Source organism: Vineibacter terrae, assembly GCF_008039615.1.
GTDB lineage: Bacteria > Pseudomonadota > Alphaproteobacteria > Reyranellales > Reyranellaceae > Vineibacter > Vineibacter terrae.
Genome location: NZ_VDUZ01000039.1, coordinates 1 through 57,671 on the forward strand (window position 1 = coordinate 1; position 57,671 = coordinate 57,671).

Consider the following 57,671-nt stretch of genomic DNA (forward strand, 5'->3'; position numbering starts at 1 on the left):
CGCCACGGCGCCGTCACGCCAAGACCCAGTGCCAGCACCCGATTCCCGTCCAACCCAACCCCCGCTCCGTCTCTCGGCGAAGGTTACCAACAATTCCCCCCAATTCCATTCGCCACGTCGAGGAGCCGATTGGGAGCTCTCCCGTTTGGTACGGTTCTTCTGCTCGCCTCAGCGATTTCAGGGCAGAATGTGGAGCTTATCCGCTGGGACCCTGAACCTTACATTCAGCGGGCAAGCCCACCCGTCGAGTCTGAGAACTCGAAACGACTGTCGTCAGCGGAGCCATGGACTTTTCCTGATCCCAAGTATTGGGCACACGGTGTGCGTCCCTCGCTTCGTCATTCGTGCCGACGCCCAGACCTGGGGCGTCCGCGCAGGGAGCTTCAACTTTGATCGCCAGGGCGCGATTGGACATGGTGGGCGAATACCTATGGTCGTCCGTCCGGGAACGGGTCGACAGGGCGCCATGTACCGCAGGGGCATGGAAGTCCTAGAACGGCAGCGTTCCGATGGGCAGGATGGTGCCAGTATTCCGGGAAATCCGGTGTGACCCGGATACTTCCGACGCGCCAGGGCACGGCAGGTTGGTGGGCGGGTCGGATTGTCGGCCTCAGAGCTTGAACAGCGCCGGTCAATCGCGCTCCCGACAAAGGGCGCGCATCTCCTTACCCATGACGATGATGCGGTCGCAGGTCGCGATGATCTCTTCCATCTTCCCGTGGATCACTTGCTGCTGCTTCAGGACCTCCTGGAGCATGGCCGCGATGCTTTCGAGACTAGCGGGTTTCTTGGTCATGAGAGGCTCCCCTGGATCTGGCCGCCGACGGCCCTGCGCGATCCGGATACTTCCGACTTGTATGACGCGGAGGGCCTGCACGGTGGCTTGGTCCTAATCTAGGGGTGGGCGTCGTCTCCGTCGTCACAGGTAGTGATTGGTAGCTGTGTTTCTGGAAACTCAGAGAAAGAAGAAAATCCATGGTGGAGAAGGATTGCCATTAGAGGAAGCAAAGACGGCGGCGAAGGTGGTAGTCAGGAAGAGCGCTACCAATCGCACCTGCCATACCGGGACCTGACACGTGAGACTCAAAGGGGTGCCTCCCGAAGGCCACAATCACGTCGGGAGTGAAGATCGGGGAGAGCCGCGAAATCATCGTCGAACATGGACTGATGACGCATGAAGGGGTCAATGGTCTCGCGACCGGGCGACGATCGTGGTCTACAATCGGGCTAAACGTGATGTCTTTTGTGGCTCTTGTGAGAGGGAAAGACGTTCGACAGCATTCTAGGGCGCGTACTCATAGACAGGTCCTACCGATGCAGGCAAGGCAATGGCGCTTTGCCCCCAAAAACGGACATTGGCATAGGACGAAGGGATGTCCGCTATGGGCCAAGAACGGACATCGGCGCGTTTTTGTCAGTGACCTGACATCGCTGCCTTGATAGCTTGATCGATGGAGGGCCGCTCACATGAGACGCCGCGATGTCATCATGGTCTTCGTCGGCGCGTCGTTCACGTGGCCGCTCGCCGCACGGGCGCAGCGATCAGGCGAGGTTCCTACCGTTGGGGTTCTCTACCTGGGCAGCGAGGAAAGCTTCCAGGGGAGGCTTGAAGCGTTCCGCAACGGGCTGCAGTCGAACGGCTTGTCTGAGGGGAAATCTGTTCGCCTTGCGATGCGCTATGCCAATGGTGATGTCGGGGAACTGGCAAGGCTTGCCCGCGAGCTTGAGGCCGCGGGCAGCGTGCTGATCGTCACGTCGGGTAGAACGTCGGTGCAGGCCGTCCGGACGGCTTTACCCAACATGCCCATTGTGATGGCGCCCAGCGCCGACCCGGTGGGAGCGGGTTTCGCGCGTAGCCTGTCGCGACCAGGTGGCAAGATCACCGGTGTTTCGATTCTCGGCAGTGAGCTGAGCGGCAAGCGGTTCCAGCTGTTGAAGGAGATCGTTCCCACGGCCAAGACATTTGCTGTGTTGTTTCATCCGGCAAATCCCGGAAATGAGGTATTCCTAAAGAATTCTATGGCGATTGCCGAAGTGCTGGGGATCGAGATCAAGGAGCGCGCCGTCACGGGGCCGGATGAGATTTCCGATGCGATGGCGTGGGCGGCGCGCCTGCCGGCGGGCGGTGTCTACGTCGGTGCTGACCCGGTGTTCACGCAACACAAGGAGGCGATCTTCCGCACCGCGCTGGCAGCGCGATTGCCGACGATGACGCCTGACATCGGGTATGTGCGGGCCGGCGCGTTGGTTGCGTACGGTCCCGACTCGCTGGAGATGCGGCGGCAAGCAGCCGGCTATGTGGCTGCGATTCTGCGTGGCGCAGAGGCCGGAGATCTGCCGATCGCGCAGCCGACGAAGTTCGAGTTGGTGATCAATCTTAAGACCGCCCGGGCACTCGGGTTGACCGTGCCCGTCACCCTGCTGGCCCGCGCCGACGAGGTGATCGAGTAAGCGGACCCATCATGTCCGCTTCGGGTCAAAAGGCGACCTGCCGGGATCGTCGCCAGATGTCCGCTTTACCCCCGAAAACGGACAATCCCAGATTTATGAGTACGCGCCCTAACTGCGGGGCTGCCGGGCGTGGTCCATCAACGACTCAATGGACCGGACCTCCCTGGCTACCACTGACACCACCCTGGCGATCGTCGTCGGGATCCCGAAACGCCTTCTCAAGCCTCTCCGCCAACGCCGGATCCTCGCTCATTGACGGACATTCGCCGCCGCCCAGTCGGGTGAAGAAGTCAATCAGCTCGCGCTGGACGGCGCCTTCCTCCCACAGCAAGGACCCGGCGATCGCCGTCAGGGTCGCCAACCACTGCTCGCCCAGAGCCAGGCTCATCAGGAACTTCGCGTCGTACTCGATCGCATCGGCCATGTTGGGGATCCACATTAGGGGGATCGGGATCTCGCGGGCTAGGATGGCGGCGATGACGGCCGGCGTGGTGTCCAGCATCTCGGCCAGCCGCCGGTTGGTGAGCTCAGCCTTTTTCATGCCCTTCTCGATGATGTCCACGGCGTCACCGGGCGGGGCGGGTCTGCTTTTCTTTCGCACCAACATGTTCTCCTTCGTCTCAGCGCACGACGCTGCGTGCTGCATATGTAACTGCGACAATCGTTCACGTCTTAGAAGAATTCATTGAAAAATAAGGCAAAAAACAATCTCTCATTGTCTTGCCATCACCTTTGGACCGTCGCATGGCCTGACTTGCGCCAGAACGGACCGGAACCTGTCAGGTTCTGACACCCCGCCGCTGTATGAGGCCCGTTTCTGAGCGAGGGGTGCTCCGTGAAGCTGGAAGGCGACAAGATACGGCTGTTCGCATCGGACTTGATGCGCTTCCAGTCCTGTGCTCACGCGACCGCCCTCGATCTCCGCTACGCGCGGGGGGATGATCTGATGATGCCGGCCGCGGACGATGCGGCAGCCGAGCTGGTGCAGGCGAAGGGCGATGCCCACGAAGCTGCCTACAAGGCTCGTCTGGAGAAGGCCGGGCCGGTTGTCACGATCACCAAAGACGGCCTGACGCTTCAGGATGCCACCGCCGCGACGGTCGAGGCGTTGAACGAGGGGGCGCCACACATCTACCAGGCGGCATTCTCGGACGGGCAGTGGGGTGGTTACGCTGATTTTCTGGAACGGGTCGAACGACCTTCCAGGCTGGGCACGTATTCTTACGAGGTGGTCGACACCAAGCTGAAGCGGTCGGCCGATCCGAAGCACCTGCTCCAGCTTTCGCTCTACGCCGACCTGCTCGCGGGGATCCAGGGCGTGGCGCCTGAGCACGTCCATGTCGAGCTCGGGTCGGGCGAGCGGGCATCGCTTCGGCTGGCAGACTATGCTGCGTACTGCCGGTCGCTGCGACATCGCCTGGAAGCCTTCGTGGCGTCCCCCGCGGAAACGCGGCCGGAACCCAGCGCGGCCTGCTCTCTGTGCCGCTGGCGAGACCACTGCCAGGAGGAATGGGACCGGACGGACAGTCTCAGCCTGGTCGCCGGCAGCACCCGGTCCCAGCGCCAGAAGCTCGAGGCAGCCGGGGTTACGACCATCGCCTCCCTGGCAAAGCGCAAGGCCAGGGTTCCGACGCTGGTGGCAGAGACGCTGGAGCGGCTGACGGTCCAGGCGCGTCTGCAACAAGCCAGGCGGCAGGGTGGACCACCGTCTTTCGAGCTTCGGGCCACCGAGCTCGGTCGCGGCCTTGCCCGGCTGCCCCAGCCCAATCCTGGGGATCTCTTCTTCGATATGGAAGGCGATCCCTATTTCGAGGGTGGTCTGGAATATCTGTTCGGCATCTACCGGGCAGACGAGTCAGAACCGGCGTTCACGCCGATCTGGGCGCATAATCGGGAGGAGGAGGCGAGGGCCACAGTCAAGGTCCTGGCCCTCCTTGATCGCCATATGCAGGCCCATCCAGGGGCTCACATCTACCACTACAACCACTACGAGGTGACGGCTCTGAAGCGGCTGGCGAGCCTGTACGCTGTCGGCGAAGCCGCGCTGGATAGACTACTGCGCGGCAAGCGGTTTGTGGACCTCTACCGGGTGGTGCAGCAGGGCCTGATCGCATCAGAACCGGGTTATTCGCTCAAGGACCTGGAAGTTTTCTATCTGCCAGCCCGTGGGGGCGACGTCGCCACGGCGGCTGATAGCGTCGTCGCGTATGAGAAGTATCGTGAAACCGGGGACTCTTCGATTCTCGAGGAGATCCGTGCTTACAATGAGACCGATTGCCGTTCGACGAAAGGCTTGCGCGACTGGCTTGTCGAGAACGTGCGGCCGGCGGGTAGGCCATGGTTCCGGCCTGCGGCTATCGGAACGGAAGAGCCGGATGTGGACACCGAAGCGGACCCTCACGAAATTGCGCGGCGCAAGCTTTGGGAGCGGTTGAAGCATGATGCTTCTGGGTTGGGTACCAAGCCGCTCGAGCTACTGTTCGAGCTCACAGCATTTCACCGACGCGAGGACAAGCCTGCCTGGTGGGCGATGTTCGACCGCGCCGAGCGCGAGTCCGAGGAACTGACCGACGACCTCGACAGCCTCGGTGGCCTGGAAGCCGCTGGCGCGTCCTGGCCCGTCGCCCATTCCCAAGTCCGCCGCTACCGTTTCCCGGAGCAGGAAACCAAGGTGACTGCGGGCGACACCGTTCGGGTACGCAGCGAGCGTCTATCACGCATCAAGGCTGAGGTGCTCGACCTGGAGCAGCGCACCATCGACCTGAAGTTTGGCCCCAGTGCCGGTAGCCCGCCCCAGGCGCTGGACATTATCCCTGACGGCCCGATCAACAACGCCGTTCTGCGCGACGCGGTGTGGCGTGTCGCCGCGGACATCGCAACCGGTGGGCACCGCTACCCGGCGATCGAAGGACTTCTGAAACGCGAGCCGCCCCGGATCCAGGGCCGCAGGGCTGGAGAGTCGGTCATCGACACGGCGATGGACGTTGTGTCTGCCGTCGTCTCTGCCGTTCGTGATGCCGGAAGCACATGCCTGCCCGTTCAGGGGCCACCCGGCACGGGCAAGACCTACGTGAGCTCGCGCGCGATTCTTGCGCTGCTCAGGGAGGGGCAGCGGGTCGCCGTCACGTCGAACTCGCACAAAGCGATCGACAACCTGCTTCGGGCCGTCGCCAGCGCGGCACGAGAGGAGCGATACCCACTCAAGGCCGTCAAGAAGGTGAACAAGGGTGACGCCGGTCCCGGTGACGACCTGATCAAAGTCGTTCACGACAACAAGGCGCCGGAGCTCCAGGAGTATCCGCTGGTGGCTGGCACCGCCTGGCTGTTCGCCCGCGAGGAGCACGATCAACGGTTTGATTACCTGTTCGTCGACGAGGCCGGACAGGTGTCGCTGGCGAACATCGTCGCCACGGGGACCTGCGCCAAGAACATCGTCCTAGTAGGCGACCCCATGCAGCTCGCGCAGCCAATCCGGGGTGTCCATCCCGGCGACAGTGGCCTGTCGGCGTTGCAGTACGTGTTGCACGGGCATGCGACCGTACCGCCGGACAAGGGGATCTTTCTTCCCGTAACCCACCGCATGCACCCGTCGATCTGCCGGTACGTCTCACAGATCGTCTACGACGGGCGCCTGGCCAGTGAGCCGGACACCGCGCGGCAGCAGATCATCTGGGGCAGCAAGCCGTACAAGGGGCTTCCCACGGCGGGAACAGCCTTCATAGACGTCGAGCACGACGGCAACAGCCAGTCGTCGGTGGAGGAGGCACGGGCGGTCGCCGGCGCGGTCAGTGCCCTGATGGGAAAACGGTTCCGCGATCGCGACGGCAAAAAGCGCGTGATCGGCCTCGACGACATTCTGATTGTCGCCCCATACAACGCACACGTGAACCGGCTGAAGGAGCACCTGCCAGCCGGCGCTAGGGTGGGCACGATCGACAAGTTCCAGGGACAGGAAGCGCCCGTCTGCTTGATCTCGATGGCGACCTCGAGTGGCGACGAGTTGCCACGAAACATTGACTTTCTGTTCAGCACGAACCGTCTGAATGTGGCCATATCACGGGCTCAGGCGCTCGCGGTCGTGTTTGCGAGCCCTCGGCTGCTCGATGTTCCGTGCAGCACGATAGAGCAGATGAAGTTGGTGAACGCCTTGTGTTGCCTGCGAGAGCTTGGCACCGCAGAACTGCGAAGAGGCAGATGACAACTGGATTTGCGGGAGCGTCGTGAAATGCCCGGAACAGAACGACATGATAGCGCTTCGATCCGTCTTGTACGACTGTGAGGGAGTCGCCTTTGGACGGGGTTCCTATTAGATCGGATGGGCCTACTGAAGGTACGATCTCCTACATTAAAAAATTGGGGGATTGGAATGTTGAAATGGTTCAAGGCCGTCTGTCTAACGGCGGCGATGATGTACGTCATCCCAGCTTCGGCAGTAGATCCGACGTTCGATGTCGAACGCTCTTGGAGCGGTGCATTGGTGGTGATGCCGACACTTCCGGGTGTTGATCCTGTGATCGCGCGAATGACCGACGCGATCAACTACAACTACTTTGCCGCTGTCAAACGCGGCACACCAGTTGCGATCTACCTTCATGGCAGTACCGGCATCGAGAAGGGTCATATTCACGACATGAAGGTCCTGGCGCAGGGTGGTTTCATCTCCATTGCGCCTGATTCCTTCAAGCGCAAGGGTCGCAAAATGCAATGCGACTTGAATATGAACTGCGGCGGTTTTCCCGATGCCCACAAATGGCGCATCGAGGAAATACGCTATTCCCTCGTTATGCTGCGGACTCAGCCATGGGTCGACACCAATCGACTGATTCTGATGGGGCATAGCGAAGGAGCGATTGCTGCTGGAAATTGGAGGGGGACGGAATTCCGCGCCGTGATCCTCCATGGTTGGATGTGTCGCAACTATGATGAGCAGACTTCAGGCTTGAAGACCCCGAGCACGGTTCCAGTTCTGAACATCACTTCCAGCAAGGACGAGAAATGGCCCTCGAGGTACTGGGGAACCTGCGAACGTGACCTAAAGGGAAAGTGGCAGGCTCATTGGGAAGTCATTTCCCCCGCTGGTGTGACTGACCACTACCTCGGCGCCCGACCTGAGGTGGAACAAAAGCTGATTGAGTTTGCTCGACGGTTTACTCAGTAGCGAAACATTCTGCCTGACGAGTCTCCAGCAACCGACTTTACGCCGCGGCGCCCCGCGCCCAGGCGCTAGCGATAGTGTTCGCAAGCCCGCGGCTGCCGGACGTGCCGTGCAGCACGATCGAGCAGGTGAAGCTGGTGAATGCGTTGTGTGCGTTGCAGGACTCATCCAGAAACATTGCGACGGTAGTGTGTGCCGAGGATGACTTTGGCAGCAAAGACCGGAGATAAATTGTGACTGACCGCAAATCGATTGCTATGGGGTCCGTCGATGGGCGCCTCTTCCTAGCGCTGGGCTTTGAGGTGAAATCCAATGACGCTCTGCTTTGGTGGGAGCGCCGCGTCGATGGCGACAACGTCATTTTGATCTTGTGCAACAATCCGGATCACTGGGACGCGCCACGCAAGGATGATATTTTCCGCGTCTGCTACGGCCATGAGATGCAAGGCACCGAGACGTGGGTCGGTTGGTGCAGCACGGGCGGGGAAGTCGTGCGCCTATTGGAGGCATACGGATTTTCTTCCGATGAAATGCTTATCGCATGCAATGCCCCTATCGGTATTCAAGAGGGGCGTGAAGACGATGATCTTAGTGGCTAAATGGGGTATGGTACCCTACTATGTTGAAAGGAGCGCTCATGGCTCGTGTAGAGAAACTCGAACGCTTGGATCTCGATAAAAACCGTGTCCACGAGCCTGTCCGTTGCACATACACAATCTTCACGCAGGACAACAAACGGTACATCCAAATTGATACTTATGGGTCTACATCCAGAAAACATAAAGGCGAGAAGAGTCAAACCATTCAGTTCGATCAGGCCGCAGCAATCAAGCTAAGGCAGTTGCTTGACCAAGAGTTCGGATCGTAATGCGGAGGCATCTCGCCCTCAGACGCAAACCGCCATCGGCCATTTTTCCGAAACGTCAACGGTATGCCTGACGGCGTCGGATACGCAGCGCCTGAAGAGCCTTGAGGACGAGAACCGTCGTCTGAAGAAGCTGCTGGCGGAGTCGATGCTGGACGTGGCGGCGCTGAAGGACCTGCTGTCAAAAACTGACCACGCCTACAGCGCGGCGAGAAGCAGCGCATCGTCTCATGGCGGCACACGGCTTCTCACAACGCCGCGCCTGCAGGTTGATCGAGATTGAGCCCAGGACGGTGCGGCAGCGAATGCGGGCGGATGCGCCGGCGGGGCCGCAAGCGAGCCACCGGCAGGCGCGTCCCGATGACCCTGACGCAAGGCCCCAACCAGCGCTGGTCGATGGACGTCACTCGAGGTGTCCAGAACTGACACCCTGGACTGCCATATTCCCGCCGATCGCGGGCCTTGCCCCGCATAAGGACGCAGAGCGGGGGCTTCCGCCATGGCTTACACCATCAATTCCGACTGGATCGCCGCGCGATTGGTGCCGGCGCTGGAAGAAATCTACCGGGACCCCGAACAGGCGATCATGCCGCAGTATCCAGAGTTGCAGCTCGTCATGGCACGCATGGTCATGAAGGACGTGACGGCCAGCGCCGAGGCACGGCAGCACAAGCTCGCGACCTTCATGCGCTGGCATCGTCGCATGGTCCCCGCCATGCAGATCATGACCATGCATATCTGGGCGCGTCGCCGTGGCGAACTCGCCGACAAAAACTGGTTCATGAACCATCCCGACGTTCGACGTTGGTTGGATGAGTTTATCGACGTCACCGACGATCCGTTCTGCGTGCCAGAGGTGACGCCGTTCGGAACCAGCGTTCGCGTCGATCGCCCGCTACCATTCTGATTGAGGCGGTGTCCCAGTAAGGCCGGGTGCGTCTGGCATAAGCCAGCAGGTGCCCGGAACTGACACCTCCGCCCTCCATGTTCCTTTCCATACGGGCACGACACCCGCCCCACTTTACGGATGATCCATGACGCAACGCGACTTGGCCTCTTTCCTCACGACCTTGTCCTTCGGCTCTGCCCAAATCTGCCGCAACCTAACCCTCCTACCGATCCTGTCATCTGAGCGCGGTCCAAGCGGTCTGCTGACGCTCGACGAAGCGCTGTCACGCAGCCTGGTGGAGGTGACAGAGGTCTCCGAAGAAGGTGATGTGCCGCGGCTGTTGTTCCTCAACCATGGCACGGACCCGGTCCTGTTGATCGACGGCGAGGAGCTGGTCGGCGCCCGGCAGAACCGCATCCTGAACCTGAGCGTCCTGGCACCAGGGCACCAGTCCCTGGAAATCCCGGTCTCCTGCGTCGAGCAGGGCCGCTGGGCCTGGAAGTCGCGCCGCTTCACGACCTCAGACCGGGTCATCTACGCCAAGCTGCGGCGGGCCAATGTCGAGTCAGTATCAGCGAGCCTGCGGCGGAGCGGGCGACGGTCAACAGATCAATACCAGGTCTGGAGCGATGTTTCGGCAAAGTCGGCGCGGCTTGACGCCTCATCCGAGACCTGGGCGGCCGGTGCCCTGTATGAACGGCACGCTGCGGACATTGAGGGCTTCGTGAATAGCTTTGCGACCACGGAACGGCAGGTAGGAGCTGCCTTCCTGGTGGACGGCCGGCTGGCGGGCCTGGAGGTGTTCGGATCGACGGACCTGCTGTCGCACCTGTTTCCAAAGATCGTGCGCGGCTACGCCCTCGATGCTCTGGATCGTGAGGAGCCAGGCGGAGCCTCTGATGTCGCTCTGGAGCCGACGGAGGGGTTGGCGGCGCTCGCCAGAAGCCAAGCCACCCGCCACCGTGCCGTTGGGCTGGGCGAAGACCTGCGGCTGACAGCGCCCGGCCTGGTTGGCGCCGGTCTGATCGCCGGCGGCAAGGTCATCCATCTGACTGCCTACCCCAACGTGTCCGTCTGATTTGGTTCGACGGCGTCTTTCAGCCTTTCGCCCGCGCGCCGACCCGCGCGATGAGCCGACCAGAGGGGACTACATGAAGTACCTTCATAGTCAAAATGCGGACTGATCATGCCGATATGGTGCGGATTCATCTGGCCCATCAGACACGACCCCCTCATATCATCCGGCGGTAGAGGTCGTGACGCGCCAGGACTGGCCGTGAACTTGGCCGCAGGTCGACGGACAAAGGTAAGTCTTGGTCGGCGCATGAGGACGAAAACGATGAACAATGGCGCGGGCAGTGCCGCTCATGGGGTGTGTCGTCGGCACATGGGTCAGCGGCCACATCGGGCCGTCAGAGCCGAAAGGGGGGGAGAACGATGACGTTCAAGCGCGTTGCCGGGTCACTTGCGATTGCATCGCAGCTTGCTGCCTGCGGGGGCACCGAGCACTTCGAGCGTGCGATGCAGTCCAATGTCGGTCTGACCGAGCAGTCGCTGGTCGACAAACTCGGTCCACCCGATACCACCTACAAGCTCGAGAACGACGATACCGGCACGAGGTATTTGACTTGGTTGAAGGCCGGCACAGCCGCAAGCAGCAATGCCGAGACGCCGCGCTGTCGCATGACGTTCAAGATAGGCCCCAACAGCATCGTGCAGGCGTACTCTTATGACGGCAACGCCTGCAATGACGGCCGCAGCTCAGGGCCGGGATGGTGGGATGTCGTTGGTACGGTGCTAGTGATTGCTGCAACCGGCGGCCTTCTCTTGTTGGGCGCTGGCAGGTGAACATGCGGTGTTCCGCCGGCCACGGCTGGATGGCGCGCCCGCCGGGAACTGGCTTTCGCTCGAGCGTGCTGCATCTCCCAGCGGCTCCTGCGCGAAACGGTCAGCCAGCCTGGGGCATGATCTCAAAATGAAACACGCTCATGATCAGTATGAAGCCGATGTTCTGGCGGCGCGGCATACGTGCTGTATATGCGAGGCACTTTCGCTGGGCTGCGGGCATTGCGCCGCTGCGTTGCGACGCACCCGAAGCATTGGCGGCGTTGAACAAGCCTTCCACGTCAATCCCTCAGGATCGCTGATCCACCGGACCGCCAACGCCGCCAACGACATCTAGTAGTGGAGATCATGATGCAACGACTTCAGCTCGTCGTGCTGGTGGCGTGCGCCATCGCCGCCAGCGTGGCGACCTTTTTTGGCACCCGCGCTCTTGTTTCGCACGGCGTCGAAAGCGTAGTTGTGCCATTCGTAACCGCCTCAGTCGTCGGCATCGGGCTGGGCTCGATCTGGCACCTCCTGCTCGGCGCCGTACCCAAAGCGCAGGGGACAGGGACCAAGGCCGCGCTCTCCGTCCTGGCCGGCGTGCTCTTCCTCGTGGCGGCAGCCGTCTCGGCCTGGTTCGTCGCGACCGCCATCAGCGGTAATACCGCGGTCCGAACCCATATGGGCGAGCAGATTGCCCAATACCGGACCGCGCTTGCGACAGCTCACAGCAATGTCCTGGTTGAGCAGAACGTTCTGGCGGAACTCACAGGCAGCGCGGCCGCATTTCGGTCAATGGCCGATGCTGAGCAGCAATCGGGTCGGCTGAGTGGCACGAAGGGAGAGGGTGCCGTCGTCGATCGGTTGCGGCGGGTCGCGGACGTCTACGACGGGCTGGCGCGCGAAGGCCGGGCTGTCCGTGACCAGGCGGACCAGTTTCAGCATGCAGGTGCGCTCGCTCTGCGCCAGATGGATGAGATTGTGTCTGTGGCCGAGACCTCCGCTGTCGCGCAGAAGCGCTTCGCAGAGGCGGTCGGCGAGCTCCAGCAGGCCATCACACAGCTTCAGGCGCTGTCCATCCTGCCGGGCATTCGGCGTGCAGGTGTCGTGGACGTGTCGGCAACGGGGCTGAACCCAGGTCAACGCCGCGCCATGGACAATCTCCAGGCCGAGCTGCGCCAGCATGCCGAGCGGCTGGGCCAGTCGGTGGATGCGTTGCAGCGGCAGAAGCGGCCGGTTCAAGTGATCTCCTACCGGCCGATGGGGCCAGGTGAGGCTGTCCTTGAGTATGGCGACCGGGTTGTTGCCGGCTGGGCCGTGGGCATCGGGATCGACGTGCTGCCACTACTGCTCTTCGTGCTCCTGCTGATCAGCGCCAATGACCGGCTGGCTCAGGTGCAGGCGACCGAATCGGACAACCGCCGTCTCCAGGTCGTGGGGAACGACTGATGCCCACGCTCCGCACCCTCTCGCTGGTTGGCGCCGGACTGATCTTCGGTCTGTGGCTCGGCATCGCTGACGCCCGTGAGGGCCGGCAACTCGTTGGCACGGTCACCCACGTCCGCGATGGTGATACGATCGTGGTCAACGGCGTGCCAGTTCGCCTGAATGGACTGCATGCGCCCGAGCTACGCGAGCCCGGTGGCCCGGCCGCCCGTGCTTGGATGATCGAGCATACAAGGGGCGAGCAGGTCGTCTGCCAGCTCAACGGTGATCGCACCCATGATCGCTGGGTTGGGGTCTGCCGGAATCAGGACGGCGATCTGGCGGCGCAGTTGATCGCGGCTGGCTTGGGCCGGGACTGTCCGCGCTGGAGCGGCGGTCGGTATGGGCGGCTTGAGAAGCCTGTCGCCGCGGCAATGACACTGCCGGCGTACTGCTTGAGGCGGTAGGCGCACGCCATCGGCTGCAATGCGACGAGTTTCCCTCGAAAATTGCTGAACTCTATTGTATCTACAACATGACAAGTATTGGGGGGAAACATTGGGGAGCGTCATCTCTGATCTCTGCATGCCATATGCGGATGGGCTCGCTGGCACAGCGAGCTATGCTGATTTCGCCGCGGACCAGTCGCCCGACGTGACAGGCGCCCGAGATCCGGTCGAGCATTCACGCCCGGCCCGCTTTGGTTGCCAACCCGACCTGCGGTTTCAAGAACCGGCTGGCGAACATCCGTTCCACGCTGAGTGGAAGCGACGTCGTCCCCAGGTTCCTTACGCGATACGTCCGTCGATGATGGCAACTGAATGGAGGCAGGGGTCTTGGCCGTACTTGAAGATCTGAAGCCCAATTGCTCGGTTCGCGGCGTGCTGCCAAATGGCATCGTAACAGTCGTTAGCGTGCAGTGGTTCGGTTCCGGTGCCATCGAGCTCACCTACAAGGACGCCGCCGGCAAGGTCGGCAATGAGCTCCTATACCGTGATCGAGAAGCCGATCTGGAGGTCGTTGAGGAAGGGCGGCCCTGGAGTTTCGAGGGCGACGGCGTCCTGTTCCGCCTCGTCTCCGAGGCCCAGCGCATCTACCTTGCTCACCTGTTCGACCTGGTGCTTGCCGTCCACACCTCCGTGGTCGAACCGCTCCCGCATCAGATCACGGCCGCCTACGAGAGCAGACTGTCATGGAAGCATTCGATCTCGGACCAGTTGCGGCCTGTGGTGAAGTGCGACACATGCCAGGAGAAGGACGCGGAACGCAACGCGGTCGCGGCCAACCAGTCCGACATTCTTCTCACGAACTACATGATGCTCGAGCTGCTTTTAACCCGGCAGGACGAGCTTGATGCAAGGGTGATGGGCAACGCACGCGGCCTGAAGTAGCGAAAGGCAGCCTTGCGTGAGGAGGAGGAGTGCGAATAGGCGATGTCTTACGTTGAGGGTCATCGGCAGCGGCTCCGCGACCGCTTCAACGAGAGCGGGCTCGGTGCGTTCGAGAACCACGAGGTTCTCGAGTTGCTGCTGAAATACGCGCTCCCGCGCAAGGATGTGAAGCCGATCGCACACGCCCTCCTCGAACGTCTCGGCTCCCTCTCGAACGTCCTCGACGCGCCGACCGCCGAGCTGGTGAAGGTTGACGGTGTCGGCGAGATTGGCGCAACACTCCTCCACCTGATGCCACGCCTGACCCGCCGCTGCCTCCGCGACCGCTGGGGGCACAAGCCGCAGCTCAACACGCGCGAGGATCTCGGCCCCTTCGTCGTCGACGAACTCGCGACGGCCACCATCGAGGTGTTCCTTCTAGTGCTGCTCACGCATGAGAACCACGTGGTCCGCGCGCTACCACTCCACGAGGGCAGCCTCGCGAGCGCACCAGTCTACCCGCGTCTCATCGTCGAGGCCGCACTCCGGCACCACGCCGCGAAGGTCGTCCTGGCACACAACCATCCCGGTGGCGTGGCGCAGCCCTCCGACGAGGACCTCACCGTCACCCGCACGCTGGTGTCAGTGTTCGATGCACTCGGCGTGCCCGACATCGATCACCTCATCGTCGCTGGACGGCGCACCTTCACTATGGCTGAGGCCGAGTTCCTTCGCGTAGACGCTGGAGCCCCGACATGAGCGTGCCCCTCGAGAAGAACATGGTGATCGAGGGCCCACTGTGGCCCGAGCCGGTGCGCGTGCTGAGCGTCGACCACTTCGGCACGATGTTGCAGGTCGATGCCGTCGGCACCCGCACGCGCCAGTTCTACCCCGGCATCATCGTCACGGCCGCGCAGGTCGAAGCGCTCAAGGTCCTCTCCAGCGCGAAGGGGATGGACTTCTCGGGCGACGCCGAGGCCTTCCATCTCGCCGTCGAGGCCATGCGGATTCGGCTGGCCTACGAGTACGATCCGCACTTCGCGGTTAACGCCTCGACGATTACGCCGCTGCCGCACCAGCTCGATGCGGTCTACCGCTATATGCTGAAGTCGCCGCTCGTCCGCTTCCTCCTCGCGGATGACCCGGGTGCCGGCAAGACAATCATGGCGGGCCTGCTCCTCAAGGAGCTGCGCTTCCGTGGGCTTGCCGAACGCGTGCTCATCGTCGTCCCGCCGCTCGTCGCGCGGCAATGGCAGGAGGAACTCGCGAGCAAGTTCTCCGAGGAGTTCACCATCATCGACAATGGGGTGCTGAAGGCCAACGTCGGCCGCAATCCGTGGACTGAGACCGACCGCTGCATTACCTCAGTGTACTGGGCCGCGCGCGACAACGTGCTCGAGCCGCTCAAGGACGCCGATTGGGACCTCGTTGTCGTCGACGAGGCCCACAAGATGGCCGCGTACCAGCAGGGCGTGCGCTCGCAGAAGACGCGCAAGACGCGGCTCTACCGGCTCGGCGAGGAGCTGTCGGTGCGCACGAAGCACCTGCTCCTGCTCACGGCCACCCCGCACAAGGGCGACCCGGAAAACTTCCGGCTGCTCCTCGAGCTGCTCGACAAGGACCTCTTCGCCGATCGCCAGATCCTCGAAGAGGCGATGCGCTCGTCGGACAACCCGATCATCCTGCGCCGCCTGAAGGAGGAGATGCGCCGCTTCGACGGTTCACCACTCTTTCCGCAGCGCACGGTGAAAACGGTCACCTTCGCCCTAAGCCGGGCCGAGCGCGAGCTGTACGACGAGGTCACCGAGTACGTCGCCGAGCACTTCAACAAGGCGATGCAGAAGGAGAAGCGCACCGTCGGCTTTGCCATGACCATCCTGCAGCGCCGCCTGACGTCGAGCCTCGCGGCCATCACAGCGTCACTCACGCGACGCCACGACCGGCTCCAGACGCTCCTCGATCAGGTGCGCGCCCTCGTCGCCACCACGGCGAAGAGCGTGCTGAAGTCAGACGACAACGACACGGTGCTCGAAGACCTGCTCGGCGGTGCAGAGGTCGAAGACCTCGACGACCTCACCGAAGAGGAGCGCTGGAAGGTCGAGGACTCTTTGGTCGAGCGACTCACCAACGCCGAGTCGATCGAGGAGCTGCAGGCCGAGGTGCTCGCCCTCGAACGCCTCGTGCGTCGCGCGCGTGCAGCGCTCAGCAGCGGCCTCGAGGCGAAGTTCATCAGGCTCACCGACGCGATCCTCCGTGACGGAGGCCTCGCTGCGCGGGGCGAGAAGCTTCTCATCTTCACCGAGGCGAAGGACACGCTCGACTTCCTCGTCGAGCGTGTGCGCGCGCAGGGCTTCACGGTGGCCGTCATCGATGGTTCGCTCTCGATGGAGCAGCGCCGCAGGCAGCAGGAACTATTCCGAGGCCAGGCGCAGGTGATGGTGGCGACGGAGGCCGGTGGCGAGTCCATCAACCTTCAGTTCTGCAACCAGATGGTCAACTATGACATCCCGTGGAACCCAAACCGCCTTGAGCAGCGCATGGGACGCATCCACCGCATCGGACAGAAGAACGAGGTCTTCATTTTCAACCTCGTCGCGACCGACACGCGCGAGGGTGCGGTGCTCGTCGCGCTGCTCAACAAGATGGATGAGATGCGGCGGGGGCTCGGCTCGGACCGCGTGTTCGACCTCGTCGGCGATCTACTCGACGACCACGAGATTTCGCTCTCCGACCTCATCATCTCGTGCATCACGAACCGTCGCCGGCTGCAAGACGCTGTGTCGAGCATCGAGCAGGCCGTAAGCCCACAGCACCAGGCGTCGCTCATCGCGGCCCGCGAGGAAGGGCTCGCGCGTCGCTTTTTGAACCTGCCGGAGCTTCGCCAGGACGCTGCTCGCTCCGAGAGCCACGCGCTGATCCCGGCGCACCTGGAGACGTTCTTCACGCGCTCGCTGGAGCGAAACCGTGGGCGCTGGGAGCGCCGCGCCGACGGCAAGCTCCGCGTCGAGCGCGTCCCGGTGAACCTGCGCCGTGAGCAGGAGGTCGACTTCCGTCGTCGCTTTGGCACCGTCGGCCGCAGCTACCTCTCGCTCTCATTCGACAAGAAGAGGGTCGGCGAGGACGGGCGCACCGAGCTACTTGGCCCCGGCCACGCGCTCTTCGAGTCGGTGCTGCAGGCCGCGCAGGCAAGCTCGTCGGACTCCCTCACGCGCGGCGCCGTGTTCTTCGACGTCGACGCCAAGGGCCCCGAGCTGCTCTGGTTCTTCCGGGGCGTGGTTGGTGATGGCACTGGCCGCGTGCTCTCACAGCGCCTCTTCGCGGTGCGCGAGTTCGGCACGCCGGGCAGCGCCGGCTTCGAGCCCGCGCACCCGATTCGCCTCCACGACCTGAGGCCGCGTACCGATGACCCGCCGCCAACGCCGCTCACGGACTTCGACGTGCGCAAGCACGCCGCCACGCGCTTCTGCCTCGAGACCCTCGTGCCGCGCTTCGTCGAGGATGTCGCGAGCGGCCGCCTCAAGGAGCTGGCGTTGAAGGAGCGCTACCTCGAGCGCTCGTTCCGCGTCGTCATCAGCCGGCACTCCGACCACCTCCTTGGCCTCGAGAGCAAGTCGAGCGCGGGTCAGGACATGACACTTTCCCTCGGCCGTGAGCAACGGCTCATGGACGAAGCCAAGCGGCGCCAGCAGGAGCGCCTCGCCCAGATTCGGCTCGAGCAGCAGCTTGTGCCCCGCGCGCCCGAGTTTCTCGGCGTCGTGACGGTGCTGCCCGCTCCGGCCAACGTCGGCGCGGCGAAGGCCAACGAGAGCGTGCTCGACCAGGTGCGCGCCTACGAGTCGTCGCGAGGCCGCGTCCTCGAAGACGTGCGCCGCGAAGGCGTCGGCTTCGACGCCGTGGCGAGCGACGCCGAGGGCCAGGGCGTCGACTTCCTCGTGGCGCGCGCCGTTGATGGCGACGGCAAGGTGTGGCTCAAGTCCACCGAGTGGACGCAGCTCCAGCACCTGAATAGCCACGCGGCGCTGTACGTGGCCAAGGACGACCAGCTTCTGCGGCTCGCCCCGAAGGACGCAACGACAGCCCAGGTCGATGAAGCGACCCGCCGAGTATCCATCCACATCGACGGGCTGCAGAGGAACGACGGATGAGTGACAAGCGTCTAATTGAGGTTTCTTTCCCTCTTGCGGAGGTGAGCGCGGAGTCGGCGTTCGACAAGTCGACGAAGGGGCACCACGTGCGAAACACGCACCTCTGGTGGTCATGCAAGCCGCTGCCCTCTATGCGCGCAGCCATCGCGGCCAGCCTGCTACCGCCGGGCGATGCCTCCTTCAAGCTCGTCAAGGATGTCGCCAATCGACGCCTCACCGGCTCTCATCTTCACGCGTTCGACGCCGCTCGCGGAAAGGTCGTTCTCGATCCTTTCGGTGGCTCTGGCGCTACTGCAATTGAATCGCTGCGCCTCGGAGCGTCGCCGGTAGTTGGAGACCTGAACCCTGTTGCGTTTCTGGTGCAGCATCTCCTTGTCGAGGCGCTTCCGAAATGGAACGGTGTCCTCCGCAAAAAGGTTGCTTTGCGCGACCCGGTACCTGGCAGCGAGGGCTTCACCGACTTGGTTCGTCGCGCCGGCAGCCGAATTGCTACAAGAGCCCGAGAGTCACTTGCCAAAGCATACCAGGCCAACTCCAGGTCAAGCGAAGATGTTTTCGCGTTCCTCTGGGTACGAACCGCGACGTGTGAGAACCCCGCGTGTCGCCGCCTAGATCCTCTCGCCGCAAACTGGTGGGTTCGCAAGGGCGATGCCCCGCTTGCACTAGAGCTGGATGCGTCGGCGCAAGGCATCGAGTTTCGGATGGTCGAATCCGAGCCGACGCAGGAAGGCACGGTCGCCGCGAGCAAAATTCACTGTCCATACTGTGAACAGATCAGCAGTCGCGGCTATCTGCAGGCTGAGGGGATGGCTGGGAGGATCGGCCACTTTCTCGCCGCGGTCGGTTACCTCGATGGTGAAGGCCGCAAATCGTACCGCGTTGCAAGTAAGAGAGATCGCGAATGCGTAGGCGTCGCCGAGAGCATGCTCGCCTCACGCTCACAAGTTCCTACCAATCCCTTTCCGCAGGATGACTCGAGAAAGTTCACTCCTGCGACGTTTGGAGTGAGGTTGTGGAGCGACCTCCACAACCCGCGCCAAAGGCTGGCGCTCAGCACTTTTGCGATGGAGGTTAAGGCCGAGTTTGATGTTGTGCAGAAAGAGTACATCTCGATTCTCCGCGATGCTGAGGCGGCGGAGTTGGCTCGTGATGTTTGCACCGCGCTGTCGTGCGCCATCGCGCGCATGGCCGATCTGTCTACGATCTGTTGTCGGTGGGAACCGCAGGCGCAAGCCGTTCGGAATCTGTTCACCAGCAAGTACGTCCCGATGATGTGGGACTACGCCGAAGCCAACACTTTGGCGGAGTCGAGTGGCTCGTGGCTTCAGTGCCTCGAGCGAATGACCAAAAGTCTTGAGCAGGCGCCTCGTACAACGACCTCGGGAGTCGTCTACCGGAGTTCTGCGGCGGACATTTCACTCAAGTCTGACTCCGTCGACGTCGTGCTTACCGACCCCCCTTACTACGATGCAATCGCATACGGCGATGCTTCGGATTTCTTCTACGGATGGCACAAGATCGCAATCGGCGAGTTGTATCCAGACGCCTTTGCGACGGATTCAACGCCCAAGCGAAGCGAGATTGTCCAACGTCCTGGTCGGGTGAAGACGGCAGAGCGATTTGAATCCGATATGCGCGGTGCGCTCGCAGAAGTCCGACGTGTGCTCAAGCCAGATGGTATCGCGGTGGTGGTGTTCGCGCACAAAAGCACCGCGGCCTGGGAGACACTGCTGAAGGCTACGCTCGACGCCGGCCTCGTTATTTCGGCCTCCTGGCCGGTCGAAACCGAGATGCCCCAACGCGCCGATGCACACGGAAATGCCTCGCTTGCATCCACGGTGTTCATTGTGTGTCGAAAGAGAAAGAGAGACTCGGACGGGTTTGTTGACGATGTGGAGCCCGAACTCCACGAGCGGCTTCATGAGCGCCTCGACTACTTCTGGTCGCAAGGCATTCGAGGGGCCGACTTCTTCATGTCGGCCATCGGTCCTGCCGTCGAGGTGTTTGGGCGCCACAAGCGTGTCCTGAAGCTGAGCGGCGAAGAGGTGTCGATCGCCGAGCTGCTCGACAAGGTACGCGGCATCGTCGCCGACTACGCGCTCCAGCGCATCGTACGTGGCGAGGCAGCCGGCAACGTCGATGAGCCGAGCCGCTTCTACGTCATCTGGCGCTGGGCCTTCGGCACTTCCGAGGTCGAGAGCGGCGAGGCCATCCACATGGCGCAGTCGATGGGATGCGAGTTCTCGGAACTGGTCGTCGACAGTGGCATGCTGAGCAAGGCGGGCGACAAGGTCACGCTCAAGGGTCCTGTCGACCGCAAGAAGACGAAGGGCCTCGGCGAGCCGGCTGCCACCGGCACCCTGGCCTCACTCATCGACGTTCTCCACCGAGCGGCGAACCTTTGGGCCGCTGGCGAGCGCCAGGACCTCGCGGACTTCCTCGCGACTGCGTTGCCCCCCGGTGGCGCTGACCGCATGCAGCGCCTCGCGCAGAGCATCGTCGACGTGCTGCCTCCGGGCGACAAGGAGCGCGCTCTCTACGAGAACTTCCTGGTCGGAGCACGATCGCTGCCGACGCCGACGAAGAAAGACGAGGCTGCCGTGAAACAACAGAGGCTGTTCTAGGAGACGAACTATGACCACCACCACAACGCCCTGGCGGAACGTCGTCACCCCGCACGACAACATCAAGCAAGGCAAGGTGAAGCAGAGCGATTTCGCCGCCAGCCTTGCCGACGTGCTGAACAGCAGCGGCAACCCGGACTATTTCGACCCAGTCCGCTTCTTCAACCGCACGTTCCTCACGGGCGGGCTGCGGCAGCTCGCGGGCGAGGTGGTTGGTCGTCTCACGGGCCAGGGCGACGGCGACGCCGTCATGCAGATCCAGACGCCGTTCGGCGGTGGCAAGACGCACACGCTCATCACGCTCTACCACCTCGTGAAGAACGGGCGTGCGTGCTTCGACCATCCGGCGCTGAAGGAGTACTGGTTCGAGCGCGGCTGGAAGACGCCGCCGGCCGTTCCCGTCGCCGCGTTCGACGGCAACCAGATCGGCGTTGGCGCGGTGGAGCTCGAGCCTGGCCTCTCGGTCCAGACAATGTGGGGCCACCTCGCGTGGCAGCTCGCGGGCAAGGCGGGCTACGAGCTGGTGCGGAACTTCGATGCGGACCGCGTCTCCCCCGACGGCAACGACATCGACAAGCTGCTCAAGTTCTCGAAGGGCGGGCTCATCATCCTCGACGAGGTAGCGAACTACGTCGAGACGGCCGCCGCAGTGTCGGTGGCCGACTCGACGCTGGCCGCGCAGACGCGGACGTTTCTGCAGCGCCTCACCACGCGCGCCGGGCAGCATGAGCGCGTCATCGTGGTCGCGACGCTGCCGCGTAGCGACGGCACGCAGACCCACGGCACGGCCTCGCTGCAGGTGCTTCAGGCGCTCCAGGAAGTCTTCGGCCGTGTGCAGAAGGTCCGCGAGCCTGTGCAGGGCGACGAGGTCCACGAGATCATCCGGCGCCGCCTCTTCGTGCCGTTCGGGCAGGACACCGACGACAAGGGCACGCGGACCAAGAAGGCCAACAACCAGGACGCGACGATTCAAGCGTACATCGCTGACCTGAAGGCCCGCCCGCAGATACCGGAGTCGGCGAAGGAGCGCGACTACGCGGAGCGGTTCAAGAAGAGCTACCCGTTCCATCCCTCGCTGCTCGACATCCTGAATCTCGTTGGCGCGAACCCGAAGCTCCAGCGCACGCGCGGCGTGCTCCGCGTGCTCGCGCTGCTCGTCGCCGACCTGCTGAAAAAGAGCCACAACGGTGGGCTCATCCAGGCGAGCGACATCGATCTGACCCACGAGGAGCTGCGCTCCGAGCTACTCGAGCTGGTCGACCGCGAGTTCCGCTCTGCGCTCGAGGCCGACATCATCGGCGCGACCGCGAACGCCCCTGAGCTCGACAAGCAGAGCCCGCTGATGACGCAGTGGCACGTCGCTGCGGGCCTCGCGACCACGACGTTCCTGTTCACCTGCGAGGCGGGTAACGGCTCGCGCGGTGCAACGCCTGCGGAGCTACACCTTGCGTCCGCCAGACCCGAGATCGACTTCGGCACCATCCCCGGCGTCGTGCTGCAGATGAAGGAGCGCTTCCACTTCATCAACACCGAGGGCGAGCGCTTTCGCTTCTCGACGACGCCGAACCTCAATCGCATCCTCCTCGACGCGAAAAACGGCGTGGACGACGAGCAGGTGCGGGAGCGGCTTGGCGCCGAGCTGCGCAAGCTGCTCTCCGCAGCGCCGCTCTCTCCGTACGTCTGGCCCGAAAGTTCCGGCGACATCGCCGACAGCGCGAGCAACAAGCTCGTCGTGATGCCGCCTGAGCGCACCCTCGGCGTGGCGAACCGCGCCGAGACGCAGGCTGCCGTGCTCGACATCCTCAACAAGAGCGGGACGGCCACGCGCACGCGGCGCAACACGCTCGTCTTCCTCATCGCCGATGAGAGCGAGGTCGCCGCGCTCAAGGAGCGGGTGCGAGGTCTCCTGGCGACGGAGAACGTCGACACCAACCGCGAGCGCCACAACCTCTCGAAGACCCAGATCACGCAGCTCCAGACGGAGAAGGCGAACTCCTCGAAGGGCGTGCGCCAGCAGATCCTTCGCGCCTACCGCCACGCAGCGTGGGGCGGCAGCAACGGCGACCCGCTCAAGATCCTCGACATGGGGCAGCCGCCCGCGACGACGGACCAGAACCTCACGGACCTCGTCGTCGCCTTCCTGAAGGACAAGCAGAAGTACCTCGAGCAGATCGCGCCGATCCTTCTGGTCCATCCTAGGAAGCTCCAGGTGTGGCCCGAGGAAGAAGCCGCGCTGAGCCTCAAGGCGCTGCCCAACTACTTCCGGCAGTTCACCCACCTGCCGATCCTCAAGGACGACGACGTGCTGAAGCAGTCGATCGTCGAGGGCGTCAGCATGGGCACCTTCGCGCTCTGCGAGGGCGCCACAGCCGCGGACGCCAAGGTCGTCCACTACAAGGACAAGATCGCTGCGACGGGCGTGTCGCTCGAGGATGGACATCTGCTCATCCGGGGCGCGCTCGCCGAACAGAAGCTGGTCGAACAGAAGGCCAAGGACGCCGGGGGAACCTTCATCGGCACGGGCCCCATCGGCGGCGTGACCGTCGTGGCGCAGCCGGGCGGAACCAGCAACGGAGGCACGGCGCCGGTCGGTGCTACGGGAACATCGGCGAAGCCCGTGGGCGGCGCCAAGGACAAGAAGGCGCGTCGCGTATCGCTCGACGCCGAGGTGCCCTTCACCGACTTCCACACGTTCTACACCGGCATCATCAACGCGCTCGGGCGCAACGCGGACAACATCAAGATCGTCGTGAGGGTCGAGGCGTCTGCCGAGAACGGCTTCAGCCCCACCGTCATCGAGGACACGGTCAAGGAGACGCTGTTCAACCTGTTTCGCTCCGATGACCTGCTGAAGATCGACGAGGAGTGAGAGCGCGCATGAACAAGGACGTCCACGACATCCTCAATCGCTACATCGCGGCGGAGCTCGGGCGGTCCTTCGTTCTGCCTGACGTCACCGAGCTCTCTCGCCAGCGCTCGGCGTTCCTCGCGCACTTCGGGCCCGAGCAGCTTGCCAAGATGAGCGGCCCGGACCTACTGCGGCTGCTCCCTCACAACGCCAGCAACGACCAGCCGATGGACTATTGGCTGGAGTTCAAGAACGACGGCGAGTTCAACTTCGCACTGTTCGGCAGCATCGCGGGTGGCTCGGCGGCAAAGTTCGGCCCGTGGCAGGAGAAGAAGACGGGCGCGTGGCGCTCGAAGCTGGAGGGGGGACGGGAGATCCCCAACATCAGCGAGGCGGATGCGCTGACGGCACTGGAAGAGCGGCGCGCCGAGCTGCTCAACGCGGTCGAGGCAGTGGGCGCCTTCCACGGCAAAGAGGCCAAGGACATCGACCCGCAGAAGTTCCAGAAGGCGGTCGAGGATGCCGCCCCGCGCTGGAGCAAGAGCGCGTGGATGCACAAGTACCTGCACCTCGTCTTCCCGGACCTTGTGACGTGGAACGCGACGACGTCCTGGTCCGAAGCGACGCTGTACTACGTGGGCGAGAAGCCTCGGTGGGAGGGGCTCTACGCAATCGACATCCAGATCATCCGGTTCTGGAACAGCCTCCCCACGCTGGTAGAGGTACCGGTTCAACTTCGCTATCGCGTCGGCAAGGGGCTCATCCCACGAGACCACTGGTGCCTCGGGCTCGCGGGCGAGGTCGATGCGTGGAAGGAGATGCTCGCGCACGAGCACCTCGCTCTGGGCCCCTCGAAGGTCGGGAGCCTCGCGGAGGCCATCGCGCTCAACAAGAAGAGCGACATCAGCGTCGTCGTGCGAACCGCCTTCCAGGATGCCTCGCTCGACGCCCATTCGACCGAGGCCCGCAACCTCATCGAGCTGGTGTACCGCCTCGAAGAGGGCAGCCTCGTCGCGCTGCTCTCGGACGCCTCGACGGTCGAAGCCGTCGGTATCGTCACGGGCAGCTACCGCTTCAAGCAGGGAGCGAAGCGGCCCCATGAGGTTCCGGTCCGGTGGGTTCACAACCGCAGCTTCGAGGTCTCGACGCCGATCAGCGAGCTGGGAACGGGCCTGGTCTCGCTCGAACCCACGCATCCTGCCGTCGCGGACATCGAGGCCTCCTTGCTCGTGAACGGCATCGGGCCCGCCTCGTGGCCGAACTTCAACTCGCTCGCGGACACGCCCTCGGTGCTGCTGCCCAAGGTCGTCAGCGGAGCCGCGCACTCGTCGGGTGTGAAGGTCGATCCGCCTCCGCCGCTTGAAGGCATCGCGCGCCAGGTCGTCGACATGCTCGACCGGAAGCGGCAAGTCATCCTCTACGGCCCCCCCGGCACCGGGAAGACTTACCACGCGGAGCGCATCGCCCTCGAAGTCATCGCGCGCCACAACTTCAACTGCCTGCCCTCGCAGCTCTCTGACCGCCAGCGCGACATGGTCTACGGGCGCGGCGGCACCGATCCGTTCATCGCGACCTGCACCTTTCACCCGATGTACTCCTACGAGGACTTCATCGAGGGGTACCGGCCCGACGGCGATGGCTTCAAGCTCGAGCCAGGCATCTTCAAGAAGATGGTGACGGCGGCACAGGCGCAGCCTGCCAAGCGGTTCGTCCTCATCATCGACGAGATCAACCGAGGCAACATCCCGAAGATCTTCGGCGAGCTCATCACGCTCATCGAGACCTCGAAGCGCGCCACGACGAGCGCGATGCTGCCACTGTCGAAGGAGCCGTTCACGGTCACCGATAACCTGCTGGTTATCGGCACGATGAATACGGCGGACCGCTCCATCCTGCTCCTCGACACCGCGCTTCGTCGGCGCTTCGCGTTCAAGGAGCTGCTGCCCGAGCCGCACCTGCTCCGCACCGGCAGCATCGCTGACGTCGCACTGAGCACGTGGCTCCGCGCCATCAACCGCCGCATCGTCGAGCAGCTAGGGCGCGACGGTCGCAACCTGCAGGTGGGCCACGCGTACTTCATGTCGGGTGGCAAGCCCGCTGCCACCATCAGCCGCATCGGCGAGATCGTGCGCGACGAGCTTTGGCCGCTCTTGCAGGAGTACTGCTACGAGGACCCGAACAAGCTCGCGAACATCCTCGCGGCCGACAGGGGCGGCGTGTTCGATCGCGACACGGCGAACCTTCGCTTCGAGCTTTTCGAGCCCGGCCGCGAGGACGCGCTCGCGCAGGCGCTCACCGCCATCGTCACGCCGGACGACAAGAAGCACGACGCCGTGCTCGGTGACGACCTGCCGGACGACGAGGATCTCGAAGAGCCGCACGACGACGAAGGCCCGAAGGCATGACCCCACCCCCTGTTCTGCAGGTTCGCGAGTGGAGCACCACCACGCCCGAGACGCCGGGCGCTGGCGCGCTCCTGCGCGACGTGCGGCTCTCCGCTGCCGACCGCGAGCTGATCGCGGAGCTGGAGGGCCGCGCAAGCCTGCGCTTCACCGAGCTGCGCTCCGGGCTCTCGGTGTCCGTCGGTCCGCACATCGGCACCGTCAACCTCAGCTCGATGCGGCTCGTCATCCTGCCGAAGCTGCGCCTCGGCAACCTGATGCGCATGGTCGCCTACGCTTTCGACCTCTCCGACCTGCTCGTCACGGAGACGCGCACGACCTACGAGAGCGCGGAACACGGGCTCATCGATCTCCTCGGCTTGTCGCTGCTCCGGGCCATCGAGCGCATCGTGCGGGGCGGGCTGCTGCCGACGTACCAGTCGCGCAACGAGGACATCGCCACGCCGCGAGGGCGTCTCGATCTTCGCCACATCGCGACGCACCCGCGTCGGGCGACCTTGCGCTGCACCTACGACGACCTGACCGTCGACCACGAGCTTAACCAGGTCTTGGCCGCGGGCCTTCGCCTCGCGGGGTCAGTGATGGACTCCCGCGACCTGCGCCTCGATCTCGCCCGCTCAGCAGACCGCTTCTTCGGCGACCTCGAACGTCGCCCGCTGACCACGGACTGGCTCGAGGCGATGCTGTCCGGCCTTGATCGTCGATCGAGCCACTACCGAACCGCGCTGACGCTCATCGCCCTTATCCACCACGGGGCACGCCTCGGCGAGCACATCGAGGCGGGCGCGATGCCGCTCTCGAGCTTCACGCTCAACATGAATATGGTCTTCGAGCGCTTTCTCGGGCACTACCTGTCGGAGCACTGCCCCGACGACGTGCGGATCGGCATGCAGGACGTGCGCTCCGACGTCTTCAGCTACATCGAGAACGCCGGAGGCTGGAACCACCCCACGATCCGGCCCGACTTCGTCTTCCGCCGCCGCAAGCAGGTCGTCGCGGTCGCCGACGCGAAGTACAAGAACCGCCACGAGAACCCGCCGTCATCGGCCGAACTGTACCAGCTCACGACCTACGGCTTGGCGTACGCGATGCCCGAGTCGCGCGAGGTACTACTCCTTCATCCGCTCGCGCGAGGCGAGTTCGAGCGCGCGACGACGCTGCTCTTCGCGCCGTCGGCAGCGGGCCAGCAGGTTCGCATCCGGCTCGTGGGCGTCCCGGTCGACGACCTCCTCGACGGCACGGTCAAGCGCTGGTGGCCGGTGCCTGCCGCGCCTTCGGCGGCTGTCGTTCCGCCCCGGGTCGTCTCGGGCGCCGACCAGATCGGAGCGCGGTGATAACCCGCGCCGATCTGCTCAATAGGCTCTTCGAGACCTGCCAAGACGCGATGATCAGGGCTTCCGGCTGCGGTCCTGAATGTCGGGGCGACCGCACGCACAGCGAACGGTCGCCAACACGTAATCGTTCCGAAATATCCAGGGCATCTAGACCCGTTCAGTCGACGGGCTGCGGGGGCATGTTCTGCAGCCCAGTGCTGGGCGACACGGCCGCCGTCGGGACTCTTCGGTCGATGTGCTCCGGTATGATCGGATCGTGGATTGTGACGCGGGAGTGTCCGAGCTGCTCAAGACACGGCTTGCCGCGACCCTCAGAATCGGCTGAAACGCTCTTCTTGCGGCGCAGTTGATTGCAGTGGGCCTGGGGCGGGATTGTCCGCGCTGGAGCGGTGGGCGGTATGGGCGGATGGAGACGGCAACGCGAGCGGGATGCCGCTACCGCACTATTGCCAGAGGCGGTAGTCGCCACGACCCATGCCCATGATCGTATGGCGGTTGGCAATGAAGAGAACGTGCGTGCAGCAGTGCGCGGTGCCCGCTCGGTTTTTACAAAGACGACTGGCAGCGGGATTCCGAGACCGGCGTGGTCGAGATTTCGTCACGCCTCCGAAGGTCGCCCAATCCGTATTCCGATGCGCTAAGCATGGCTGAGCACCTCATCGAGCGTGGTCGCCTTCACATAGCGGGCCGGGTCCTGGTCAACCGCGAGCGCCTTGAAGTGCGCCTCGCTGCACGCGATCTTGGCGGCTTCTTGATCGCGGAGGTCTTCGGTGAAAAGGCTGCCCTTCGTCTCGACGACGAGATACAGGCGTTCCTGCCCGTCGATCTGTACCAGCACGGCCCAATCGGCATTGTAGCTGCCAAGCGGCGTCGGGACTTTGAACCAGCCGGGCAACTTGGCGTAAACCTTCACCGCGTCGTTCTTTTCGAGCTGCTCCGCGAAGGTGCGTTCCACGCCGCCGGAATCGTAGATAACATGCTCGAAGACGAATTTCTCCGTGTCCTGAACCATGTTCTTGAGATAACCCCCTTGCGCCCGACCAGGGCCGTCTTGAACGACCCGAGTGCAACGATGTCGAACAAGCGCGCGAATCGCTCGTCGGCGCTGTCACAACCGGATCGCCCTCCAATCCACGCCGTCGAACGTCACCTTGTTCAGGGCCGCCGCCATCGCGACGATCATGTTGGTGGCCTGGTCGTGGATGTAGGTGCCGCTTACGGTCTGATCCGCATGCCCCGTTATGAGATCGTTCAGTTCCTTAGCAACACCGGCGCGGGCCAGCGCTGTCTTCAGGGTGTGTCGAAACGAATGGAAGACCTTGCCCTTGCCCGTCACACCCTGCTGGTGACGGTAGGTGCGATTGAACCAGTCGTTGATCTTGTCCTTCGGCTTCCAATCGGGAAACAGAAGCGTCTCGTGCTTGTCCCGAAGCATTTGCACGTACTCGCGCAGGCCCAAGCGAATCAGTTCATCATGCACCGGCACAATCCGCTTGGAGCGCACATTCTTGGACGCGCCAGCGAGGTGAAACACGAGGACACCTTGCTCGGTATAGATCTCATCGAGCCTGAGGCGTGCGAGCTCGCTGGATGACCTGGCGCCCGTGAAGAGGGCAAGGAGCAGCGCCCAGTGTCGTGTGTCAAACGGCACCTCCGGGGCAAATAGGGGCGGCCCGAAGATCTTGGCCAGCTCACCAGGCGTGAAGGGATACCGACTGGGCTCCCTGAAGGCGTTACCTTCGTCGACCTTGACCCCGGCTGCTGGATTGTCCGGGATGATGCCGTTATCGGCACACCATCCCAACACCGAGCGAAGATGCGCCAGCCATTTGTCCCGAATCGTCGCCGGACTAAGGGTCGGGTAAGGCGTTGCCCGCTTCTGGTTCGCCTCGATGGCCTCGGGGACCGTCATGCCTGGAAAGCGCATGGTGTACCGATTGGGAAGCCTGAGCAGGGCACGCTTGTAGGCCAGGATGTCCTGGCGCGTGATCTCGCAAATCGGCTTGGGGGTGCCGAAATGCTCTTCGGCCATGCGAACGGCGACGCGGTACTCGTCGGCGGTGGCATCTGCGACCCTCCGTTCCTCCTGGAACATGGGCAGCAAGTCCGAGAGTGTCTTGGTGCTGTGCTCGGACAGAACGCGCGCGCCGCCCAATACTGACAAGGGTCGGGTAGTGGGGACGACCGGGGCCGGGTCAATCAGGATCGGATCCGTCGGTTTGCCAGAAAAATCCGCCCCATCTCTTTCCACCTGGCGGGTAACGGCCTCAGTGCGAGCTCTTAGGATAGCCTTGGCCATCTCCAAGTAGATGGGGGTGCCCCTGGCAGCGACCACGTCGCCAGCCTCGATCATTGCGTCTAGGATCGGCTCGACCGCCGCGAGACTTCCACCCCCAGCCTCCCGGCGGACCTTGTCCAGCAAGGCGGGTCGGATAGCTCGGCCCAGAAGCTGTTCGACGATGCTGTCTTCCGCGAGAGGCCCGAAGCGGAGCTGTTCATCGCGGGCAAGCTCACGCTCGTAGTAAAGGCGCGCGACGGTTTCCGGGGTCTGAGCCTTCTCGGATGCTTGCAGGCGTGCTGCATCTAACTGATCTTGGAGGTCCGCGACTGCCCTCGGGAGCTTCTTGAGGGCCACCTTCCGATCTGGTCCCAGCTTCTGTCTGAGTTCGGTCTTACCTAAAATTCGCCGAAGCTCTGCGGGAACCACAATTCGCGCGAAATACCGACCATCACGCTCAATCAAATACTTTTCTCTGCCCATGGTCCACGCACGCACGCCAAGTTTGTAACGAGGTTTGTAACGACGACATGGGCGGAAAGCCATGGCTTTTCAAAAAGTTGCGGCAAAATCGCACTCGGATCGTCGTCATCCGGAGTATCCCACCCTCTCCGCCATTTCGACAAATTATTCAATTATTTCAAGAGCTTGTTGGTGAAACTCCATGGTCCGCACAAGCCTATCCACAAGTGCGATCGGGTAGGTCGCGGCCAACGTGGTTTTTCGCGGCCGCTGGGCGCGACTGATCCTTGTCGGCCGTCTGGTGGGGCCGCGACAGATGACGCCCAGGACACCCCAGAACTGATCCAGGCGATGGTCTGGGCGATCGTGCCGGTCCCTTTCCGGTTCACGGCGTTTCTGCGTTCCGCCTTGCGTAGGTGTATGCCTCGGGCGGGTTGACCAACCGGGAGGAACCTAGACCACCCTGTTGCCCAGCGGCATATTCAGGGTATGGCCCGTTTCCCGCTGCCAACGCACACGGAAGCGCTGACCGACGAGCACATCATTCCTTTCGCTCTCGGTGGACGATGGGTGGTTCCCAAATCAAGCTGTGCTGCCTGCGCCCGTGCCACGGGAGCCTTTGAGCAGGTGTTTCTACGCACGATGCTGGGTCCGTTACGCATGTACTTCGACATGCCAACGCGCCGTCGGAAAGCGCGCCCGAAGAAGCTACCTCTGAAGGTGAAGCTCGGGCCTGAGGATGACTGGACGTTTGTCGACGTCGATCAGGAGGTTGCGGCTGAGGTTGGCATTGATGCGTTCGAGCCGTTCTTGCGCAGGATCATTTGCCAAAACGAGACCTCGAACGTCGTGCAGTACATCGGCGGCATCAAAAGAACGGAGAAGGCTTCGACGGAGTTGCTCCAGATATCCATCGTAACGCACCCTAAGATGCCATCCGACTTGATCACCGTACGCATCCGACTGCTAGCGTGCTAAGGCGTCATCCACGAATAACTACATCGAAACAGGTCGGTTCGACGGTGTAATTCCAGTCGCCATGGAAGTCATGGCGTTTGAGATTGATCGCTTGCAGGTCGGCGTCCGAGACTTTGATGCCGGCCGGATAGGTGTTGGGATCGAGTTGGCAGCGCACCGTCAAGCCCGCCTTGGTCGTGGTGGCCGCGATCAGCTCGACGATGACTTTGTGGCTGACCAGCGGCTTGCCGCGCCAGTTGGCGGTGATGAACGAGAACAGGCGATGCTCGATCTTGTTCCACTTGCTGGTGCCGGGCGGCAGGTGGCAGACGGTGATGGGCATGCGCAGCTCGTCGGCGAGCCTCTGGAGCTCCAGCTTCCACAGCCGCACCCGTGAGCCGTTGCTGCCGCCGCCGTCGGCGGTGATCACCAGACGCGTGGCGCCAGGGTAGCGCGGGCGGCCGCTCTGCAGCCACCAGCTGCGAATGGCGTTGGCCGCGAATGCCGCCGTGTCGTGATCGATACCGACGCTCACCCAGCCGGTATTGTCGGCGATGTCGTAGACGCCGTAGGGCACCGCGCGCCCCAGTTCCGGGATGACGAAGTCGTGCACGCGCACCTGCGGCGGCGAGCCTTGGGGATGCCATTCGCGCCCGGCATTCTTGAAATCGCCGACCAGCTCCTTCTTCTTCGTGTCCACCGAGATCGCCGGCTCGCCGGCGGCCAGCGCCGCCTTCACCTGCTCGTTGATGTAGTGGAACTGGGCGTCGCGATCAGGATGGCTCGACCCCTCGCGGGCCTTGCGATTGGCCTGCAGCCGATAGCCCAGCTGGTGCAGCAGCTCGCCCACCAGCGTGCGGCCGATCTGGTGGCCCATGGCGCACAACGCGCCGGACAGCTTGCTCAGGCTCTTGCACGTCCACAGCAGCGGCGACTGGGGATCGCCCCGCGTGTCGGGCTCGATCAGCGCCCGCAGGTCAGCGACCAGGCTCGGATCCGTCGCGCTCTTCGGCTTGCCACCAGCCCCCGGCCGACGCACCCGCGTCGGATCAATCGTCTCGCCGCTGCGCACCTCGCGCAAGGCCCGGCCAATAGTGCTGCGGGCGATGCCGGTGGCACGCGCCACCGCTGCGATCCCGCCGCGCCCCGCCGCCCGCGCCTCCGCCGCCGCAAAGCGCCGCCGTGCCCGTTCGTCGAGCACAGGACGCAGCGTCTCAAACCGCTGCCGGATGACTGATTCATCGATCACACCGGCATGCTATAGGCCCCGCCAGCCAAACGGAATCCATCACCCCCAAACCGCCGATCACGATCGATTCATCTATCGGCGGACAACGCCTTAGGTGCTCCAACTCAGCAGGTTACGTATGGGACTCCCCGTACGTAACGAAGCCTGCCGGCGATGTTCGTCGTCGCACGCGCGTTGCAAAGCCATACAGTTCGCTGTTTTCCAATTCTGGAATGGTGACGAAATCCATTTCGATCTGGTACTCGCTGTACTTCCCGATCAACCGGCGGATACCGTCATCCGACGTGCTGGAAAAGAGGCATTGATGTCACGGCGAGGGCGGCGGGCTATCGCGGGGCGGACAGCGGGACAAAGGGCCGATCGCTTCAATTCGGACTATGTTGTTGTTGCGGGATGGCGCGCGTGGGGGGCTGACTGGTGCAACTTCATGCAAGCATCGTGGGGAGCCGGCCATGATCACCGCCGAAGAAAAGGCAGCGCTCGAACGCTTGATCGGACAGAAGGCCAAAGCCTTCAGGACCCACGAGAAGTTTCTCGCCAAGGAGATCAGCAAGGGCACGAAGCAGACGGCGTTTCACACCATTTCGCGGCACGGCTACCAGACGGGCTGGGAAGCACAGCTGGTCCGGCTGATGACCGGTGAAACGCCGGACCAGCCCTTCGCCCAGACCGGCGTTCGCGGCACGATCCTGCAGTGGGACACCTCGATGGGCGACACGATGAACGCGCCAGGTCGCACGCGGAACATTCGCTACGCCGAAGCGGACAGCGTGGGCGCCTTCCTGAATCCGGAAGTCGAGGTTGCCGCAATCAACGCCGCCGCTCTACGAACAGCGGATCTGAGAACCGGGATGTGGGCCGAGATGGTCACCGGACATGGTCCCAGGCAGGTCAAGACGTGGTGCAAGTACAAGTACATCGAAATCATCGTCCATCCGCCGTCCGAGATTTGCGGCATCAGCTTCGTGCGCGATCAGAGCAAACCAAAGCGGTCGAAGGACGAGTTCGAAACGGCGTTCAACGACTACCTGGAAGGGACCAAGATCCTCAAAGGCAAGACGGTCTCGCTGCACGATGAGATGGTGTACAGAGAGGCCAAAGCCAAAGGCAGCGAGATCCCGGCTTACCTCGTGGCCAAGATGCAAACGCGCTTCCCGAACCTGTCCGATCTCCTCGACTACCTGCATGTCCAGGCGGTCTCGATGAAGAATGTCCGTCTCGTGCTCAAGCGCGTTCCGGAAGACAGCTTTAACTGGAAGCTGCACACCGCCTACGCGGTGAACCAGGCGCCGATGATCCGGCCCGACGCGCCCGGCAAATGGAACGGACGGATCAAGTCTCATGACACCGCTCTGCCGCGGCTCCTGTCCACGGTGGTGTGAGGCAGGGGCTGCTGATGCGACCCGGGGGCACGGCCCGCGACATCCACCACAATGATCGGCAAGCCATGTAATCGGAGGCACGCACCAGTTTTGTACAGTTTGACGTGACCGCGAATGTGCCGCCCATCGCTGGGGTGGGGCGGCGCTCGACAAGCCCTTCCTCCTCCATCGCGGCGAGCGTCGCCCCAAACGGGCGCTCATTTTGACTCCTCCGCCCAGGCGCACACGATCGACGTTGTTAGCCTTGACCCGAGCGAGAACTGGTACTGGGGACCGCGACGTTCTTGCCATCGACCACTGTGATCGCCGGCGAGCTTGGCGACGTGCTGGCTTCCTGCGCTTCCCTACTTGATCCGGCTCGCGTGCAGTGAGGTGCTACATTCGCTTGCCGAGTCTGTTCGGCGATTGAATTCAAGAACACAAACATCAATGATGCAGCTCTGTCGGCTTGGCAGTTGTGGCGCCGGTCCGTCATTCTACGGCGCGGTCGCGGACCTGAGGCCGCGCAGACAAGGGAACCCGACAATGGCCAGCATCATCAGGCGGGCGCTGTATTTGGGTGCCGTTGCCCATCTTGCCGCAACGGCCGCGCAGGCTCAGGAAAAATTCTGTCAAGTCGTCATTCAATGGAGTGGAGATCGCACCCGTCCACTCGACGACAAAATTACAGGAATCGGTACATGCTCGCCGGGCATGGCTTTATCGGTCAGCAACCTCGCGCGCGCCGATTCAACACCCTACATTGCCAAGTATTGCGATCTTTCCAAGGCGGTCGTGATGCACGTCCAACCAGGTTCAAATCAGACCCCTGCATCGTCAGCGTTTGCATGCGTCTACGCGGGCGAGCGCACTCCAGAGTCCTTGAAAAAATAGCATCGTGGGGCAATTCACGACGCTTCAAGGCTGGCAACAGGTGACGTTCAGGGCGCTCTCGCCCGGTGCCGACAACGTCGACGGCTGTCGTGTGAGTCCGTAATGCCCAAAATGGTCAAGATCGGACCCAATTGGATGTCGTCGAGTCCGCCCATCGGTGCGGCGCCGATGAACGACGCTCACGCGGCAAAACGTCTTTCAGGAGGCTCTGCGGGCATCCGAAGAATATGCGCGCCAGTGAAATCGCGATGGATGCACGCGCCATCGCCTTGGCGTATGGAGATTGGATTGGATGCCTCTTGCCAACGCAGCGCAGGCGGCGCAAGTGCGCGTATATTCGCTGATCATATTTGGCCAACCGTCGATTTGTGGACAATCATGAAGTCCGTATTCTTGTGGCGTCTTATCGCCGCGACCGTCGGAATGGCGCTTCTGCTGGGATCCCTGACGGGTATCGCGCTCAGGGCGATCGACGACGCCGATCGGTTCGAGCAAATGGCAAATGCCTCTTTTGAGGCCCGGGCCGAGCTCACGATCATTGATAACGCCAGCCGCGAAATCGAGGCCTGGCTGCGCGTCCATATCCGCGGCGCCATGATTGCGCGCGAGAATATGGCCGCAGCGTCGAGCCGGCTCACATCAGCGCTCACCAATATGGAGCGTCTGGCTGCAGGCAATGGCGAACAGCAGCAACGGGTCAGCCAGCTGCGTCCCTTGATCCAGTCGTACCTGGAGCAGGCGGCCGCAATCATCGCGCTGCCGTCGGATCCGACCGTATTGCCGGAGCGCTCGGCGATGGTGGCCGAGGCCCTTGTCACCCGTGACAAGGCGCTGGAGATCGTTCGTCTCCTGAACGCCATGGAGCAACAGCAGGTCGAACAACAGGACGAGCGGGCCTCCGGCAGTTTCTGGCTCACGCGTCTGACCCTGATTGTCGGGACGCTGCTGGCCATTGGCGCGTTGATCTGCGCTGTCGTGCTGATCCGCAATGCCTTCGAAGAACGCTTGGGCACGGTGCGTCGCCTGGCCGATCAGACACGTCTGCTGCGCACCACGATCGATACCATGGCCCAGGGGATTGCCGTCTTTGATACCGACAATCGCCTGACGCTGTGGAACGAGCATTTTCTTGAGCTGATGGCGCTGGATGCGCGGGAGGTTGCGGTCGGCGATACGTTCCACACCCTCGTGCATCGGACCGTCGGCAGGGGACGTATGACAACGGCGCGCGCCGACACCATCGTCGCGCGTGCTGCCTCGAAGCTGCGGGAGCGCCAAGCCTGGACGGACGAGATCCCTCTGGAGGATGGCCGCACCATAGAAACGCGACGCGTGCCATTGCCGGACGGTTCCTGGGTGGCGACCTATCTCGACATCACGGAACGCAAGCAGCTTGACAGGGTCAAGAACGAATTCGTTTCAACCGTCAGTCACGAGCTGCGGACGCCGCTGACGTCGATCCGCGGCTCTCTTGGCCTGGTTGTCGGCGGCATGCTGGAGGGAATCCCCCAGCGCGTTGTGCCGTTGCTGGAGATCGCCTACGCCAACTGCGAGCGTCTGGTGCGGCTGATCAACGACATCCTCGACATAGAAAAGATTGAATCCGGACGGCTCACACTGGATCTCAAGCCGCAAGCGGTTGGACCGCTGATCGCGCAGGCGATCTCCGCCAATGACGGATATTTCCGGCAGTTCGGCGTCCAGTGCGACTTTTCGGATGGCGCGCCCCAGAGCGTGGCGCGGGTGGACAGCGACCGGTTCATGCAGGTGATGAACAACCTGCTGTCCAACGCGGCGAAGTTCTCGCCGTCCGGCAGCCGCATCGAGGTCAGCCTGGAGCGCCGCGGACATAAGCTGCGCATCTCGGTGAAGGACAAGGGGCCCGGAATCCCGGAGGCCTTCCGGTCGAAGATATTCGGGCGCTTCGCCCAGGCCGACCCTTCCGACACCCGCCGCAAGGGCGGCTCCGGGCTGGGCCTGAGCATCACCAAGGCCATCGTCGACAACATGAACGGCGACATCACGTTCGTCTCGCAGACGGGCGAGGGAACAACGTTTCATGTCGACTTTCCGGAGTGGGTGGAGCCTGAGCACGTACCGGCGCCGCTGCCCGTCGTGGATGGGTTGCCGAAGTTGCTCGTCATTGAAGACGAGCCGGACACTGCGCGCGTCATCGCGATGCTGCTGGAGCAGGGCGGTTTCGCCTGTGACATCGCCTACGATGCCGAGATGGCGCGCGATCGGCTGCGGACCCGGAAATACGCCGGCGTCACGCTCGATCTCGGTCTTCCTGACGAGAATGGCGTGCAGTTTCTCCGCGAGTTGCGCGCCGACCCGCATACACAGGATCTGCCCGCCATCGTGGTCTCCGGCAAGGCGAACGAAAGCCGGCGGCTCGTCAACGGTGGCGTCGTTGGTGTGCTGGACTGGATCGACAAGCCGATCGATCGCGATCGATTGCTGCGCGCCGCGCGGATCGCCGCCTCGAAGGCGGAAGGCCGGTTGCCCCACCTGCTCCATGTCGAGGGTGACGACGAGACCCGACGTGCCATCGCGGCGCTTTTTGCCGGCCATGTCGTGCCGGTGCCGGCGACGACCGTCGCGGCAGCGCGTCGGCTGATGGCCGACAACGACTTTGATTTGGTGTTGCTGAACCTTCACATGGAGCACGCAGAGACCCTGTTGCCGGATATCAGGCCGGAAACGCCGCTCATCCTGTCGTCCTCAGCCGAAGCCGATGATGCTGTCGCCAGCCGCGTCGGTGCAGCCCTTATCCGCGCCCGTACGACCAATGATGCGGTGCTGTCGGCCATCAGGCACATCCTGGACCGCAGTCCGCAGCCTGAGACCCCACGCGACGACTCCACGCCGACCCCGGAGACTCACAATGCGGCGTGAACTGGAGAAGATCTTGTATGTCGAGGACGATCCCGATATCGCGGCGATCGCGCAGCTCGCCCTGGAGACGGTCGGCGGCTTCAAAGTGCTGGTGTGCGACCATGGACGTGCAGCGCTCTCCGCCGCGCCGTCGTTTCGGCCGGATCTCTTCCTCCTCGACGTGATGATGCCTGACATGGATGGGCCCAGCGTCCTTGCGGCCCTGCGCGATATACCCGACGTCGGGCAGCGGCCGGCGATCTTCATGACGGCAAAGGTCCAGCCCGGAGAGGTTGCGCGCTATCGCGACCTGGGCGCCATCGGCGTGATCTCCAAGCCGTTCGATCCGATGAAGGTCGCCGACCAGATTCGCGACCTCTGGGCAGCTGCCGACGGCGGCGCCGGGGCCGGTGAAGGAGGAGTGCAGCCATGACGCAATCGGCTTCGTTCGGATCGGCAATCGACGCCATCCGCGTCAGGTTCTGCGAGCGTACCATCGGGGAGCGTGCGCGGCTGGACGCCTGGCGAAAGGCACTGGCTGCGGAGGGCGATGAGATACAGCCGGCCGAAGTCGCCGCGGCATTGGCTCAGTACGCGCACCGTCTCGCCGGCACGGCGGGTTCCCTGGGATTCGAGGAATTGTCCCGCCAGGCGACGGCCGCAGAAGCCGTGGCAGCTGCCGTGGCCGACCCGAGCCGCAGCATCGACGATGAACGGCGTGCGCTGCGCGCCGCAGCCGGCGCCTTGCTGGAGGAGATCGACAAGCTTGGTACCAGGAACTGACCGATGACCTTGGCCGCCGGACCGTCCGATACGCCGGCGCGTGACTGGTACTTCACGCGCTTCGAGCATCGCCGTCCCTTGCCGCCATCGCCGCACGTCAAGTGGCGCGAGACTCTATGGCAAATCCTGGCCAGCATGAGCCTCGGTATCGGCCTGTGGTATTTCTACTGGCGCTGGACGGCGAGCCTCAACATGGATGCGTTGTGGTTCGCGATTCCCCTGGCGCTCGCCGAGACCCTGTCATTCATCGGCTTGCTGCTGCTGATGTTCAACATGTGGCAGGTCAGCGACACGCCGTGGCAGCCGCCACCGACGTCGGCCTGCCAGTGCGATCCGGATGCTGAAGATCGGCCGGTCAAGGTTGATGTCTACATCACCACCTACAGCGAGGATCCTGAGCTGGTTCGCCTGAGCCTTCAGGCAGCGAAGTCTCTCGTCTCGCCGCCGGGCGTAGAAATCGCCGTGTACTGCCTCGACGACGGCCGGCGCCCCGACATGCGCCAGGTCGCGGAGGAGGAGGGCTGCGGCTATCTCACCCGCTCGAGCGGCGAGGGCTTCAAGGCCGGCAACCTGCGCAATGCGCTCGACCATACGTCCGGCGATTTCGTCATCATCTGCGACGCCGACACCCGTATCTTTCCGCAGTTCGTTGAGCGCACGCTGGGTTACTTCCGTGACCCGGATGTCGCCTGGGTGCAGACGCCACAATGGTTCTTCGACCTGCCGGAGGGCGAGTCGCTGGAAGACGCGTGGGAACGCCGGTGGCGGGTTGTGGGGCTGGACAAGCTGGCGCGGCGGGCGGCGCGCTTTGTCCAGCGCCTCGTCGGCCCGGTACGGGTTGGCGAGGATCCGTTCGACAACAGCCCCGTCTTTTTCTATGACGTGCTTCTGCGCCGCCGGAACGGGGCCAGTGCTTCATTCTGCTGCGGCGCCGGCTCGATCCACCGTCGTGAAGCCGTGCTGCAGGCCTCCCTGCGTGCCTACGCCGCCGCCGTCGAGCAGCGTGTCACCCCCGTCATCGCCGAGATCGACGACGCCGAGAGCCGCGAGGTCCTGGGTTCGGCGATGCGGCGCGAAATGGCGCTGGAGACGCAGGTCACGCCCTACAAGTTCCATGTCTCGGAGGACATCTACACCTCCATTGTCCTGCAAGGCGATCCGGTGCGTCCGTGGCGCAGCGTCTTCCACCCGGAAATCCTCTCCAAGATGCTGTCGCCGCAGGACATGCAGAGTTGGTTGATCCAGCGGTTCAAGTACGGTGCCGGCACGATCGACATCACACTGAACGACAACCCGCTGCTGAACTACAAGCTGACCCTGTCGCAGAAGCTGATGTATCTGATGACGATCTGGTCCTGGCTGTCTTGCCTGTGGATGCCGGCTTTCCTGCTTGCGCCCATCATATACCTGTTTACCGGCATTCCGCCGGTGACGGCCTTCTCTCTGGAATTCTTCGTCCATTTCATTCCGTACATCTTTGCCTATGAGCTTGCGGTGCTGATCGGGGCCTGGGGCGTTTCCAACGGCCGTGGCAGCAGCTTCCACATGGCGTTCTTTCCGTACGGCCTTCGGGCGATATGGACCGTCCTGCGGGGCGAGCCCATCAAGTTTCCGATCACGCCCAAGGAGCGCCAGATCGGTCGGTTCCTCCATCACGTCAAATGGCAGATCCTCGTCATCGTGCTGACGGTGCTGGCCATTGCCTGGGCGACCATCGCCATCTTCGTGTTGGGCTGGCGCACCGATGTCTCCGGCTACATCGTGAACGTGTTCTGGGGCACGTTCTGCATCATGATGATGATGAGCATCGTCCGCGCCGCGCTGTGGCGTCCGGTGGGGGAAGGGACGACATGACTGACGTGCGAAGACCGTCCGGCTGGATCACCGCGCGCAGCAAGATCGCGTTCCTGATCGGCTTGGCGCTGGCGATGGCGGTGATCGTCTCGATGGAAGCCATCGACTTCAGCCGGCAGGCCGACCCGTTGGGAACCTATTGGCTGAAGTCACGCGGCTTTTCCGCCAACCCGCCGCAGCGGCGCGCGATGGGCAGCGCGCGCGTGCCCGCGCTCGACGCCTGGGTGGCGGCCGCGAGCCGGCGGCTGGCGCGTGAAGATGCGCCGGCTGAAGCGGTATTGCTCGGGGTGGCGGCCTGCCTGCACGGCAACCTGGTCTGCGATGCGCGGCTTGCCGCGCCGGCGAACGGCGAGGCGCTGGCGCGCGCGTCCGGCGCCTGGACGGACGGGATCGAGGGCGCTGTGGCGCTGGTTGCCGCCACGCGCCTCGCTTTGTCGGGCGATGTGTCCGGCACGGCCCTGGCGCCGCCGCGGGCAGCAGCCCGCGCGCTCCGTACCGCGGCGTTGACGGGACTGGCGCCCGGTCATCGCCAGTTCGCGGCCCGTGCGGCAGCGATCGTGGGCCGGGAAATGCCCAGGGCACGCAGCTACATCGACCTGCGCAACGTATTCATGGACGATGGCCGGGTCGTGATCAGCGGATCGACACAACAGCGGCGGCTGGAGGAAGGATTGGCGTTGCTGGCAACAGTCTTTCCGCCGGATGGCGTTGCAAGTCGGCTCTCATGGCGGGCCATGCGCGCCGCGGCCGATGACGCGAAGGACATTGCGCCTGGAACGTTGGCGATGTGGTGGGCGCTGTTCGACTCGGCGTCCCTTCCGCAGCCCCTTGCGGCCCGCAGTCCGGGCGGCAGCAGCGTCACCGCCGAGGCTGGTGATGCGCTTTCACCTCACGATGCGGCTCGGATCCTGTTGGCCGTTGCCTATGTTCGCCAGGGGCCGCTGCTCGAGATCGGCCAGTAGCGTGTGCGCGTCTCCTGGGCGTCGCCCTGTGGAGTGGACACATCTCGTTGCTGTCATCCTGAGCGGAGCGAAGGATCCGTTGAACCGTCGAAATGCACGGAACTGGCGATGACGCACATGCGCCGGTGAAGTCCGTTCGTGCGAAACGACGGCATAACAGGTCCTTCGCTTCGCTCAGGACGGCAGCGAACGTTGACTTCCAGATATGTGTCATCTCCGCACGGGCGTCGCAGAGCGCTCGAATTTACCGCCCTCGATAGCGAATCAACACGAGACAGTTGCGATCCCCGATGCGTTCGTAGTGCGTCTCGTCGCTGCCCTGTTTGATGAGGAACAGACCGAGCCCGCTTTCGGGCAGCATGTCGGTGTCGAGCTCGGCATAGGGCGTATCCGCCTGCGCAGCGATGCGGCCCCCCAGATCGAAGGGCGGGCCGACGTCGCACACGCTCACGTCGACACGCGCGGCACTCGCCTTGACCTCGACCTCGACGGTCAGAGCCGCATTTCCCCGGTGCGCATGAAGGATGGCGTTGTTCACCGCCTCGCTGCAGGCAAGCGCGAACGGCTCGCCGCGGTCTTCGCCGAGCAGCTCCAGAATCAGCGTCCGCAGGCCGGTCAGCTCCGATTGAGCGCGTCCGATGTCGCTGCGAATGCTGAGCCGCAGTTTGATGTCCTCGGGCAGCGGTGAGGGCGCGGCGCTCATGCGGCGGGCGGGCCCGCGCCCAGCGCGCGCGCCGCCTCGTCCACTGTCGCATGCTGGGTCAGGATGCGGTCGATGCGTGTGATCTGCAGCAGCTTGCGCACGGCCGGGCGTGTTCCCGCCAGCACCAGGTCGCCATCGCGGCCGATCCGCTTGAGCAAAGCCACGATGGCGCCGAGGCCCGAGGAGTCCATGAATTCGACCGCGCCGAGGTCGAGAATGACATGTCGAGCCCCATTGCTGATCTCGGTGCCGACCGACTCCTTGAAGGCGACGGCGACGCCGGCATCCAGCCGGGTGCCGTCCATCCGTAGTGCAATGACCTCGCCCAGTACCTTCTTCTCGAGATTCATGTCGGCGGTCCTGTTCGCAAGAATCAACGGGCGGTTCGCTCGATCAACAGCAGGCTGACATCGTCGGCCAGCGCGCGTCCGCCGGCCCAGCTCATCAGGTGGTGACGAATATGGTCCGTCGCGTGTTCAACGGTCTGATCGCGCACGGCGTCGAGCAGGTCGGCGAGACGTTCTTCGCCGAACGGCACGTCATCTCTGTTGGTGCAGTCAATCACGCCGTCAGAGTATACGGCCAATCGGTCGCCGGCGCGAAACTCTAATGAAACGTCCTCGTATGTCGCTTCCGGGAGCATCCCCACCGGGAAGCCCGTCAGGTCGACATGCGTGGGCGCATCACCAACCCGGGTCAGCAGCGGCGGCGGGTGGCCGGCCAGCGCCAGGTCGAGGTGGTCCTCTTGTCCCAGGCGCATCAGGATCATGGTGAAGTAGGGGTCGTCGGAGTCGGCCTCGGTGGCGAAGCGCGCGTTGAGCTCCGCCAGGATCGCGGCCGGGCTGAAGCCTGGCTGGCGCAGGCCGGTCGTGATGTCCGGCCGGACCATCCGGTTCAGCGTCACCGACTGGAAGGCGGCTGGAACGCCATGTCCGGCCACGTCGGCGGCGAACACATAGGCTTCGTCCCGGCCGACTGGACCATAACCGTACGTGTCGCCCGACACGATCGCCGAGGGGATGAAGACGGCGCCGATGCGCAAGGTGGGCAGGGTTGCGTACGATGGAGGCAGGTTGCGGCGCTGCGCCTGGGCGGCTATTGCCAGATCCGCCTGCGCGCGGTCATACGCCTGCTGCAGAGCGCCCATGGCTTTGACCAGCGCCGCGTTGCGTTCCGTCAGGCGGCGATGCAACGCCAGGATTCGCGCAGCCGACTGCAGATGGGCAGGCAGGCGCTGCGTGGTCATCAGCTTGCCAAGGAAGTCATCGGCGCCGGCGGCGCGGCCGGCGACAATGTCGTCGCGGTCCTGTCGCGTCGTCAGCAGAATCACATAGGCCATGTCGCCGCTGGGCTTCTGGCGCAGCGCTCGAATCAAAGCGATGCCGTCCATCGCCGGCATCATCCAGTCCGTGACCACCAGGGCGGTGGGGGCGGCGCCGAACGCACGCAGCGCCTCGCGGGGATCGGTGAAGCCCTGCACGGTGAAACCGCAATCCTGCACCAGCCGGCAGGTCAGCTCACACATCAGGGGATCATCGTCGACTACCATGGCGCTCAAGCCCGCACCGATCCGCGCCGTCGACGTACTGTCGGATACCGGAAGACTACGATTGTGATCCATGCCGGGACCTCCGATTGGGCCGGCTTGTTTGCAGTGGAACGCACCCTGCATCGTTGCAGCTTGTCGACGCAAGTGTTGTTCAGCATGATAACGGATCAATCGTCCGCTGAGGGAGCCCGTCGGCATGGGGTGTTCAGGTTCGTGCTCGTTGGCGGGGCGTTTGGTTGCGGCACTGGCGGTCAGCCTCTCCATGGGATCGTCGGCGCGCGCGGAAGGGCAATCCATCGGCCTGAGCGGCTTCGATTACGCGTCGACGGGCTATTATGCCTTTGTCGGCTGGCTGAAGCCGCTGGAAGGTAAGTTCGATACGCACAATTGGGTGCTGCGCCTGTGGCTGGATCGCCTCGTCTACGAGGTCGACGATGGCAGCAAGACTGTTCGTGCCCACACGTGGGGAGGTGCGGTCGGCCTGACCCGGTTCTTTCCGGTTGGCACGGCGCGTGTCGGTCTCGGCGCCGGCTTCGAAGCGCGCGAAAAGGAGTATTCACGCCCGACCACGTTGCACGACGACGGCTTCAAGCTGCGGCCGCGCCTGGAGCTGAACTACAACCAGCCGCTGGGCGGTCCCGTGCGCCTCAACGTGATCGGCAGCACGCTGATTCCGCACTTCGACAGCTATGGCCGGGCGCAGCTGCTGTACAAGACCAACGTTCTCGACACCGAGATCGGCCTCAGTACCTCGGGTGTCGCCGGCGAGGATTACTCCTCCTGGCGCGTCGGTTTCGCTTTCGACTCCATGAGGATCAGTGAAACGCTGCGCCTTGCCGGCGGTGCCGGCGTTCAGCGACGAGAGGGAAAGACCGAGGCCTACGGTGTGATTACGCTGGTCGTGCTGTTCGGATTCTGATCGCGTGCTGCGGCCCGCGCGGGAGCATGGTCCTCACCGGGGGGCGGCCAGGAGGCTCTCTCGGATTGCGCTGTGCATGGGCTTTCGGTGCATCGCGGCATCGAACGGCAGGCCTCGGTTCCGGTCGCGCGTGGTTCTTGCAGTATCCGTCGCATGGCCTTCGTCGGCGGTGGACGGCGATAACCAGGAGTGGCGATCGGTCATGCCCCAGGTGATCACGCCTCGTACCGCCGGTTGCGCCAGCGCGACATCGAGATAGCGCCTTACCTCGTCCGCCACGCGTCGATCGCGTGCCGCCACGGGCGCCTGGCGGTCCGCCTCGCGCACGTCCAGCTCGGTGATGACGATGAACAATCCTAGCGCCGCGATCTCGGCCAGGAAATCACCAAAGGCCGTTGCGTCGATCTTGCCCTTGCCGAGGTCCAGATGTCCCTGGATGCCAAGGCCATCGAGCGGGGCACCCGCAGCCTTGAGCCGCTCGACGAGCTTGAGGAGGCAATGGCGTCGGCTGCGCTCGTCCGGCAGGTCGTACTCCAGACCGTATTCGTTGACCATCAGGCGTGCCGTGGGGGCCAGGATGCGGGCTTCTTCGAGTGCCCGCCGGATGTAGTCAGGCCCGAACACATCAAGAAAGACGCTTCTGCGTAACCCGTCACCGTGATGGCCAGGCTCCAGCGGCTCGTTGATCACGTCCCACTGATCGATCGCCTGGCCGTAGCGCGCGAGCACGGTCGAGAAATGTCGATGGATTGGCCCCCAATCCTTGGATTCACGCAAGATGCGCTCGGCCCAGGAAGGCACGGTGCGATGCCACAACAGGGTGTGGCCGCGCACCTTCATGCCATGCGCGTCGCTGAATCGCAGCAGGTCATCGACGGGTGTGAATAGATGGGAGCCGGGCTTGGGTTCAATGGCATCCCACTTGAGCGCGTATTCTGGTGTCAGCCACGTGCACTCGCGAACGATAGCGGCCCGCAAATCGGGCTGCCCGTCGATCTGCTCGATCTGAGCCGAGGTGCCACAATAACGACCTGTGTCAGCCGCTGCCGCAGCCAGGGATGACGGCAAGCCGGATTTTCGAAAGCCCACGAGCAACCCTCCTGCCGCAAAGCATCTGCGACCGAACTGATTGGAAGAACGTGTGAAGCGACCCAGACGTGCCGGCGTTGTCGCTCTTGTCGCGGTACTGGTCGCGGGATCCAGGCTGGCAGGGTCGCACCTGCCGATGGCAGGCGAAGCGATTGCCCAACAATCGAGGACTTGCGCCATGGACCCGTACAACAGTCGATCTGCGTCTACCAGGCCACCCTTGCCGACGTGGCCAAGACCTATACCACGCGCGGTGGCGGCGGGATCAGCGCCATCGCGCAGAACTCGACCACGACGTTCACCGTGCAGATCGCCCAGGAAGGCCGCAAGGACCTGCTGAACTACACCGTCAAGATCGGCGCGGACGGCAAGAACCGTTGCCGGCGGACGCCAACTGGATTGCGCGTCGAGCCAGTCCGAGTCACACTTGGCGCGCTGGCGGGGCCCTATGTGGGATATCCCGGCTTAGGGGAGGATCGGTCAGATGGCTGGTCCATGGCTCTTCAAGAGCGAAACCTACGATAACTGCAACTGCGCCATCAATTGCGGCTGCCAGTTCAACCTGCCGAGTACCCACGGCTATTGTCAGTCGGCCTTCATCGGCCACCTGGTCGAGGGCCACTTCAATGATACGCCGTTGGCAGGGCTGAATTGGGCCGCGCTTTACAAATGGCCCGGCGAGATCAAGGACGGAAATGGCAAACGCCAGATCGTTGTCGACGAGCGTGCGGATCAAGCTCAACGGATCGCGCTCGAAACAATCATCTCCGGCGAGGCCTGCGCTCCTCTGAGCAATCTTTTCGCCGTTTTCGCCACCACATGTTCGGCGTTTTGCCAGACCTTGTTCCTGCCGATTGACCTCGAGGCCGACCTCGAATGTCGGACCGCAAGGGTCGAGATACCTGGCGTCCTGAAGAGCAAGGCAGGTCCAAAGATCAACGAGTTCAATGGTGAACCATTCCACATTGCACTCGCGCGCCCGAGCGGCAGCTTCGAGTTTACTTACGCCGAGATCGGATTGGGCACCACCTCAGTGGCGGGCGACATGGAGATGGCGTTCGAAAATTCTTGGGCGCACTTCTGTGTTCACCACTTCAACCAGGATGGTTTGATTCGCGAAAGATCGAGGCTGACAGCATGGCTCGGCGCTTGACTGCGCGCCATCGTGGACGAGCGCAGTGAGCGCTTCGGGTACTGCAAGGCCAAGGGGAGGCCGCAGATGCCAATATTCCTGGACCGTCACAATGCTGGCGACGTATCCGCGGAGGATGTTGCGAAGTTGCACGTCAAGGACCTGGCAGTCGAAGCCAAATATGGCGTGAAGTTCCTCACGTACTGGTACGACTCGGCGCGTCGAACGACATTCTGTCTTGTGGACGCCCCGAACAAGGAAACGGCCGACAGGGTCCACGCGGAGGCCCATGGACATTTAGCCAACGAAATGATCGCCGTGGATCTCTCCGCCGTCGAGGCCTTTCTCGGTCGCATTCAGGATCCACCCTCCGCCAAGACGAAGCCGATCGACGACTCGGCTTTCCGCGCCATCATGTTCACCGGCATGGTGGGCTCGACCGAGATGACGGTGGAGCTCGGCGATGTGAAGGCGGTGGAACTGCTCAAGGCGCACGACGCGATCGTCAGGCGATCCTTGAAGCAGCATGGTGGTTCCGAGGTGAAGCACCTCGGGGACGGCATCATGGCATCGTTCGACCACCTTCCATCATCTGTCGAATGCGCCTTGAAGATTCAAAAGGAGTTCGGGGCCTACAATGAAAGCAGCGGGCGCCCGATCCATGTCAGGATCGGCATACATGCCGGCGAACCCGTCGAGGAGAGCAACGATCTTTTTGGTCGGGCGGTGCAGATGGCGGCCCGAACCTGCAGTGTCGCGCAGGCGGATACCATCCTCGTGTCCCGCGAGGTCAGAGATGCGTGTGCCGGTGTTGATCTGAAATTTACGTCAAAGGGTTTTGAGGCATTGAAGGGATTCTCGGAGCCGGTGCAGCTCTTCTCCCCGTCTCGCTGACGCAGGGCGATCGCATATGGCGCTTGTCGTCGTCCTGAGCGAAGCGAAGGACCTTGCGGTGGGTTGTTCAAAGAATGGCGGCGACGGTGAAACATCAGAAGCGCCGTGATTGTCTTCACCACCGCAGGATCCTTCGCTCGCGTCGCGGATCGTATCCGGTCGTTTCGCAGCACCTTCCCGCAGCGCCGATCCTCCTTATCAGCAGTTGCTGGCAACTATTGCGGGTCTTGCCTTCATTGACCGTTCCGCCGGGGAGCGGACCGGACATGACGCTTCAGCGCCTGCTGTCACTGCGGGGATAGCCGCACCGCCGTCATGTAGCGCTCGCGGTAGTAGGCGGCATCCAGGGGTGTCACCTGGACCGGCGAGCCGGAATGCGTGGCATGAACGAACTGGCCGTTGCCGGCATAAACACCGATATGGGTGAAGGTGCCGCGGTAGCCGAAGAAGACGAGGTCTCCGCGCTTGAGGTCGCTGCGCGCGACAGGAATGCCCTGACGTGCCATGTCGTGGGGCATGCGCGGGATGCGTTGTCCAAAGACCGCGCCGTAAAGATAGTAAACAAAGCCGCTGCAATCGAAGCCTGTGCTCGGCGAGATGCCGCCGTAGCGATAGGGCGTGCCCAGATATTTCATGGCGCGCGAGACCAAGCGGTCGCCCCAATCGCCTGCGGCCGCAGGCGTGGCGAGTGAAGCCGGGGCCACGGCGGGATCCGTCTTCGGGAGACCGGCCGGCGCGCCGTTCTCCCGCAGCCACTTGGCATTGAGTCGATCGGCGGCGCCATCCGTCGGATCGGCCGCGGGCGGAGGCTTGAGCTTCGACTTCGGCGGCGCTTTGACCTGAGCAATAGCGGGAGAAAGAATACCCGTCGTCCCGAGCAATACCAGGGCCAGCACCGTGATCGAACGGGCTGTCGCCTGAACAATGGCTCGCACGCTCGAGCGGGTGCAGCGCCCGGATCCTGACACCATGAGCTTCCCCCCTTTTTGGAAATCAAACAGGGCGTCGAGCGGATTGCCCGTCCAATAAGTGTTGCAGATTTGCCACAACAATTTTGGGCGGTCTACACGTTGGTTGTTCTTCTTCCGTTCGCGCCACCATTGATCGCACAGCCACCGGCGCTACATGGCTATTGGCGGGATTGAGTCTTCTCGCGATGTCCGGGCTCGGCGGCCGCATTGAGCCGGGTTGGGGCGCGTTCCGGACCGGCGCGCTCGATCTGTCTCATGGCTGCCCGCCGTTGTAACGTTCCGCCGTTGGAGACGTCCGCGAAGAAGAAGGGCAGGAGGTCAAACGTGCAATTGCTTGCAGGTAGCCGCCGTTGCGTGCAGCTTTTCAAGCGCTCACTGCGCAGCAAATCCACCCAAGGCATGACCCTCGCGTGTCGCCATCATGACTGAGCCCAGCGGCCCGCTGCAGGGCATCCGAGTCCTTGATCTCACCACCATCCTGTTCGGCCCGTACGGCGCCCAGACCCTGGGCGACTGGGGGGCGGACATCATCAAGGTCGAATCGCTGACCGGTGACGGGTGGCGCTACTCCGGCCAGTTTCGCAACCGCGGCATGAGCGGGCAGTTCATGGCCGCGAATCGGAACAAGCGCAGCCTGGCGCTGGATCTGAAGCACGCGGACGGCAAGGCCGTCCTGCGGCGCCTGATCTCCACGGTGGATGTGCTGGTCACCAACGTGCGGCCGGCGGCGCTGGCGCGGCTGGGCTTCAGCTACGAGGATTGTCGCAAGCTCAACCCGAGGCTCGTCTACGCGGCGGCAACCGGCTTCGGCCAGGATGGTCCATGGGCCGCCCGTCCTGCGTTCGACGAGGTCGTGCAGGCGGCGTCGGGCTTCGCCTCCGCCATGGGGACGGACGACAAGCCGGCCTTCGTGCCCAGCCTGGTCGGCGACAAGCTGTGCGGCTTGTCCCTCACTGCCGCCGTGGTCGCTGCCCTGTTTCGCCGCGAGCGCGTGGGCGAGGGCCAGCTGGTCGAGGTCCCCATGCTTGAAACCGTTGCCGCCTTCAACAGCATCGAGATGCTGGGCGGCCACGCTTTCATGCCGTCGATCGGGCCGGCCGGGTACAAGCGCATGCAGGAGCGGCGCCCGGTGCGGACCAAGGATGGCTGGATCACGATGCTGCCCTACTCAGGCGACAACTGGTGCACCTTCTTCGAGACGGTCGGCCACCCGGAATGCATCGAGGAGCTCTCCGTGCGCGACCCGGTGCTGCGCGCCTCCAACATCGACAAGATCTACGACCGCATGAGCGAGATCGCGCTCAGCCGCACCACGGCGGAATGGGAGGAGCTGCTGCTGCGGATCGATGTCCCGCACGCCGCCTTTGCCAAAATGACCGAGGTCGCCGAGCAGCCGCACCTGCAGGCGGTGGGCATGTTCGTGGACCTCGACCATCCGACCGAAGGCAGGATCCGCCAGGCCAGGCCGTCGGCCCGGTTCTCGGAAAGCCCTGCGGGCATTCGCCGGCTGCCGCCTCGACTGGGCGAGCACACGCGCGAGGTGCTGCGGGAGGCGGGCTACAGCGATGCGCAGATCGCCACTCTCGTCGACAGCAAGGCAGTCGGCGTGGCGTCGTGACGCGCGCTGCGCCATCGGCGCGGTGCGACATGTGCAGCGCAGGATGGGCCCAGGCGCCGACGCCCGGCAATGCGGCCGGGCGTCGGCGCCGCTGATCCTGTCACTCGACTGTCACGCCGACCTTCTTGATGAGGGTCGACCACTTGGGAATCTCGGCCTTCACGACATCGTCGAGCTGCTGCGGTGTCGACGCAGCGATCTCGACGCCCTGGGACTGCTGCCGGTCCTTGATGGCCGGCTGGTTGAGGATTCGGTGCACCTCCTCGCTGACCTGGGTGATGATCTCGGGCGGCGTGCCGGCCGGCGCGAACATCGCCACCCACGACGACGTCTCGTAGCCGGGCAGGCCCGAGGCTGCGACCGTCGGCAGGTCAGGGAACAGCGGCGACGGCTTGGCGCCCGTCAAGGCGATCGGCTTGATGGCGCCGGTCCGGATGTGGGGCAGCGACGTCAGGACGGCGTCGAACATGATCTGGACATGGCCAGCGATGAGATCCTGCATCGCCGGCGCCGTGCCCTTGTAGGCGATATGCGTCAGGTGCGTGTTGGCAAGGTAGTTGAACAGCTCGGCGCTCAGATGGTTGACGCCGCCCGCGCCGGAGGAGCCGAAGTTGAGCTTGCCCGGATGGCTCTTGTCATACGCGATCAGGTCCTTGACGGTCTTGACCGGCACCGAAGGGTGGGCGACGACGATGACTGGGATGGTCACGAGCAGCGATACGCTCTTGAAGTCCTTCAGCGGATCGTAGGTGATCTGCTGATAGAGCGACGGCACGATCGTGAAATGGCTGGCCGTGACGAGGAAGGTGTAGCCGTCGCCCGGCGACTTCGCGACGGCGGCGGTGCCGACCGTGCCACTGGCGCCGGGGCGGTTGTCTACCAGGAATTGCTGTCCGAACTTGGCGGTGAGGCCCTGGGCGACCTCGCGCGCGATGATGTCGGTCGAGCCGCCTGCGGGGAAGGGGACGATTATCTTCACCGGACGGCTTGGCCAGCTGTCCTGAGCCAGGGCGGACGGCGCCCCCAGCACCGGCGCCAGGCACGCCAGCAGAATACCGAACAACGCTCTCATTCTTTCCTCTCTTGGCTACAGCGGAAATTCACTGTGATGAGGCCGCGGACCTCATCGGGAAGCGCCGGGCGCCTGCCGAGGCCGCGGGCGATCCGGACGGTCGCGGCGACCAGCTCCTCGTTCCTCGGCATGGCCGGGCCGCGGTAGTCCTCGATCCCCACGCGGACATGGCCGCCGCGTTCGATCGCCAGCCCGGCAAGCAGGTCGTTCACGTCGCCGTCGCGCAGCGAGACCATCCACGCCAGGGCGTCGCCATCGAACAGGTCGAGCCACGCTTCCAGGCCGCGCAAGCCGGGCTTCAGGCCGAACAGCACCTCATCGGCGCCGAACTCGAGCTTCACGATGGCGGCCGCGGGTAGCGTGCCGGCGCGGCGATGCGCCTCCACGAGCCGGACGAAGCCCGGCTCGAACGCCGACAGGGTGCACGGCAGGCCGGCCTGATTGCAGAAGCGGAACGCCCAATCGACGTCGGCGAACGTCGTCTGATAGACATGGCTGTTCGCGGGTGGGCGGCCGCGCCGGCCGATACGGCCGAGATTCATGGTGCCGGGATCGACGGGCACCGGGCCCGCCAGCCCCATCTCCGCAAGCCCGCGCACATGCGACAGGCGCTGCTGCATCGTCGTGCCTGGCCCGCCGCCGGGTAGGGTGGGATAGATCAGCAGGCCGGGATGCCGCTGCAGGGCAGGCATGAACACATCCCGGTACATCGCGCTGTCATGATGGCCGCCCGCGCCCACGATCGGTTGGCCCGCATGCATGTGGATGACGCTGGCGCCGGCCTCGACGCAGGCCGTGATGCAGTCGACGATCTCCTGCGCAGCGAGCGGCACGTTCGGATTGTCGGCCATGGTGCGCGCGCCGTTGATCGCCGCCTCGATGATGACGGGGGGAGCAGAGAGGTCGCGCGACAGCGCCATGCCAGATCCTTCGTGGGCTGAACCGAGCAGCGGCCTGGCGGCTATTCGGCCGCCCGGCGGGCGAGGTCTTTGGAAAGCGCCACGATGCGCTGCGCGCTGCGCACGATCGGCAGATCGACCAGTCGGCCGTCGACCCGGATCGCGGCGACGTTGTCAGCCATCGCCGCCTCGAAGGCATCGACGATGCGGCTGGCGCGCGCCACCTCCGCGGCCGAAGGCGAGAAGGCCGCGTTCGCCTGGATCGCCTGCCTCGGATGGATGCACAGCTTGCCGAAGAAGCCCAGACGCCGGCTGCGCTGCAGCGAGGCGTCGAGGCCCTGCGCATCGGCCAGGTCCAGCCAGACGGTGTCGATCGGGGATTCCCGGCCGCTGGCGCGCGAGGCGTGGACCAGGCGGCCGCGGACGTAGGCGAGCTCGCCTTCGTCGTCGGCGACCTGGATATGCGTGTCCTGGCAATAGTCGGCGACGCCGAAGGTCGCCTGCCGCACGCGCGGCGATGCCGCGAGCAGGTCGCGGGCATTCTCTACGCCGCGCGCGGACTCGACGAGCGGCATGATCTCGATCGGCGATCCCTCGAGGCCGTGCTTCTCCTCGATGCGCGACAGGATCCAGTCCAGCACCATGATCTGCCGCGGGTCCTCGGCCTGCGGCAGCACCAGACCGCGCAGGCGCCCACGGCAGAGCGCGATGAGGTCGTCGAAGACGTGCCGTCCGTCGATCTCGTTGATGCGCACGAAGATATCGGGCTTGTGCCGGCGATCGAGCACCGCGGCGGCCGCGGCGCGCGCGGCAGCTTTCTCGCCCTCGGCGATCGAGGTCTCGAGATCGAGCATCACGGCGTCAGCTTCGCTCGCCAACGCGCTCTCGACATGCCGGGCGATTGTCGTGGTGCAGATCAGCAGCGATCTGATGGGGCGCATCGTCGTCTGTCCTTCCTGTCCCGACATCGCGCCGCGCCGTCGTTCCTCTGCATGGCGTGCCGCCAAGGCTGCTGCTTTGATAGCGAAGAAATATGGTCTAATAAGCCGACAATAGAACGATACGGACCAATATTCCAAGCGATGGCACCGCGGCAGGATCGCGATGCGGTTGCGGGATCGAGACGCGGTGAGAGGCGGCGGATGGACAAGCTCATCATCGAGGTGAGGGCGAACGAGTACGCCAACCGCAACAGGAACCGCAACGTGCCCTGGTTGCCGCGCGAGATCGCCGGCGATGCCGCCGAATGCCGTGAAGCCGGCGCGAGCATCATCCATTTCCACGGCAGAAGCGCTGCCGGCGCACCGGACAACCGGTTCGAGACGTGCCGCGATACGATCCTGGCGATCCGCGAGTCCTCGCCCATCCTCGTGCATCCAACTCTGGGCTACGTCACGGTCACGGCCTCGTTCGAGGAGCGCTTCGCCAACGTGCGGCGGCTGGCGGAGCAGGACGCCACCAGGCCGGACATCGTGCCGATGGACATGGGCTCAGTGAACGTCGACCTGTACGACAGCCAGCGGGCGGCGCTGCGGACGCCCGGCGCCGTCTACGTCAATCCGACCGACATGCTGATCGAGCTTGCGCAGGGGATCCGCCAGGGCGGCATGAAACCGTCGCTGGTTGCTTGGAATGTCTCGTTCGTGCGGCAGATCCAGGCGTTCTCGAGCATGTCGCTCCTGGATGATCCGCTGTTCATCAGCCTCGTGCTGACCGAGAAGATACTGATCGCGGGCCATCCCGGAACGGCGCAGGGCCTGGACGCCTATCTGATGTTCCTGCCCCAGGACGGCTCGGTGCAATGGTCGGTCACGCATATCGGCGGGCGCTTCGACACGCTGCTCGACAAGATCATCTTGGCCGGAGGGCACGTGCAGATCGGGCTGGGCGACTATCCCTACGCCGAGGATGGGTGCCCGACGAATGCGCAGCTGGTCGAGCGCGTTGCAGCGCGCGCAAAAGCGCTCGGCCGCGAGGTGGCATCGCCCGACGACGCGCGTCGGATGCTTCGGCTGCCGCCTCGCTAGTACTCGCTATCCGTGGAAAGTGAGTCGCGATTGTCATCCCGAGCGCAGCGAGGGATCTCCTGCGAATGGCGCACCGTGCGCCCTGCCGCAGGAGATCCCTCGCTGCGCTCGGGATGACACGCGGAACGGCCGGAACATCGAGGCGGATTCGCCCGGATTGCAGGTCATCCGCCGATGCTACGACGAGGACGGCAGGACCGTCCTCGTCTCCGATACGACCTGCCCGGCCGGCCGCTGCAGCTTCTCCTTCGCGATCAAGCTGCCGCGCTGATGCCGCGCCCGTGGCTTGCAGCCGGGGCGTGGTCTCGCCGATCAGCCCGCCGGTGCGAGCTTGTCCTGCGTCCTCGTTTCGAAATCCCGGGCATCGTGACGCTCGTGCAGCTGGCTCGACGGGTTCCCGGAGATGCGATTGACCATGCGTCCGCGCTTCACGGCAGGCCGTTGATTGAGCATGTCAGCCCAGCGGTTGACATGCTTGTATTCCTGGACGCTCAGGAATTCGCCGGCGCCGTAGAGCAAGCCCTTTGCGAGGCCGCCATACCAGGGGAAGATCGCCATGTCGGCGATCGTGTAGCTGGCACCGGCAATATACTCGCTTTCCGCCAGGCGGCGATCCAGCACGTCGAGCTGGCGCTTGACCTCCATTGCGAAGCGGTCGATCGCATATTCGATCTTGGTCGGCGCGTAGGCGTAGAAATGCCCGAAGCCGCCGCCGAGATAGGGTGCGCTTCCCATCTGCCAGAACAGCCATGAGAGGCACTCGGCGCGCGGCGCAGCCTCGGTCGGCAGGAACGCGCCGAATTTCTCCGCCAGGTACATCAGGATCGCACCGGACTCGAAGACACGGATGGGCGTCGGGCCGCTGCGATCCATCAGGGCCGGAATCTTGGAGTTTGGATTGACCGCGACGAAGCCGCTGCCGAACTGGTCACCCTCGCCGATCCTGATCAGCCAGGCGTCGTACTCGGCGCCGCTGTGCCCCAGCGCCAGCAGCTCCTCCAGCATGATCGTGACCTTCACGCCGTTCGGGGTGCCCAGCGAATAGAGCTGAAGGGGATGGCGGCCGACGGGCAGGTCCTTCTCCTGCGTCGGACCGGCGATCGGGCGATTGATGTTGGCGAAACGACCCCCGCTGGGCTTGTTCCAGGTCCAAACCTGCGGCGGGGTGTACTCGGATGACGTCGTCATATGCAGACCTCCGTGCGTCACGTGCGCTTGTGCCGCTATAGTAGCGGGCGATGGTTTGACGAAAAGGGCGGAGTTTCGATGGATGTCCGCCGCAGGAAGGAGAACGAATGCCTGTCGACCCGCAAATTCAAGCCCTGCTGGACCGGGGAACAGGTGTGCCGGCGACGCATACCCTTCCGGTCCCTGAAGCCCGCCGCCAGTACGAGGCACGCATCGCGCTGATGGCGCCGCCTGCCGCGATGGCCAAAATCGAGGAGCGTGACATTGCCGGGCCGGGCGGCCCCCTGAGGCTGCGGATCTACACGCCGTCCGCCAGCGGGGCGCCCTTGCCCCTCATGGTGTTCTTCCACGGCAGCGGCTTCGTTCTGTGCAGCCTGAACACGCATGACGGGATGTGCCGCAACCTGGCGTCCGGCATCGGTTGCGTGGTGGTGTCGGTGGACTATCGGCTGGCGCCCGAGCACAAGTTCCCGCAGGGTCCGGATGATTGCCTGGCAGCGACCCGCTGGGCGGCGGCCCATGCCGCCGAGCTCGGTGCTGATGCGACACGGATCATGCTGGCCGGCGACAGCGCCGGCGGCAACATGGCCGCCGTCACTGCATTGCGTGCTCGCGACGAGGGTGGGCCGGCGCTGCGCGGGCAGATGCTGCTCTACCCGGTGACCGACTATCACACGCCGGGCACATCTTCCTACGCCGAGAATGCCGAGGGCTATGGGCTGACCCGCGCCACGATGGAATGGTTCTGGGCACACTATCTGAACCACCCCGGCGAGGCCGACGATCCGTATGCGTCACCGCTGCGCGTGAAGGACCTCGGCGGATTGCCGCCGGCCTATGTCATGAGCGCCGAGTACGATCCGCTGCGCGACGAGGCCGAGCTCTATGGCAGGCGGTTGCAGGCGTCGGGCGTGCCCGTGGAGATCACCCGCCGCGCCGGCATGAACCACGGCTTCCTGTTCTGGGTCGGGCTGGTGGATGGCGCCGATTCCGCGATGGCCGATGCCTGCGCCTGGGCACGGCGCGCATTTCAAGATCGGTAGCCCTCTCCCGCGAGCGAGCTACGGGATTCATACATCTCTCCAAGAGTTCGCTTGCGCCCGGAAAATCAGGACTGTCATCCCGAGCGCAGCGAGGGATCTCCTGCGAAAGACGCACCGTGTGCCATTCGCGGGAGATCCCTCGCTGCGCTCGGGATGACAGTCAAGATGTGAATCCCGGAGTCCGCGAGCGGGAGGGTGAGGACCCAGGGTCGAGGCTTGCCGATATCGCCTCTGGCTTCTCATCGTCGAGACCGGGTGAGCACGATCCAGCTCCGCCCCTCCGCACGGTGCTCGAAGTGGGCATCGAGATATGCGCGATAAGTCGCCTGCGCGACCTGCGTCCAGCCGATGTTGGTCGTGAACTTCGGGATCAGCACGACGTCGACATCGGCCAGGTAGGTTTCGGCGGGCAGGGTCGGCGCGCCGGCGCCCGACCATAGATTGCCGCCGCGCGGCGGCTCGAGCCCGAGCATGAAGGGCAGGGGATCGACCTGATCGAGAGTGGCGATCTTCCCCGCGGCAAGACCGTTGTCGCGCAGCAACGCAGCGGCTTCCTCCAGCGTCTGCACGTATTCGTACGGCGAGAGCTCGTAGCGAGGCCGCACCGCGCGCGCCCGGTTGAGAAGCCGGGCGCCGCCGCGGCCGCTGGCGAAGGCCGCGATCACGCCGTCCGGCTCGGCCGGCACCGCCAGTCCACGCAGGTTGGTGGCATCGACGACCTTGAGATTGCCGGCCTCGGTCCTGGCATGATAGCCGACGATGCTTGCGGTGGCGCTCACGATCGAGGCGATCGGAAACAGCAGCAGCGCGCAGAGCAGCGCCGTCGCGGCTTGCTGGCGCTGCAATGTCTGGTAGAGCAGGAAGGCGATGACGACGGCGAGCGGCACGCTGTGCGACTGCGAGTTCTGCGACAGCAGCCCCAGGCCGGCGAGGAGCAGGAACGCCGTGGCGACGGGCAAGCCCAGGGACGACTTGCCGCGCCACCATAGCCACAGCGCGATCCCCACGGCCGCGAAGTAAGGTGCGTACTCGGCGGCATTCTCGGTGAAATCGTTGAGATAGAAGCCGACATCATCGCGCACGACGCCGGCCTGGACCGTGGCCATCAGGTCGGCGATGTAGGGTTTGTTGAAGGGGGCCAGCACCAGCGCCGGGCCGAGCAGGCAGTTGACGGCCCATCCGCGCCACCGCGTGGCGACATGCGGCGAGACGGCAAGGGCGACGACGATGCTGGCGATCGCGACCGCGAAATACGTCACCTTCAAATAGAAGAGAGCCACCGCGAGTGCTGCAACCACGGCCATGTCGGCGACATCCGCCCAGCCCCGCCGCCGCGGTGGGACAAAAAGGATCAGCCCGATGATGCTGGTGCCGGCCCAGCCGTAGCGGTTGTAGGTCATCGCGAAGGAATAGGCGTTGGGCGAGTCCCCGACATTGGCGGGGCGCACCGCCAGAAGGCAGACGAAGACGACGAACAGCGCGGCGGGGATCAGGGGAAGGCGGCGCCACGCCGCGAAGGTCGCGAGGACGAAGACAAAGCCGGTGACGATGCCGA

47 protein-coding genes and 1 pseudogene (1 of these 48 running past the window's edge) are annotated in these 57,671 nt (G+C 64.0%); 32 read left to right on the top strand and 16 right to left on the bottom strand.

Annotation, left to right across the window (positions count from 1 at the left end):
- Positions 1–631 precede the first annotated feature (631 nt).
- Positions 632–796, bottom strand: a complete 165-nt coding sequence (locus tag FHP25_RS40960; RefSeq protein WP_178133837.1) for a hypothetical protein — start codon at positions 794–796, stop codon at positions 632–634.
- Between the two features lie 671 nt (positions 797–1,467).
- Here FHP25_RS40960 and FHP25_RS28310 point away from each other — a divergent pair.
- Positions 1,468–2,451: an ABC transporter substrate-binding protein gene (locus tag FHP25_RS28310; protein ID WP_147850347.1), complete on the top strand. Its 984-nt coding sequence runs from the start codon at positions 1,468–1,470 to the stop codon at positions 2,449–2,451.
- Positions 2,452–2,596: 145 nt separating this feature from the next.
- On the opposite strand, the gene FHP25_RS28315 is transcribed toward FHP25_RS28310, so the two are convergent.
- Positions 2,597–3,013, bottom strand: coding sequence for a hypothetical protein (locus FHP25_RS28315; protein WP_147850348.1), 417 nt, complete (start codon positions 3,011–3,013; stop codon positions 2,597–2,599).
- Positions 3,014–3,286: 273 nt separating this feature from the next.
- On the opposite strand from FHP25_RS28315, the gene FHP25_RS28320 reads away from it, so the two are divergent.
- The 7 genes and pseudogenes from FHP25_RS28320 (at position 3,287) to FHP25_RS28350 (ending at position 11,208) form a co-directional block, all read left to right on the top strand.
- Complete coding sequence (locus tag FHP25_RS28320; protein ID WP_218578663.1) at positions 3,287–6,649, top strand: TM0106 family RecB-like putative nuclease; 3,363 nt, start codon at positions 3,287–3,289, stop codon at positions 6,647–6,649.
- A 168-nt stretch (positions 6,650–6,817) separates the two neighbouring features.
- Positions 6,818–7,609, top strand: coding sequence for a dienelactone hydrolase family protein (locus tag FHP25_RS28325; protein WP_178133839.1), 792 nt, complete (start codon positions 6,818–6,820; stop codon positions 7,607–7,609).
- A gap of 230 nt (positions 7,610–7,839) precedes the next feature.
- Positions 7,840–8,205: a hypothetical protein gene (locus tag FHP25_RS28330; protein ID WP_147850350.1), complete on the top strand. Its 366-nt coding sequence runs from the start codon at positions 7,840–7,842 to the stop codon at positions 8,203–8,205.
- A 351-nt stretch (positions 8,206–8,556) separates the two neighbouring features.
- Positions 8,557–8,744 (top strand): annotated as a pseudogene (locus FHP25_RS42715) (IS3 family transposase); the annotation flags it as partial.
- A 226-nt stretch (positions 8,745–8,970) separates the two neighbouring features.
- Complete coding sequence (locus FHP25_RS28340) at positions 8,971–9,378, top strand: hypothetical protein (protein WP_147850352.1); 408 nt, start codon at positions 8,971–8,973, stop codon at positions 9,376–9,378.
- A gap of 127 nt (positions 9,379–9,505) precedes the next feature.
- Positions 9,506–10,438 carry an ARPP-1 family domain-containing protein gene (locus tag FHP25_RS28345; protein WP_147850353.1) on the top strand — a complete coding sequence of 311 codons (933 nt, stop codon included), beginning with the start codon at positions 9,506–9,508 and terminating at the stop codon, positions 10,436–10,438.
- Between the two features lie 359 nt (positions 10,439–10,797).
- Positions 10,798–11,208: a hypothetical protein gene (locus tag FHP25_RS28350; RefSeq protein ID WP_147850354.1), complete on the top strand. Its 411-nt coding sequence runs from the start codon at positions 10,798–10,800 to the stop codon at positions 11,206–11,208.
- A gap of 100 nt (positions 11,209–11,308) precedes the next feature.
- Here the strand turns inward: FHP25_RS28350 and FHP25_RS40965 are convergent, their stop codons facing one another.
- Positions 11,309–11,485, bottom strand: coding sequence for a hypothetical protein (locus FHP25_RS40965; RefSeq protein ID WP_178133840.1), 177 nt, complete (start codon positions 11,483–11,485; stop codon positions 11,309–11,311).
- 68 nt (positions 11,486–11,553) lie between these two features.
- On the opposite strand from FHP25_RS40965, the gene FHP25_RS28355 reads away from it, so the two are divergent.
- The 9 genes from FHP25_RS28355 to FHP25_RS28395 all read left to right on the top strand — a co-directional run bounded on the left by FHP25_RS28355 (position 11,554) and on the right by FHP25_RS28395 (position 27,335).
- Positions 11,554–12,636 carry a hypothetical protein gene (locus tag FHP25_RS28355; protein WP_178133841.1) on the top strand — a complete coding sequence of 361 codons (1,083 nt, stop codon included), beginning with the start codon at positions 11,554–11,556 and terminating at the stop codon, positions 12,634–12,636.
- Positions 12,636–13,079 (top strand): thermonuclease family protein, encoded by a 444-nt coding sequence (locus tag FHP25_RS28360; RefSeq protein ID WP_218578665.1) that lies wholly within the window; start codon positions 12,636–12,638, stop codon positions 13,077–13,079. Before FHP25_RS28355 ends, FHP25_RS28360 begins: the two co-directional genes overlap by 1 nt.
- A 369-nt stretch (positions 13,080–13,448) precedes the next feature.
- Positions 13,449–14,003, top strand: a complete 555-nt coding sequence (locus FHP25_RS41540; protein ID WP_218578667.1) for a DEAD/DEAH box helicase family protein — start codon at positions 13,449–13,451, stop codon at positions 14,001–14,003.
- A 42-nt stretch (positions 14,004–14,045) separates the two neighbouring features.
- Positions 14,046–14,741 (top strand): JAB domain-containing protein, encoded by a 696-nt coding sequence (locus FHP25_RS28370; protein WP_147850356.1) that lies wholly within the window; start codon positions 14,046–14,048, stop codon positions 14,739–14,741.
- Positions 14,738–18,127 carry a DEAD/DEAH box helicase gene (locus FHP25_RS28375; RefSeq protein WP_147850357.1) on the top strand — a complete coding sequence of 1,130 codons (3,390 nt, stop codon included), beginning with the start codon at positions 14,738–14,740 and terminating at the stop codon, positions 18,125–18,127. The genes FHP25_RS28370 and FHP25_RS28375 overlap by 4 nt, the downstream gene beginning before the upstream one ends.
- Positions 18,124–20,751, top strand: coding sequence for a DUF1156 domain-containing protein (locus FHP25_RS28380; RefSeq protein WP_147850358.1), 2,628 nt, complete (start codon positions 18,124–18,126; stop codon positions 20,749–20,751). The genes FHP25_RS28375 and FHP25_RS28380 overlap by 4 nt, the downstream gene beginning before the upstream one ends.
- A 10-nt stretch (positions 20,752–20,761) precedes the next feature.
- A complete protein-coding gene (locus FHP25_RS28385; protein WP_147850359.1) occupies positions 20,762–23,620 on the top strand; it encodes an ATP-binding protein in 2,859 nt (952 codons plus the stop codon).
- Between the two features lie 8 nt (positions 23,621–23,628).
- Complete coding sequence (locus FHP25_RS28390; RefSeq protein WP_147850360.1) at positions 23,629–26,004, top strand: McrB family protein; 2,376 nt, start codon at positions 23,629–23,631, stop codon at positions 26,002–26,004.
- On the top strand, positions 26,001–27,335 hold the full coding sequence (locus tag FHP25_RS28395) for an McrC family protein (RefSeq protein WP_147850361.1): 1,335 nt from the start codon (positions 26,001–26,003) through the stop codon (positions 27,333–27,335). Before FHP25_RS28390 ends, FHP25_RS28395 begins: the two co-directional genes overlap by 4 nt.
- 637 nt (positions 27,336–27,972) lie before the next feature.
- Here FHP25_RS28395 and FHP25_RS28400 read toward each other — a convergent pair.
- A complete protein-coding gene (locus tag FHP25_RS28400) occupies positions 27,973–28,347 on the bottom strand; it encodes a restriction endonuclease (protein WP_231712511.1) in 375 nt (124 codons plus the stop codon).
- 96 nt (positions 28,348–28,443) lie between these two features.
- On the bottom strand, positions 28,444–30,096 hold the full coding sequence (locus tag FHP25_RS28405; RefSeq protein WP_178133842.1) for a site-specific integrase: 1,653 nt from the start codon (positions 30,094–30,096) through the stop codon (positions 28,444–28,446).
- A gap of 468 nt (positions 30,097–30,564) precedes the next feature.
- Here FHP25_RS28405 and FHP25_RS28410 point away from each other — a divergent pair, with 468 nt between their 5' ends.
- Complete coding sequence (locus FHP25_RS28410; RefSeq protein WP_147850363.1) at positions 30,565–31,053, top strand: HNH endonuclease; 489 nt, start codon at positions 30,565–30,567, stop codon at positions 31,051–31,053.
- A gap of 4 nt (positions 31,054–31,057) precedes the next feature.
- Here the strand turns inward: FHP25_RS28410 and FHP25_RS28415 are convergent, their stop codons facing one another.
- Positions 31,058–32,281, bottom strand: a complete 1,224-nt coding sequence (locus FHP25_RS28415; RefSeq protein WP_147850364.1) for an ISAzo13 family transposase — start codon at positions 32,279–32,281, stop codon at positions 31,058–31,060.
- A 452-nt stretch (positions 32,282–32,733) separates the two neighbouring features.
- On the opposite strand from FHP25_RS28415, the gene FHP25_RS28420 reads away from it, so the two are divergent.
- The 7 genes from FHP25_RS28420 to FHP25_RS28450 all read left to right on the top strand — a co-directional run bounded on the left by FHP25_RS28420 (position 32,734) and on the right by FHP25_RS28450 (position 41,012).
- The gene (locus FHP25_RS28420) at positions 32,734–33,663 is read left to right on the top strand and encodes a hypothetical protein (RefSeq protein WP_147850365.1); all 930 of its coding nucleotides are present in this window, start codon (positions 32,734–32,736) and stop codon (positions 33,661–33,663) included.
- A 525-nt stretch (positions 33,664–34,188) separates the two neighbouring features.
- Positions 34,189–34,536 (top strand): hypothetical protein, encoded by a 348-nt coding sequence (locus FHP25_RS28425; RefSeq protein WP_147850366.1) that lies wholly within the window; start codon positions 34,189–34,191, stop codon positions 34,534–34,536.
- Positions 34,537–34,914: 378 nt separating this feature from the next.
- Positions 34,915–37,434 (top strand): ATP-binding protein, encoded by a 2,520-nt coding sequence (locus tag FHP25_RS28430; protein ID WP_178133843.1) that lies wholly within the window; start codon positions 34,915–34,917, stop codon positions 37,432–37,434.
- Positions 37,424–37,846, top strand: a complete 423-nt coding sequence (locus tag FHP25_RS28435; RefSeq protein ID WP_147850368.1) for a response regulator — start codon at positions 37,424–37,426, stop codon at positions 37,844–37,846. The genes FHP25_RS28430 and FHP25_RS28435 overlap by 11 nt, the downstream gene beginning before the upstream one ends.
- The gene (locus tag FHP25_RS28440) at positions 37,843–38,196 is read left to right on the top strand and encodes an Hpt domain-containing protein (protein ID WP_147850369.1); all 354 of its coding nucleotides are present in this window, start codon (positions 37,843–37,845) and stop codon (positions 38,194–38,196) included. Before FHP25_RS28435 ends, FHP25_RS28440 begins: the two co-directional genes overlap by 4 nt.
- 135 nt (positions 38,197–38,331) lie before the next feature.
- Positions 38,332–40,050: a glycosyltransferase gene (locus tag FHP25_RS28445; RefSeq protein ID WP_218578669.1), complete on the top strand. Its 1,719-nt coding sequence runs from the start codon at positions 38,332–38,334 to the stop codon at positions 40,048–40,050.
- Positions 40,051–40,124: 74 nt separating this feature from the next.
- Positions 40,125–41,012 (top strand): hypothetical protein, encoded by an 888-nt coding sequence (locus FHP25_RS28450; RefSeq protein ID WP_147850371.1) that lies wholly within the window; start codon positions 40,125–40,127, stop codon positions 41,010–41,012.
- Positions 41,013–41,256: 244 nt separating this feature from the next.
- Here the strand turns inward: FHP25_RS28450 and FHP25_RS28455 are convergent, their stop codons facing one another.
- The 3 genes from FHP25_RS28455 to FHP25_RS28465 are packed head-to-tail and all read right to left on the bottom strand — an operon-like array spanning position 41,257 to position 43,336.
- Entirely contained in the window at positions 41,257–41,715 is a 459-nt protein-coding gene (locus tag FHP25_RS28455) for an ATP-binding protein (protein WP_147850372.1), read from the bottom strand.
- Positions 41,712–42,065 carry an anti-sigma factor antagonist gene (locus tag FHP25_RS28460; RefSeq protein ID WP_147850373.1) on the bottom strand — a complete coding sequence of 118 codons (354 nt, stop codon included), beginning with the start codon at positions 42,063–42,065 and terminating at the stop codon, positions 41,712–41,714. The genes FHP25_RS28455 and FHP25_RS28460 overlap by 4 nt, the downstream gene beginning before the upstream one ends.
- A gap of 23 nt (positions 42,066–42,088) precedes the next feature.
- Positions 42,089–43,336: a SpoIIE family protein phosphatase gene (locus FHP25_RS28465; RefSeq protein ID WP_178133844.1), complete on the bottom strand. Its 1,248-nt coding sequence runs from the start codon at positions 43,334–43,336 to the stop codon at positions 42,089–42,091.
- Positions 43,337–43,496: 160 nt separating this feature from the next.
- On the opposite strand from FHP25_RS28465, the gene bcsS reads away from it, so the two are divergent.
- On the top strand, positions 43,497–44,183 hold the full coding sequence (gene bcsS, locus FHP25_RS28470; RefSeq protein WP_178133845.1) for a cellulose biosynthesis protein BcsS: 687 nt from the start codon (positions 43,497–43,499) through the stop codon (positions 44,181–44,183).
- 33 nt (positions 44,184–44,216) lie between these two features.
- On the opposite strand, the gene FHP25_RS28475 is transcribed toward bcsS, so the two are convergent.
- On the bottom strand, positions 44,217–45,272 hold the full coding sequence (locus tag FHP25_RS28475) for an endo-1,4-beta-xylanase (RefSeq protein ID WP_178133846.1): 1,056 nt from the start codon (positions 45,270–45,272) through the stop codon (positions 44,217–44,219).
- Positions 45,273–45,500: 228 nt separating this feature from the next.
- Between FHP25_RS28475 and FHP25_RS28480 the strand changes: the two genes are divergently transcribed.
- The 3 genes from FHP25_RS28480 to FHP25_RS28490 all read left to right on the top strand — a co-directional run bounded on the left by FHP25_RS28480 (position 45,501) and on the right by FHP25_RS28490 (position 47,298).
- Positions 45,501–45,797, top strand: a complete 297-nt coding sequence (locus FHP25_RS28480; RefSeq protein ID WP_147850377.1) for a hypothetical protein — start codon at positions 45,501–45,503, stop codon at positions 45,795–45,797.
- Complete coding sequence (locus FHP25_RS28485; RefSeq protein WP_147850378.1) at positions 45,757–46,425, top strand: DUF1326 domain-containing protein; 669 nt, start codon at positions 45,757–45,759, stop codon at positions 46,423–46,425. The genes FHP25_RS28480 and FHP25_RS28485 overlap by 41 nt, the downstream gene beginning before the upstream one ends.
- 66 nt (positions 46,426–46,491) lie before the next feature.
- Positions 46,492–47,298, top strand: a complete 807-nt coding sequence (locus tag FHP25_RS28490; protein ID WP_147850423.1) for a nickel-binding protein — start codon at positions 46,492–46,494, stop codon at positions 47,296–47,298.
- 287 nt (positions 47,299–47,585) lie between these two features.
- Here FHP25_RS28490 and FHP25_RS28495 read toward each other — a convergent pair whose 3' ends face one another.
- Positions 47,586–48,350 carry a C40 family peptidase gene (locus FHP25_RS28495; RefSeq protein ID WP_147850379.1) on the bottom strand — a complete coding sequence of 255 codons (765 nt, stop codon included), beginning with the start codon at positions 48,348–48,350 and terminating at the stop codon, positions 47,586–47,588.
- A 340-nt stretch (positions 48,351–48,690) separates the two neighbouring features.
- Between FHP25_RS28495 and FHP25_RS28500 the strand changes: the two genes are divergently transcribed.
- Positions 48,691–49,887 (top strand): CaiB/BaiF CoA transferase family protein, encoded by a 1,197-nt coding sequence (locus FHP25_RS28500; RefSeq protein ID WP_147850380.1) that lies wholly within the window; start codon positions 48,691–48,693, stop codon positions 49,885–49,887.
- Positions 49,888–49,987: 100 nt separating this feature from the next.
- Here FHP25_RS28500 and FHP25_RS28505 read toward each other — a convergent pair whose 3' ends face one another.
- Genes FHP25_RS28505 through FHP25_RS28515 form a run of 3 tightly spaced genes read right to left on the bottom strand, consistent with a single transcriptional unit; the run spans position 49,988 to position 52,937 of the window.
- Complete coding sequence (locus FHP25_RS28505; RefSeq protein ID WP_147850381.1) at positions 49,988–50,959, bottom strand: tripartite tricarboxylate transporter substrate binding protein; 972 nt, start codon at positions 50,957–50,959, stop codon at positions 49,988–49,990.
- On the bottom strand, positions 50,956–51,879 hold the full coding sequence (locus FHP25_RS28510; protein WP_147850382.1) for a BKACE family enzyme: 924 nt from the start codon (positions 51,877–51,879) through the stop codon (positions 50,956–50,958). Before FHP25_RS28510 ends, FHP25_RS28505 begins: the two co-directional genes overlap by 4 nt.
- A gap of 41 nt (positions 51,880–51,920) precedes the next feature.
- Positions 51,921–52,937 (bottom strand): HpcH/HpaI aldolase/citrate lyase family protein, encoded by a 1,017-nt coding sequence (locus FHP25_RS28515; protein WP_178133847.1) that lies wholly within the window; start codon positions 52,935–52,937, stop codon positions 51,921–51,923.
- Positions 52,938–53,000: 63 nt separating this feature from the next.
- Between FHP25_RS28515 and FHP25_RS28520 the strand changes: the two genes are divergently transcribed.
- Complete coding sequence (locus tag FHP25_RS28520) at positions 53,001–53,885, top strand: BKACE family enzyme (protein ID WP_178133848.1); 885 nt, start codon at positions 53,001–53,003, stop codon at positions 53,883–53,885.
- Positions 53,886–54,197: 312 nt separating this feature from the next.
- Here the strand turns inward: FHP25_RS28520 and yghU are convergent, their stop codons facing one another.
- Entirely contained in the window at positions 54,198–55,073 is an 876-nt protein-coding gene (yghU, locus tag FHP25_RS28525) for a glutathione-dependent disulfide-bond oxidoreductase (protein WP_147850385.1), read from the bottom strand.
- Between the two features lie 107 nt (positions 55,074–55,180).
- Here yghU and FHP25_RS28530 point away from each other — a divergent pair, with 107 nt between their 5' ends.
- Positions 55,181–56,116, top strand: a complete 936-nt coding sequence (locus FHP25_RS28530; RefSeq protein ID WP_218578670.1) for an alpha/beta hydrolase — start codon at positions 55,181–55,183, stop codon at positions 56,114–56,116.
- A gap of 239 nt (positions 56,117–56,355) precedes the next feature.
- Here the strand turns inward: FHP25_RS28530 and FHP25_RS28535 are convergent, their stop codons facing one another.
- Positions 56,356–57,671, bottom strand: the 3' portion of a protein-coding gene (locus FHP25_RS28535; protein ID WP_147850386.1) for a hypothetical protein. The gene runs 307 nt beyond the window's last position; 1,316 of the gene's 1,623 nt are visible here — the last part of the coding sequence; the start codon falls outside the window, past its right edge; the stop codon is at positions 56,356–56,358.

Bases quoted from the DNA above. Each gene is read 5' to 3' on its own strand.
- FHP25_RS40960 (WP_178133837.1), bottom strand. From the start codon at position 796: ATGACCAAGAAACCCGCTAGTCTCGAAAGCATCGCGGCCATGCTCCAG.
- FHP25_RS28310 (WP_147850347.1), top strand. From the start codon at position 1,468: ATGAGACGCCGCGATGTCATCATGGTCTTCGTCGGCGCGTCGTTCACG.
- FHP25_RS28325 (WP_178133839.1), top strand. From the start codon at position 6,818: ATGTTGAAATGGTTCAAGGCCGTCTGTCTAACGGCGGCGATGATGTAC.
- FHP25_RS28340 (WP_147850352.1), top strand. From the start codon at position 8,971: ATGGCTTACACCATCAATTCCGACTGGATCGCCGCGCGATTGGTGCCG.
- FHP25_RS28345 (WP_147850353.1), top strand. From the start codon at position 9,506: ATGACGCAACGCGACTTGGCCTCTTTCCTCACGACCTTGTCCTTCGGC.
- FHP25_RS28350 (WP_147850354.1), top strand. From the start codon at position 10,798: ATGACGTTCAAGCGCGTTGCCGGGTCACTTGCGATTGCATCGCAGCTT.
- FHP25_RS28355 (WP_178133841.1), top strand. From the start codon at position 11,554: ATGATGCAACGACTTCAGCTCGTCGTGCTGGTGGCGTGCGCCATCGCC.
- FHP25_RS28360 (WP_218578665.1), top strand. From the start codon at position 12,636: ATGCCCACGCTCCGCACCCTCTCGCTGGTTGGCGCCGGACTGATCTTC.
- FHP25_RS28370 (WP_147850356.1), top strand. From the start codon at position 14,046: ATGTCTTACGTTGAGGGTCATCGGCAGCGGCTCCGCGACCGCTTCAAC.
- FHP25_RS28375 (WP_147850357.1), top strand. From the start codon at position 14,738: ATGAGCGTGCCCCTCGAGAAGAACATGGTGATCGAGGGCCCACTGTGG.
- FHP25_RS28380 (WP_147850358.1), top strand. From the start codon at position 18,124: ATGAGTGACAAGCGTCTAATTGAGGTTTCTTTCCCTCTTGCGGAGGTG.
- FHP25_RS28385 (WP_147850359.1), top strand. From the start codon at position 20,762: ATGACCACCACCACAACGCCCTGGCGGAACGTCGTCACCCCGCACGAC.
- FHP25_RS28390 (WP_147850360.1), top strand. From the start codon at position 23,629: ATGAACAAGGACGTCCACGACATCCTCAATCGCTACATCGCGGCGGAG.
- FHP25_RS28395 (WP_147850361.1), top strand. From the start codon at position 26,001: ATGACCCCACCCCCTGTTCTGCAGGTTCGCGAGTGGAGCACCACCACG.
- FHP25_RS28400 (WP_231712511.1), bottom strand. From the start codon at position 28,347: ATGGTTCAGGACACGGAGAAATTCGTCTTCGAGCATGTTATCTACGAT.
- FHP25_RS28405 (WP_178133842.1), bottom strand. From the start codon at position 30,096: ATGGGCAGAGAAAAGTATTTGATTGAGCGTGATGGTCGGTATTTCGCG.
- FHP25_RS28410 (WP_147850363.1), top strand. From the start codon at position 30,565: ATGGCCCGTTTCCCGCTGCCAACGCACACGGAAGCGCTGACCGACGAG.
- FHP25_RS28420 (WP_147850365.1), top strand. From the start codon at position 32,734: ATGATCACCGCCGAAGAAAAGGCAGCGCTCGAACGCTTGATCGGACAG.
- FHP25_RS28425 (WP_147850366.1), top strand. From the start codon at position 34,189: ATGGCCAGCATCATCAGGCGGGCGCTGTATTTGGGTGCCGTTGCCCAT.
- FHP25_RS28430 (WP_178133843.1), top strand. From the start codon at position 34,915: ATGAAGTCCGTATTCTTGTGGCGTCTTATCGCCGCGACCGTCGGAATG.
- FHP25_RS28435 (WP_147850368.1), top strand. From the start codon at position 37,424: ATGCGGCGTGAACTGGAGAAGATCTTGTATGTCGAGGACGATCCCGAT.
- FHP25_RS28440 (WP_147850369.1), top strand. From the start codon at position 37,843: ATGACGCAATCGGCTTCGTTCGGATCGGCAATCGACGCCATCCGCGTC.
- FHP25_RS28445 (WP_218578669.1), top strand. From the start codon at position 38,332: ATGAGCCTCGGTATCGGCCTGTGGTATTTCTACTGGCGCTGGACGGCG.
- FHP25_RS28450 (WP_147850371.1), top strand. From the start codon at position 40,125: ATGGCGGTGATCGTCTCGATGGAAGCCATCGACTTCAGCCGGCAGGCC.
- FHP25_RS28455 (WP_147850372.1), bottom strand. From the start codon at position 41,715: ATGAGCGCCGCGCCCTCACCGCTGCCCGAGGACATCAAACTGCGGCTC.
- FHP25_RS28460 (WP_147850373.1), bottom strand. From the start codon at position 42,065: ATGAATCTCGAGAAGAAGGTACTGGGCGAGGTCATTGCACTACGGATG.
- FHP25_RS28465 (WP_178133844.1), bottom strand. From the start codon at position 43,336: ATGGATCACAATCGTAGTCTTCCGGTATCCGACAGTACGTCGACGGCG.
- FHP25_RS28485 (WP_147850378.1), top strand. From the start codon at position 45,757: ATGGCTGGTCCATGGCTCTTCAAGAGCGAAACCTACGATAACTGCAAC.
- FHP25_RS28490 (WP_147850423.1), top strand. From the start codon at position 46,492: ATGCCAATATTCCTGGACCGTCACAATGCTGGCGACGTATCCGCGGAG.
- FHP25_RS28500 (WP_147850380.1), top strand. From the start codon at position 48,691: ATGACTGAGCCCAGCGGCCCGCTGCAGGGCATCCGAGTCCTTGATCTC.
- FHP25_RS28505 (WP_147850381.1), bottom strand. From the start codon at position 50,959: ATGAGAGCGTTGTTCGGTATTCTGCTGGCGTGCCTGGCGCCGGTGCTG.
- FHP25_RS28510 (WP_147850382.1), bottom strand. From the start codon at position 51,879: ATGGCGCTGTCGCGCGACCTCTCTGCTCCCCCCGTCATCATCGAGGCG.
- FHP25_RS28520 (WP_178133848.1), top strand. From the start codon at position 53,001: ATGGACAAGCTCATCATCGAGGTGAGGGCGAACGAGTACGCCAACCGC.
- yghU (WP_147850385.1), bottom strand. From the start codon at position 55,073: ATGACGACGTCATCCGAGTACACCCCGCCGCAGGTTTGGACCTGGAAC.
- FHP25_RS28530 (WP_218578670.1), top strand. From the start codon at position 55,181: ATGCCTGTCGACCCGCAAATTCAAGCCCTGCTGGACCGGGGAACAGGT.